The 57671-nt window shown below is 62.7% G+C and carries 49 protein-coding genes (1 of these 49 running past the window's edge); 10 read left to right on the top strand and 39 right to left on the bottom strand.

Annotated elements, in window-relative coordinates:
- The 7 genes from ACFCU0_RS02020 to ACFCU0_RS01990 all read right to left on the bottom strand — a co-directional run.
- A protein-coding gene (locus tag ACFCU0_RS02020) for a DMT family transporter (protein ID WP_434971989.1) crosses the window boundary here: on the bottom strand, positions 1-740 show its 5' portion. 178 nt of this gene lie to the left of the window's left edge; 740 of the gene's 918 nt are visible here — the first part of the coding sequence; it begins with the start codon at positions 738-740; the stop codon falls past the left edge of the window.
- A 78-nt stretch (positions 741-818) separates the two neighbouring features.
- A complete protein-coding gene (locus ACFCU0_RS02015) occupies positions 819-1244 on the bottom strand; it encodes a DUF4293 family protein (protein ID WP_434971988.1) in 426 nt (141 codons plus the stop codon).
- A 228-nt stretch (positions 1245-1472) separates the two neighbouring features.
- Positions 1473-1928: an ExbD/TolR family protein gene (locus ACFCU0_RS02010; protein ID WP_434971987.1), complete on the bottom strand. Its 456-nt coding sequence runs from the start codon at positions 1926-1928 to the stop codon at positions 1473-1475.
- Between the two features lie 59 nt (positions 1929-1987).
- A complete protein-coding gene (locus ACFCU0_RS02005) occupies positions 1988-2593 on the bottom strand; it encodes an ExbD/TolR family protein (RefSeq protein ID WP_434971986.1) in 606 nt (201 codons plus the stop codon).
- 84 nt (positions 2594-2677) lie between these two features.
- On the bottom strand, positions 2678-2959 hold the full coding sequence (locus ACFCU0_RS02000) for a hypothetical protein (RefSeq protein ID WP_434971985.1): 282 nt from the start codon (positions 2957-2959) through the stop codon (positions 2678-2680).
- A 123-nt stretch (positions 2960-3082) separates the two neighbouring features.
- Entirely contained in the window at positions 3083-3829 is a 747-nt protein-coding gene (locus ACFCU0_RS01995; protein ID WP_434971984.1) for a MotA/TolQ/ExbB proton channel family protein, read from the bottom strand.
- Positions 3830-4712: 883 nt separating this feature from the next.
- Positions 4713-6377, bottom strand: coding sequence for a S41 family peptidase (locus tag ACFCU0_RS01990; RefSeq protein WP_434971983.1), 1665 nt, complete (start codon positions 6375-6377; stop codon positions 4713-4715).
- A gap of 264 nt (positions 6378-6641) precedes the next feature.
- On the opposite strand from ACFCU0_RS01990, the gene polX reads away from it, so the two are divergent.
- Both polX and ACFCU0_RS01980 read left to right on the top strand, forming a co-directional pair.
- Entirely contained in the window at positions 6642-8366 is a 1725-nt protein-coding gene (gene polX / locus ACFCU0_RS01985; protein WP_434971982.1) for a DNA polymerase/3'-5' exonuclease PolX, read from the top strand.
- Positions 8367-8426: 60 nt separating this feature from the next.
- Complete coding sequence (locus ACFCU0_RS01980; RefSeq protein WP_434971981.1) at positions 8427-10652, top strand: penicillin acylase family protein; 2226 nt, start codon at positions 8427-8429, stop codon at positions 10650-10652.
- An 18-nt stretch (positions 10653-10670) separates the two neighbouring features.
- On the opposite strand, the gene ACFCU0_RS01975 is transcribed toward ACFCU0_RS01980, so the two are convergent.
- The 13 genes from ACFCU0_RS01975 to ACFCU0_RS01915 form a co-directional block, all read right to left on the bottom strand.
- A complete protein-coding gene (locus ACFCU0_RS01975) occupies positions 10671-11945 on the bottom strand; it encodes a hypothetical protein (protein ID WP_434971980.1) in 1275 nt (424 codons plus the stop codon).
- Between the two features lie 199 nt (positions 11946-12144).
- The gene (locus ACFCU0_RS01970) at positions 12145-13881 is read right to left on the bottom strand and encodes a sodium:solute symporter family protein (RefSeq protein WP_434971979.1); all 1737 of its coding nucleotides are present in this window, start codon (positions 13879-13881) and stop codon (positions 12145-12147) included.
- 53 nt (positions 13882-13934) lie between these two features.
- Positions 13935-14231: a DUF4212 domain-containing protein gene (locus ACFCU0_RS01965; protein ID WP_434971978.1), complete on the bottom strand. Its 297-nt coding sequence runs from the start codon at positions 14229-14231 to the stop codon at positions 13935-13937.
- A gap of 176 nt (positions 14232-14407) precedes the next feature.
- Positions 14408-15685: a hypothetical protein gene (locus tag ACFCU0_RS01960; protein WP_434971977.1), complete on the bottom strand. Its 1278-nt coding sequence runs from the start codon at positions 15683-15685 to the stop codon at positions 14408-14410.
- A 266-nt stretch (positions 15686-15951) separates the two neighbouring features.
- Positions 15952-17949: an acetate--CoA ligase gene (gene acs / locus ACFCU0_RS01955; protein WP_434971976.1), complete on the bottom strand. Its 1998-nt coding sequence runs from the start codon at positions 17947-17949 to the stop codon at positions 15952-15954.
- 515 nt (positions 17950-18464) lie between these two features.
- Complete coding sequence (locus tag ACFCU0_RS01950) at positions 18465-19514, bottom strand: hypothetical protein (RefSeq protein ID WP_434971975.1); 1050 nt, start codon at positions 19512-19514, stop codon at positions 18465-18467.
- Positions 19515-19582: 68 nt separating this feature from the next.
- Entirely contained in the window at positions 19583-20005 is a 423-nt protein-coding gene (locus ACFCU0_RS01945; protein ID WP_434971974.1) for a response regulator transcription factor, read from the bottom strand.
- Positions 20006-20007: 2 nt separating this feature from the next.
- Positions 20008-22812 (bottom strand): ATP-binding protein, encoded by a 2805-nt coding sequence (locus ACFCU0_RS01940; protein ID WP_434971973.1) that lies wholly within the window; start codon positions 22810-22812, stop codon positions 20008-20010.
- A 28-nt stretch (positions 22813-22840) separates the two neighbouring features.
- Positions 22841-23104, bottom strand: a complete 264-nt coding sequence (locus tag ACFCU0_RS01935; RefSeq protein WP_434971972.1) for a hypothetical protein — start codon at positions 23102-23104, stop codon at positions 22841-22843.
- Positions 23105-23193: 89 nt separating this feature from the next.
- Complete coding sequence (locus tag ACFCU0_RS01930; protein WP_434971971.1) at positions 23194-23523, bottom strand: ArsR/SmtB family transcription factor; 330 nt, start codon at positions 23521-23523, stop codon at positions 23194-23196.
- Between the two features lie 140 nt (positions 23524-23663).
- A complete protein-coding gene (gene pabB / locus ACFCU0_RS01925; protein WP_434971970.1) occupies positions 23664-25568 on the bottom strand; it encodes an aminodeoxychorismate synthase component I in 1905 nt (634 codons plus the stop codon).
- Positions 25569-25819: 251 nt separating this feature from the next.
- Positions 25820-26182: a hypothetical protein gene (locus tag ACFCU0_RS01920; RefSeq protein WP_434971969.1), complete on the bottom strand. Its 363-nt coding sequence runs from the start codon at positions 26180-26182 to the stop codon at positions 25820-25822.
- 511 nt (positions 26183-26693) lie between these two features.
- On the bottom strand, positions 26694-30215 hold the full coding sequence (locus ACFCU0_RS01915) for a methylmalonyl-CoA mutase family protein (protein WP_434971968.1): 3522 nt from the start codon (positions 30213-30215) through the stop codon (positions 26694-26696).
- A gap of 357 nt (positions 30216-30572) precedes the next feature.
- On the opposite strand from ACFCU0_RS01915, the gene ACFCU0_RS01910 reads away from it, so the two are divergent.
- The 3 genes from ACFCU0_RS01910 (at position 30573) to ACFCU0_RS01900 (ending at position 32482) form a co-directional block, all read left to right on the top strand.
- Entirely contained in the window at positions 30573-30890 is a 318-nt protein-coding gene (locus ACFCU0_RS01910; RefSeq protein ID WP_434971967.1) for a hypothetical protein, read from the top strand.
- A gap of 225 nt (positions 30891-31115) precedes the next feature.
- Positions 31116-31595 carry an FKBP-type peptidyl-prolyl cis-trans isomerase gene (locus ACFCU0_RS01905; protein ID WP_434971966.1) on the top strand — a complete coding sequence of 160 codons (480 nt, stop codon included), beginning with the start codon at positions 31116-31118 and terminating at the stop codon, positions 31593-31595.
- A 98-nt stretch (positions 31596-31693) separates the two neighbouring features.
- Entirely contained in the window at positions 31694-32482 is a 789-nt protein-coding gene (locus ACFCU0_RS01900) for an NAD-dependent epimerase/dehydratase family protein (protein ID WP_434971965.1), read from the top strand.
- Here the strand turns inward: ACFCU0_RS01900 and ACFCU0_RS01895 are convergent.
- The 12 genes from ACFCU0_RS01895 to ACFCU0_RS01840 all read right to left on the bottom strand — a co-directional run bounded on the left by ACFCU0_RS01895 (position 32474) and on the right by ACFCU0_RS01840 (position 44528).
- On the bottom strand, positions 32474-33274 hold the full coding sequence (locus ACFCU0_RS01895) for a 4'-phosphopantetheinyl transferase family protein (RefSeq protein WP_434971964.1): 801 nt from the start codon (positions 33272-33274) through the stop codon (positions 32474-32476). The genes ACFCU0_RS01900 and ACFCU0_RS01895 overlap by 9 nt on opposite strands.
- Positions 33271-33804 carry a Na+/H+ antiporter subunit E gene (locus ACFCU0_RS01890; protein ID WP_434971963.1) on the bottom strand — a complete coding sequence of 178 codons (534 nt, stop codon included), beginning with the start codon at positions 33802-33804 and terminating at the stop codon, positions 33271-33273. The genes ACFCU0_RS01895 and ACFCU0_RS01890 overlap by 4 nt, the downstream gene beginning before the upstream one ends.
- 84 nt (positions 33805-33888) lie before the next feature.
- Positions 33889-35376: a proton-conducting transporter transmembrane domain-containing protein gene (locus ACFCU0_RS01885; protein WP_434971962.1), complete on the bottom strand. Its 1488-nt coding sequence runs from the start codon at positions 35374-35376 to the stop codon at positions 33889-33891.
- 58 nt (positions 35377-35434) lie between these two features.
- The gene (locus ACFCU0_RS01880) at positions 35435-35827 is read right to left on the bottom strand and encodes a Na+/H+ antiporter subunit C (RefSeq protein ID WP_434971961.1); all 393 of its coding nucleotides are present in this window, start codon (positions 35825-35827) and stop codon (positions 35435-35437) included.
- Positions 35828-35897: 70 nt separating this feature from the next.
- Positions 35898-36338 (bottom strand): Na+/H+ antiporter subunit B, encoded by a 441-nt coding sequence (locus tag ACFCU0_RS01875; protein WP_434971960.1) that lies wholly within the window; start codon positions 36336-36338, stop codon positions 35898-35900.
- 47 nt (positions 36339-36385) lie between these two features.
- Positions 36386-38872, bottom strand: a complete 2487-nt coding sequence (locus ACFCU0_RS01870; protein ID WP_434971959.1) for a putative monovalent cation/H+ antiporter subunit A — start codon at positions 38870-38872, stop codon at positions 36386-36388.
- A gap of 112 nt (positions 38873-38984) precedes the next feature.
- Entirely contained in the window at positions 38985-39524 is a 540-nt protein-coding gene (gene mnhG, locus ACFCU0_RS01865) for a monovalent cation/H(+) antiporter subunit G (protein WP_434971958.1), read from the bottom strand.
- Positions 39521-39826, bottom strand: coding sequence for a monovalent cation/H+ antiporter complex subunit F (locus ACFCU0_RS01860; RefSeq protein ID WP_434971957.1), 306 nt, complete (start codon positions 39824-39826; stop codon positions 39521-39523). Before ACFCU0_RS01860 ends, mnhG begins: the two co-directional genes overlap by 4 nt.
- A 400-nt stretch (positions 39827-40226) precedes the next feature.
- A complete protein-coding gene (locus tag ACFCU0_RS01855; RefSeq protein WP_434971956.1) occupies positions 40227-40841 on the bottom strand; it encodes a superoxide dismutase in 615 nt (204 codons plus the stop codon).
- Positions 40842-41231: 390 nt separating this feature from the next.
- Positions 41232-42230, bottom strand: coding sequence for a zinc-binding dehydrogenase (locus ACFCU0_RS01850; protein ID WP_434971955.1), 999 nt, complete (start codon positions 42228-42230; stop codon positions 41232-41234).
- A 93-nt stretch (positions 42231-42323) separates the two neighbouring features.
- On the bottom strand, positions 42324-43259 hold the full coding sequence (locus ACFCU0_RS01845; protein WP_434971954.1) for an MBL fold metallo-hydrolase: 936 nt from the start codon (positions 43257-43259) through the stop codon (positions 42324-42326).
- A gap of 210 nt (positions 43260-43469) precedes the next feature.
- Entirely contained in the window at positions 43470-44528 is a 1059-nt protein-coding gene (locus tag ACFCU0_RS01840; RefSeq protein WP_434971953.1) for a saccharopine dehydrogenase family protein, read from the bottom strand.
- A 233-nt stretch (positions 44529-44761) separates the two neighbouring features.
- Here ACFCU0_RS01840 and ACFCU0_RS01835 point away from each other — a divergent pair, with 233 nt between their 5' ends.
- Positions 44762-45604: an SDR family NAD(P)-dependent oxidoreductase gene (locus tag ACFCU0_RS01835; protein WP_434971952.1), complete on the top strand. Its 843-nt coding sequence runs from the start codon at positions 44762-44764 to the stop codon at positions 45602-45604.
- A 37-nt stretch (positions 45605-45641) separates the two neighbouring features.
- Here the strand turns inward: ACFCU0_RS01835 and ACFCU0_RS01830 are convergent, their stop codons facing one another.
- From ACFCU0_RS01830 to ACFCU0_RS01815, 4 genes are all read right to left on the bottom strand, one after another.
- On the bottom strand, positions 45642-45971 hold the full coding sequence (locus tag ACFCU0_RS01830; protein WP_434971951.1) for an SCP2 sterol-binding domain-containing protein: 330 nt from the start codon (positions 45969-45971) through the stop codon (positions 45642-45644).
- Between the two features lie 201 nt (positions 45972-46172).
- Positions 46173-47750, bottom strand: coding sequence for a 4-coumarate--CoA ligase family protein (locus ACFCU0_RS01825; protein WP_434971950.1), 1578 nt, complete (start codon positions 47748-47750; stop codon positions 46173-46175).
- Positions 47751-47957: 207 nt separating this feature from the next.
- The gene (locus ACFCU0_RS01820) at positions 47958-49487 is read right to left on the bottom strand and encodes a M20 family peptidase (RefSeq protein ID WP_434971949.1); all 1530 of its coding nucleotides are present in this window, start codon (positions 49485-49487) and stop codon (positions 47958-47960) included.
- Positions 49488-49726: 239 nt separating this feature from the next.
- Positions 49727-50581, bottom strand: coding sequence for a crotonase/enoyl-CoA hydratase family protein (locus ACFCU0_RS01815; protein ID WP_434971948.1), 855 nt, complete (start codon positions 50579-50581; stop codon positions 49727-49729).
- Between the two features lie 398 nt (positions 50582-50979).
- On the opposite strand from ACFCU0_RS01815, the gene ACFCU0_RS01810 reads away from it, so the two are divergent.
- The gene (locus tag ACFCU0_RS01810) at positions 50980-51531 is read left to right on the top strand and encodes a peroxiredoxin family protein (RefSeq protein ID WP_434971947.1); all 552 of its coding nucleotides are present in this window, start codon (positions 50980-50982) and stop codon (positions 51529-51531) included.
- 21 nt (positions 51532-51552) lie between these two features.
- Here the strand turns inward: ACFCU0_RS01810 and ACFCU0_RS01805 are convergent, their stop codons facing one another.
- The 3 genes from ACFCU0_RS01805 to ACFCU0_RS01795 all read right to left on the bottom strand — a co-directional run bounded on the left by ACFCU0_RS01805 (position 51553) and on the right by ACFCU0_RS01795 (position 54001).
- Positions 51553-51831, bottom strand: coding sequence for an ATP-binding cassette domain-containing protein (locus ACFCU0_RS01805; RefSeq protein WP_434971946.1), 279 nt, complete (start codon positions 51829-51831; stop codon positions 51553-51555).
- A 251-nt stretch (positions 51832-52082) separates the two neighbouring features.
- A complete protein-coding gene (locus ACFCU0_RS01800) occupies positions 52083-52520 on the bottom strand; it encodes a MauE/DoxX family redox-associated membrane protein (RefSeq protein ID WP_434971945.1) in 438 nt (145 codons plus the stop codon).
- Positions 52521-52663: 143 nt separating this feature from the next.
- Positions 52664-54001, bottom strand: a complete 1338-nt coding sequence (locus ACFCU0_RS01795; protein WP_434971944.1) for an efflux RND transporter periplasmic adaptor subunit — start codon at positions 53999-54001, stop codon at positions 52664-52666.
- A 385-nt stretch (positions 54002-54386) separates the two neighbouring features.
- Between ACFCU0_RS01795 and ACFCU0_RS01790 the strand changes: the two genes are divergently transcribed.
- The 3 genes from ACFCU0_RS01790 (at position 54387) to ACFCU0_RS01780 (ending at position 57415) form a co-directional block, all read left to right on the top strand.
- On the top strand, positions 54387-55175 hold the full coding sequence (locus tag ACFCU0_RS01790) for an enoyl-CoA hydratase/isomerase family protein (RefSeq protein WP_434971943.1): 789 nt from the start codon (positions 54387-54389) through the stop codon (positions 55173-55175).
- A 183-nt stretch (positions 55176-55358) separates the two neighbouring features.
- The gene (locus ACFCU0_RS01785) at positions 55359-56147 is read left to right on the top strand and encodes an SDR family NAD(P)-dependent oxidoreductase (RefSeq protein ID WP_434971942.1); all 789 of its coding nucleotides are present in this window, start codon (positions 55359-55361) and stop codon (positions 56145-56147) included.
- Between the two features lie 53 nt (positions 56148-56200).
- A complete protein-coding gene (locus tag ACFCU0_RS01780) occupies positions 56201-57415 on the top strand; it encodes an acyl-CoA dehydrogenase family protein (RefSeq protein ID WP_434971941.1) in 1215 nt (404 codons plus the stop codon).
- Positions 57416-57671 lie beyond the last annotated feature (256 nt).

Here is a 57671-nt window from a genome sequence, read left to right as displayed (position 1 = left end):
AAGAACTGGACCCCGTAATTGAACGCACCGTGGCCGATGACCTGCGGCCCGAGCGCCATCGCCCCGCAGAGCCCGTAGAAAGCCAGGTCATATCCCAGAAGCGGCGTTCCCATGCCCCAGGCGGCGACCACCGTCGTCAGAGCGGAGACGGCGTACAGCGGAAAGACGTACGCCAGCCACGACACCTTCTGGCGCACGACGCGGCCGATGAGCAGATAGACGCTCACCAGCAGGGATGCAGACAGGGCCAGCCCGTTGCCCCACATCGCGCCCTTTCCGGATACGGGCAGGTTGACGCCGGCAGCGGCATCGCCCCACCCGATCAAGACGGCTCCTCCGACGGCGACACCCACGCCAGCCAACGTGCGCCATGCCAGTCGCTCCCCGAGCACAACGAAGCCGAGAGCCGCCAGAAAGATCGGGCTTGTGGTTACCAGCACGGATGCACTCGCCACGGTCGTGTGGTAGAGCGATTCGATCCAGGTGATGAAGTGCAGCCCCAGGAAAAAGCCCGCCAGGGTGATCAGCAGGACGTCACGCCGGTCGAAGCGCCGGACCTCGTCTCGGATGCGAACTGCAGCCACCGGGGCGAGCAGGAGCACGGCGAAGACATTCCTCCATGCGGCAATCGCCAGTCCGGGCGCATTGTCAGCCCAGCGCACCAGGATAGGTGCGAACGTAAAACTGATCACGCCGAGCGCCAGAATCAGGAGAACGCGCGGGGAACGGGCATCCGGCATGGGGCAGGGCGTCGAGACGTGAGAGGCGGGCCAGCCGTGCACCGGCGGTGAGCCCGCCGGAATCATTCGCGTGCGCAATCAGCGCAAGCGATCCATGGACTTCACCAGCTCAATATCGCTCGTGATGGCGCGGCGGGCGAGATAGAAAAGAATATATGCGGCAACCGGGAGAAGCAGGACGGTGGTCGTCCCCCACTCCACCCCGTCTCCAGTACGCAGCACCAGTTCACCGCTGAGGTAGAAGCCCGTATACAGCACGACGAGATAGAGAACGGTCAATAGCTGCGCACCAATGACGACAGAGCGCTGGCGCTTACGATTGCTGTAGAGTGCGATGGCAGCGGCCCCTGCCAGGACCGACAGGCCGAGCGTTGCGATCAATGCCGGGACGAACCAGCCGAGTTGGGCGGCGGCGTCGCTCGACCACGGATCTCGGAAAAAGCCGGTGGCTGCCAGAGCGACCGCAGCGAGCGCGAGGTAAACGGTTTGAATACGCTGAATCATGGATGCAATGCGGCAAAAATCCTGAGGGTAACCGATATGGCGGAGCGCGCCGGTGGTGTCGCGGCGACGCGCATCGCTCCGGCGGGACAAGCGCTACGAGTCGGGGGCGGGTCCGTTCGCCCTTCGTAGATATTTCCGCGAGCGCTTGACGCCGGTATATCGAACGAAAAAAGCTCTGCCGTAGCGACAGAGCTTTCTCCGATCCAGTCTGATGACGCGCGCGACCTGTTATCTCGGTCTTTGTCGCGTCGACGAGTAGTTGATTCGCAGGGTGCCCGCTTCGCGGAGTTCCTGCTGAACCTCATTCACGATCTTCATCTGCGACTCGCGGTCGACCTTCATCGAAACGATCAGCTTCGGCTGCTCCTGGAGCTTGCCATACATGATGTTTCGAATGGCGGAGGTGTTCTCGATCAGAGCATCGTCGATCTGAACGGCCGTCTGGCCCTTCTTCTCGCCCTGCTTGATCGGTCCAATATGGACGGCCGAGATAAGTCGCTTCTGATCGATCTTCGTCAGGGCTTCCGCGGACGGCAGCTGGGTCTGGACCTTAAGATCTGTCTCCCGCAGCACGGTCGAGACCATGAAGAAGATCAGGAGCATGAAAACGATATCCGGCAGGGAGGCCGTCGTAAAGCCCGGCTCCGTGTTGGCGGATCGTTTTTGAAAGTGTGAGGACGGCATATCGTCTGGGGCGTAGGTGCGTATCGAGCGGCGAAACCGGGACTCAGACTCGGAGGGCGTTACTGCTCGTCCCCGAGATCCGGCTCCGCGATCGAGATATTGCGCGGGATGGCTTCGCGAATCTTGTCTTCCTCTTCCGGTTCAAGACCCGTCCGGTATTCCTGATAGCTTGGATAGGTCTGTTCGAGGACGCGCTCACCCGTTTGCGTCTGTCCAGACCGGGCAACGCTATCATAGATGTCTCGGTAGCCCATCATGACTTCGTCAAGCGCTTGGACGTAAATCCGGTACGGCGTCTGGGCATCGGTCTTGATCGAGACGACCGACTTATCGGGACTTTCGGACAGGTCCGGGTTATCACCGTAGTTAAGGACCTGTTCCTTGACGCGGTCGCGGATCTGGTTGAGGGAGGCGAGCTCGCCTTCAATCAGTACGTCGCCCTGCGAGTTGACCAGGATCTTGAACAGGTTCCGCTCCTTCACTGGGGGCGGCTGCTGTTCCTGGTCAAGCTTCGGCGGAAGCGTCATACCAATGCCGGTATCGACATTGATCGTCGTGGTGACGAGGAAGAAGATGAGGAGGAGGAACGCGATGTCCGCCATTGAGGCGGTCGGGATCTCCACATCATCCCGGCCCTCGCGTCGTTTATCGAGCAGTCCAGGCATGGTTGTAATCGGGGCACAGTGAAACGTGGCGGCGTGCGCCCCGGAGTATACCGGAGCGCCGAGGTAGAAGGCAGCGTCGGTGCGCTACCAGATCAGGTTCTTCACGCCGGTGTAAACCAGGCCAAGAAGGCTGAGGGCAAACATAATGATCAGCGTCATGATGCCGGCTTCAGCCGCCGTGGGCATCGCAATGAACAGGATGCCAAGCACAACGAAGGGAACCGCGATGGCGCCCATCGTGAGCGGCTCCACCTTTCCGTAGGTCAGGTTTCGGATGCCGAACCCGACGAGGGCAAGGAGGCTAAGGCCAGTGATCCCGATCGCAAGGTAAATTGCGATGGGGAGGACGACGGAATTGCTTCCCATGAGAACAGAGGGGTGTCGGTGACAGGTGCAGCGATAAAGGTCGGAGGGCCCGCCGGAGCGAGTCCAGGGCGCAGCGAGACCGGGCCGGAGCGACCGGCCCGATCGGCGTGCGCAGCAACTGGGTTACTTACCCCCACCGACGTTTTCCGGAATGGCTTTCTCGTCGCCACTTACCTTGCGGCCTTCGCGTAGGAGCACGAGGGCGTCGATAAGCTCGATCGAAGCGTCCTCCATCTCCGCCACAATCCGGTCGATTTTCGACACGGCGTAGTTGTAGAAGAACTGCAGGATCACGGCCACGATCAGACCGAAGGCGGTCGTCAGCAGTGCGACCTTAATACCACCGGCCACGAGTCGCGGCGAAATGTCACCGGCGTTCTCAATGGCGTCGAAGGCCTGGATCATTCCGATCACCGTCCCCAGGAAGCCGAGCATGGGCGCGACGCTAATAAAGAGCGACAGCCAGACAAGGCCGCGCTCCAGGAAGCTCATCTCGATGGAACCGTAGGACACGACAGCTTTCTCGACCGCCTCGATGCCTTCGTCGGCACGAAGAAGACCGGCCTGGAAGACCGAGGCAACGGGACCGCGCGTATTCGCGCACTCCTCCTCCGCCGCCGGAATGCCGCCTTCGTCGAGGGCCACGCGAACGCGCTGAAGGAAGTCGCGGGTGTTGATGTCCGCGCGATTGAGGGAGATGATCCGCTCAAACGCGATGGCGAGGCCGATGATCAGGCAGATGAGCACCGGCCACATCCAGCCGCCGCCCTCGTTAAAACGCTCGACGAGAGCATTGATGGGGCTTCCTCCGCCGCTCTGCTGGGGCAGCATCAGAAGGAGCGTAACCGTCAACTTATTCAAAATCACCATAGGTGGCTTTTCCTCAGTGGGGTCAGTTGCAATGTGCAGTCGAAGCGATCAAAAGCGCGGCGCCTGAAGCAGGCCCGGCCTGGGGATGCATCGGGCACGCGGTTTGCGCGGGGCGCATCGACCGGTGTGCCGTCGTCAGCCGTGTGGATCCACGTAGACGGAGCGGGCTGCTTGGGTGAGTACGCTCCGACGGTGGATGCCTCGGCGGCAATGAATAGAACGGGATGACGCTGAATACAGAATACAACAGGATGACGTTAGGGGGCCAACGCGCTCACGGTAGCAAGCGCACAACCGCTCCGGCCCGGCATTACGTGCCATCCGTCTCATCGACACTCGGCGTTCCGGCAGGTGTGGGTACCGATCGCGGCATCTGTAGACCTCAGTAGACGCCCGAATCACCGCCGTCAGCCAGCGACACAATATCAGATTGGCATCACAGCCAACCAATATACACGCAGGAAGCCAACGTGTCAAAAACCATCGACGCCGCTCATGCTGCTGTCGCTCACAGGTGCGTTACGCGAGCGATCCGACGACGATTATATACGTACACAAACATCGCATCCATACGCAAGTCCCGAGGCGGCAGGCAGGCACTTTTCGTTTACCTTCGTCCATTCTTTCGGAAATCAACCGTCCATTCGGTCGAAAAGCAAGGAGTAGACCCGTCGAACGACGCCATCCATCGTCGCCGACGCGCGCTCGGCACGGCCTCCCACCCTGCATTCACCCAGAACGCTGGGAGGCTATTACCGCTGCACCGAACGTCCTATCACCTGTAAACGTCGGCTCTAGCCCAATTCGAAAATCGTATTCAGATCCTGTTAACCGCCGTTTGGCCCCCGTCCGACGGCTCGAGAGACGTAGCGTCGCTCCCGGCTCACCGCACGGGATACCGGGCAGCCAGCAATTCCGCATCGCCCCACGACCGGCGTGCCTCCTCCACAACCGGATCAAGTTGGTTGCGGACGCGCACCCACATCTCGGTGCCAAAGAGGCGGCGCCCGGCATAGCTCTTCAACAGGGATTCCGCATATCGCTCCACGGCTGGATTCACGCCATCCCCGTCGGCATCCCCCGCCGACGCAACGGATGCCTGGATTCCACGACTCCGCGCAAACTGAACCAGCGCAGGGAATGCGGTGCCCGGAACGCGATAGCTGGAGGCGAACCCGTCCGGGTCCCCCTTCCATTCGTCTCGCAACTCGATCGAGCGCTCGTCGACCCAGGCACGGGCGAAGTCTCTCAGCACCCCCAACCGCATGACATCACCAATGAACGGATGCAGCGCCGTATCGGGGGGTACGATATGATCGGGCACGATGCCGCCCCCACCAAGCACAATACGACCCGCATCCGTCCGGTACTGGAGCGAGTCCGGCGTCGAAGCGACGAGCGCCTGGCGGGTCCGCACCGTGTCGCGGTCGAGACGACGTGCTTTCTGTGCATAATAATCCCGACGTCCATCCGCATAATCCGTCTGAATCAGACGGCCGGTCGGCGTGTAAAAGCGAGCGATCGTCACGCGAAGGCCGCTTCCGTCGCTCAATTGAAACTCGCGCTGTACAAGGCCTTTGCCGAAGGTTCTCCTGCCGATAATGAGGGCACGGTCGTGATCCTGAAGCGCACCGGCTACGATTTCGCTGGCGGAGGCGGAGTGCTCATCCACGAGCACGGTAAGCGGACGATCCTCGAACGCCCCGCCTCCGCTTGCCCGGGCCGTCTGCGTGTACTCCTGGTGGCGGCTGCGGGCAGAGACGATGACTTGGCCTTCCTTCAGAAACTCGTCGGCCACCCGTTCGGCCATCTGCATGTACCCTCCGGCATTTCCCCTTAGATCAAGAACGAGCCGATTCATGCCGCGGTCGTCGAGGATACGTAGCGCATTTGAAAACTCCCGATACGTCGTCTGCGCAAACCGGTTGATCTTGATGTAGCCGGTCATCCCGTCCAGCATGTAAGCCGCGTCAAGCGTTGCGATCGGCACGTCGTCGCGCGTAATCAACACCTGCACCGGTTCGCCGCGTCCCGGACGGCGGAGCGTCACCTTCACGGTTGACCCTTCGGGCCCCTTCAGCCGATCCTGGATCTCCTCGTGGTTTAAACCAACCGCGGAGGCCCCGTCGATGGCCACGATTCGATCCCCGGCCCAGACGCCTGCCTCCTCGCTGGGTCCCTCGGGCAGGACAGACAGAACGCCGATGGTGTCCCGCTCTGCGGGACCGTCGATCAATTCGTATGTGACGCCAATCCCTTCGAACGAGGCGTTGAACTGCTCGCGAACCGCCTGCATCCGATCCGCATCGATGTACACGGAATGGGGATCGAGCGAACCGAGAAAGCCTTCGATGGCATACTCCGACAATCGGTCTCGCGATACGGAGTCGACGTAGGCCGTTTCCGCCGCTTGAACGGCTTCCTCCACGAGGCGGTATTCATCGGGTGTTTGCCGGGCGATTTTCGCCTGGCTCAGCCAGATCCCCCCGAGGATTCCGCCGCTGAGAAGAACGAGACTTGCGAGCCCGAGAAGAACGGTGCGCTGCATTCGCAGGATAGAAAAGGAGGAATAGATGGCAGCCGAGAGGCTTCGGCACGGTCTGGTTGCGTAACCCAACCGCGGGCCCTTTAGATCCGACCGCTCGGGTTAGATCCGACCCCTCGGGCCGATCGTAACGTGGACCGCCACGGCGACCGGCCGATGAAGGGGAACCGTTGTACGCCGCGAACAATTGCTCGCATGACCGCCATTGCGACGGATACATGCCCCGTTCCTCGCTCATCATCTTCGCCACACACACGCTCTGACCGCATGACCAACAAGGAGATCGCCAGCGCCCTTCGTGAGACGGGAGACCTCATCGAGCTCACCGGCGGCAATCCGTATCGCGCGAATGCGTTCGGACGCGCCGCGCGCACCATCCGCGGGCTCGACGCGTCGGTCACGGATCTCCTCGAATCAAACCAGCTGACCTCCGTCGACGGCGTCGGGGACGGACTCTCCCAACAGATCGAGGAACTCACGCAGCGCGGCTCCTTCGACCTTCGCGACGAACTGCTGAGTGCCGTCCCGACCGGTCTCCTCGACGTTCTCAAGGTTAAGGGTCTCGGCACAAAGAAGGTTCGTGCCCTCTGGCAGGAACTCGGCATCACCGCTCTTGACGAACTCGACGACGCCGCTCGCGGTGACCGCGTCCGATCCCTCAGCGGCTTCGGAAAGAAAACGCAGGAAAACATCATCGAGAATGTGGCGCTCCTTCGCGCCTACAGCCAGCGCCAGCGGTACGCGGATGCACTCCGTACTGCACGAGAGGCTCACGACATCCTGTCTGGCACTGGCGACGTTGATCGGATCGTGTTCACCGGCGACCTTCGCCGGAAGCTGGAGACCGTTTCCACCATCGACATGCTGGTGTCGACCGAGCACGGGACGGATCACGTCGCCCGGATTCTCCTCGGAGCCGATGATTCGGCGCCATTCGATCCGGATGAAGTGACCGTACAGTCCTCATCTGACCTTGCCGATGCCGTCGTCGAGTCCCCGCTGGCGAACGGTCTCACACTCCGACTCTTCGTCTGTACGCCGGACGCATTCGGGTCGACGCTGTGGCGCACCACGGGAAATGAGGACCACGTCCAGGCTTTCCTCGATGAACATGGGAAGCCGAACCCGTGCGCAGAGGAAACCGATGTGTTCAAGACGGCCGGGACGCCCGTCATTCCGCCCGAACTCCGCGAAGGTCAGGGCGAATGGGCAGCAGCCCGTGACGGACGGCTACCAAATCTCATCACGGTCGGGGACCTGAACGGAACCGTCCACAACCATTCCACCTATAGCGACGGATCCCACTCGCTCCAGCAGATGGCGGAGAAAGCCCGCTCGATGGGCCTGTCGTATTTCGGGATCTGCGATCACAGCCAGTCGCTGCAGGTCGCAAGCGGTATGAAACCGGACGAAGTACGACGCCAGCAGTCCGAGATCGCGTCTATGAACGAGAGCTTCGCGTCGGACAAGGGCTCGGACTTCCGCATTTTCTCCGGCGTGGAAAGCGACATCCTCGCGGACGGGTCACTCGACTACGAGGACGACGTTCTAGCCTCGTTCGACTTCGTCGTGGCGAGCGTTCATTCCGGGTTCAATATGGCGGTTGAAGAAGCCACGAGCCGGATCATCACCGCCGTCGAAAACCCGTATACCACGATCCTTGGACACCCGACAGGACGCCTCCTCCTGGTCCGTGAAGGCTACAAGATCGACCACGATCGCGTCATCGACGCCTGCGCGAAGCACAACGTCGCCATCGAGTTGAACGCCAACCCGTACCGGCTCGATATCGACTGGCGCTACATCCGATCCGCGATCGACCGCGGCGTCCTTATCTCCATCAATCCGGATGCGCACGCCATGGCAGAGCTTGAAAACGTCCGCTGGGGTGTGGAAGTCGCGCGGAAGGGATGGCTCACGGCGGAGCACTGCCTGAACGCGAAAACGCTCGACCAATTCGATGCCTGGCTTCAGAGCCGGCGCCCGGCGTAGCGACGGAAAGCCCTCTCGCCCTGTACCTGCTCCCTGCCTCGCCCGCACGACCCTCCCTCCGTGGACCGACCGACCCTCCTCCCCATCGGCGTCGCCGTCCTGCTTTTCGTGAGCGTGGCGCTGCTGTGGTCTGTGTCCTCCTCGCCGGATATCGCACCGAAGCAGCACACCGTGACGGGCCTTTCCGGTCCGGCCTCCGTCACCTGGCACCGTTCGGGGGTCGTTTCTGCCTCCATCGAGTCCGCCGCCGATGAGGACTTTCTCCTCGGTTACATCCACGGCATCCGTCGAACCTGGACCCTGCTTCTCTGGCGCCAAACGGCACGCGGTCACCTCTCGACGTGGTTCGGCACCGACAGCGTCCCTCTCGACCGACACGTGCACCGGCTCGGCATTCCTGCTGACGCGCGACGCGTCGTCGACGGCCTGCCTGACTCCATCCAGGCGCGACTGCAGGCCTACACCGACGGGGTGAACGCCGCCCTCTCGACGCCCCCCGCGTCCAATCGGGAGCCGCTGATCGTCCTCGACCTGCAACCGGATCCGTGGGAGCCCTGGCATACGCTCGCGGTCGAACGCCTTTTCTCGTGGCTCGCGTCGGAGCCGCTATCCACCACTGCTCGGCAGGACTCCGTGCTCACTCGCTTCCGGGCGGACGATGTCCTTCTCCGCCGCTTTCTACACATTCACGGCCTGGAGCGTAGCATTGCCTGGGCCCGCCGGGACTCCTCCACCACGCTCATGACGCGCATGGTGACCGGAGGTGCTGCCCGCCCACTGCTTCAGGACGTTGTCATCGATGTGGTCGGGGGCGGTCGACTGTCGGGCGGAAGCCTTCCGGGGACGCCGTTCGTGCCCGTGGGCACCTATCGCAGCGCCGGCGCCAATGGGGCGGCGTGGAGCCTGCTGCCGGGCCATCGCCCCACGTTGCAGCGCGTAGCAACAGATTCCCTCCCCTACCGGGTAGACTTCGAACGGCTCACGCCTCGCAACGCGGACGAACATCTGATCCGCATTCCCCGCGTCCGGCCTGATCCGACGACGCTGGCCCTTCCCATCGGGCCGGGACAATGGGACTCCACATCGCGGGACACAGCACGGCGCCCCCTGCCCTCCGCCCGGGCCGCTGCCATTCGGGATCCGGACACCACCAGGCGTTCCGGCGGCGACCGGATCGTCGCGGAGGCCCTGCGCGCGGACACCGTTTCGCCCGACTCCATCCCCGCGGATTCGATTCCGGTGGACTCGGCGTGGGTGCTTACATGGGCCGGTCTGGAGGCAACCACCGACGTGGAGGCCTGGCGTCGTATCAGGACGTCGGCGGATGTCACGTTTGGCCTGCACGCATCCGCCGGGCTCCGGGTTGCGCCGAACGGGGACGTGTCGCTGATCGGGTCACCGCCCGTTTCGCTTCAGCACACGCGGCAGGACACGTCGCTGCAGATCGTCGGGCGCGACGCGTGGGCACATGGCGTTGCAGAGACGGTGACAGCACGCCATGATCGAACGGCTATGACGGAGACCGGCAGTGACACCAGCGCCTGGGCCGGACGGGTGCTGCGCGCCGCCCTGCCGAACCTGAGAGACCTTGAACCAAACACGCCGCGACTCCTTGAAGCGCGGACCTACCTGCGTAACTGGGATGCCAACTACGAACGGTCCAGCATCGGCGCCTCGGTCTTCGACGTGTGGATGGACGAATACGCCCGCGAGATCGGGCGGCTTCCATACGTTCACCGCATTCCGGACGACGGCCTCCGCCTTGCCCCCGACTCTGTCACGGCCGATACCTCCTACTTTGCCGCCCACCGCCAGCGCCGAGCGTTTCGTCGAGCCGTCGCCCGGTTGACCGCGTCGCACGGCCCAGACCTACGGCAGTGGCGCTGGGAACGGGTTGCGTCGGACGTCCGCTACTTCCCCGTGTGGGCAGCAGACAGCCTGATCGACCGCGACCTCTCGACGCTGGCATCCACCCGGTATGCGCCAATTGAGGTGCCGGCATCGGGGCATCCATCCACCCCCTCGGGCGGACCATCGATTCTCGACCCGACGCGGCCAGCGCCGTCCCCGACCGCCTGGACGGCCTGGACCAACGCTCGCCGCGACCACCTTATCGTGCGGCGGCACACCTTCGACGTCGACGAATTCTTCTCGCGTCCATTCCTCCGACGCGACGTGGCGCCGATGATTCCCCTCATGCCCGAACCGTCGAACGATACCTCCCGAGAGGCCGGCGACGACGGACCGCGGATGACCCGGCTAATCCCCGCAAATACCCCGGAGTGACTCCGTCCGGACATCGGGTCAGAGTGCCGCCGCGCGGCCAGCGGTCCCACGCAGGGCGCCGGCAAGCCGTTCCGTTGCTTCGGCGTCCATCAGCAATTCGAGAAATAGGCCCTTGTCGATCCCGGTCTGGGCAAGCTGGTAAAAAACGGCCATAGGCAGATCGTGCATCATCAGCACGACAACCCGCGGAGACGCATCCCCGTCGGTTCGCACGTAGCCGGCGAGCGTCAGAATCCCTGGGTGGGCACCGGCCACATTCGCGACGAAGCGCGGGGATGGCTGCATGGATGCCGCCTTGACCGCACCGGACGTATCCTGGAGAGTGCGGCCGGCAAGCAGTGTGTCGGCCGGGCTTCTGGCCACCGGCGTCTCCAGAATCGATCGCATACGCTCCCAGCCGGCGTCTTTCCCCGTCCGGATGGATGCCATCAGCCGGGCATAATCCAGGGCGGTGCCTTTCGGCAATGCCGCGAGCGCGTATGCCCGCTGCCGGCGGACGCTCAGATCCGTCCCGCGCGTGGAAAGTGCGGACGTCACCGCCGACCGCATGCTATCGTCCCGTGCCAGCTGGCGCGAGCGTTCATAGACCTGCCGGCGAAAGCCGGAGGCGTCGTCTCCCAGGAAAGGCGGGACAGCCTCTCCTGCGTCTCGCCGTTCCGCATCCTTCATCCAGCTCAGGTAGGTCGTACCGTACGGGAAAGGCGGCGTACTCGACATCAGGCCCAGCTGCTCCGGCAGGGCCGCGAGCCTCTCTTCACTGAGGCGCATCATCAGCCAGTCGGCAGCGGCGAGATTCTCGAACGTGTGTACGCTCAGGAGCACGTCCTTCAGGGCGAGCGAATCGTCGCGGATCAGTCCAGACGTGGTCAGGGAGTCGACCATTCTTTCGTGACCCGCCGCCGTCAGTCCAGGCAGGGCGAAGCGACCGATGTCCGCAAGCGCGATCCGCTCGCCCGCCTGGTATGTGCCCTGTGCGATCGCCTGCGAGGCACCTGCGAGGAGGGCGGTCGCCGGGAGACGGTGCAACGACCGCTTCGTGGTTGCCCGAACCGTGTCGATCACTTCGCCGGACGGACGCACCACGGCAAACGAGGCCTTTTCCGGATGTCGTCCGAGATAGGCGACCAGGTCATCCGGCGTCTGGATCGACTCGGCCTCCGCCCCACCTTCTTGCAGCGCCGACGCATTCTCCCATGCGAGGGACACCGTGTCCCAGTTCCGCAACGCAATGAACGCGATAGCCGCGACGAAGAGGAGAACGGCAAAGGAAAGGTATCGCCAGAATGAATTCATTTCCACAGGGACAGTTGGACGGAAGGCACCAGCGCAGGCCGTATCGGCGACATCCGGTTCAGGGGAAAGCCGAACGACCGCCGGCGGCGTCAGCCATCAAGGTGAGGAACCCGCGTAGAAGTGGCAAGGCAGCGGTAACGAGGCCCGTCAGCCGGACGTCGCTCCGCCGCCTGCTTTTTTCCACCATCGTGCTTCGAAGTTATGCGCGCGCTTCGGCAACGGCTTCCTCCAGCTCTTCGGGCGTCAGCTCGCGCGGGTAGCGGACCTGTTCGACCAGGTCCTGAACCTCCTGCGGGGGCGCTTTGGTGTTCAGCGAGATGCCAATGGTAAGCGCAAAGTTGATAAGCATCCCGACGATTCCGATGCCCTGCGCATTGATACCGAAGAAGGAGTCGATGATCGGCTCCGCAATCGCGCCTTCGGTGATCACGTGAATCCGCATCAGCACGATCATCACGAAGGTGAATGCAAGGCCTGCGATCATGCCCGCAACGGCCCCCTGACGATTGCACCGCTTCCAGAAGATCCCCAGGACGAGAATCGGGAAGAAGCTTGCGGCGGCGAGTCCAAAGGCGAATGCGACCACTTCGGCCACGAAGCCGGGCGGGTAGATGCCGGCCAGACCGGCCACGATGACGCCGACGAAAATTGCCTGACGGCCGACGCGCAGGCGCTTCTGCTCCGAGGCGTCCGGATTGATGACCTCACCGTAGATATCGTGCGCGAGCGACGAGCTAATGACGATCATGAGGCCGGAGGCCGTCGACAGCGCCGCGGCGAGTCCGCCGGCCGCAACGAGACCGACCACCCACGCCGAGAGACCTGCGAGTTCGGGCGTTGCGAGCACGATGATGTCGCGGTCGATGCCGGCGAGCATCTGCTGAACGGTCGTATCTGCCGTCCAGCCGGACGACTCGATCAGCCCGGCCTGCGTCCAGTTCTGGACCCATGAGAGTTGCTGTGCCATCCCCTGCGCACCGAGTTCGCTGAACGACTGCAGGATTTCCAGGCGGGAGAACATGGCTATCGCGGGAGCGACCGTGTAGAGGATGCCGATAAAGACGATCGCCCAGACGGCCGACCAGCGTGCGTCCTTGACGGTTTTTACCGTGTAGAACCGGACAATCACGTGCGGCAGGCCGGCCGTGCCCGCCATGAGGACGAAGGTGATGCAGAAAACGTTCAGCATGCTGAGATTGCTAAAGGGCCCGGTGTACATGTCGAGGCCCAGGTCGGCGGAGAGCTGGTTCAGCCGTGGAACAACCTCTCCGATGGCACCCTGCGGGATCGGATTTCCGGTCAACTCCGCGGCAATGGCCACCGCCGGAATCATGTACGCGACGATCAGCACGCAATACTGCGTAACCTGCGTCCATGTTACCCCTTTCATGCCACCCAGAACCGCGTAGAGGGCGACGATCACCATACCGATGACGACCCCGATCGTAATCGCTTCGACGCCGAGCCCGTCTGCCACCGGCGCAAGGAAGTCACCGAGAAACCGGCTGAAGACGACGCCGACGCCCTTCATCTGCCCGGCGACGTACGTGAACGAAACGAAGAGAGCTGCGACGGCCGCCACGACGCGGGCCGTTTTCGAATAATACCGGCGGGCAACGAAGTCCGGTACCGTGTACTCACCGAACTTCCGAAGGTAGGGAGCAAGCAGGAGCGCCAATAGGACGTATCCACCTGTCCATCCCATGAGATAAACCGACCCGTCGAAACCGCGAAAGGACACGATGCCGGCGAGCGAAATAAAGGACGCGGCGCTCATCCAGTCGGCGCCGACCGCCATGCCGTTCGCCACGGCCGGCACGCCCTGTCCGGCCACGTAAAACCCTTTCGTATCCGCCACGCGGCTCCAGACGGCGATGCCGATGTAAATCGAAAATGTGATGACCACCCAGACGGCGGTCCAGCCTAAAATTCCCATGGGATCATTCGGTCGTCAGATGATGAAAAGCGAAGGGCGGGCGGTGGCGAGCATCAGTGACCGGTGCCGGCAGCGGAGGTGGTGTCGTCCGTTTCTTCGACACCGGCCTCCCGATCGAGCTGATTGGACGCAAGCGTGTAGATCAGAATCAGGCTGATGAACACGAAGATGCTGCCCTGTTGGGCCATCCAGAATCCGAACGGCACCCCGCCGAAGCTGAAACTGTTCAGGGGTTCAGCGAGGAAGATGCTCATCACGAAGCCGACGATGAACCAGACCCCGAGAAGGATGGCGGTCCGGCGAATCTGGGTGCGCCAGTAGGTGACGCGGTCGATTGACGGGTCAGACATGGGTTTACAGTCCTGTGCAAGTCGATGATGGGAGGATGGATCTGCGGCAACACGTGTGTCTCTGTAATCAATTCGTTCTGCGCAAAGGAGGCGAAACGCTCAGGCCCGGTGGCGACCCGGCCGGGACCGGCACGATTGCCGGCCCCGGCGCAAGCTCGCGGTCGCGACCGGCGGGTTTAAAAGAACAGGAAAACAGTGAAGTTGCTACGGACATTCAGCACATCGTCCGTGTCCCCACTCGGCGCATAGTTTTCATCGAGCGCTGCCGCGTAGGTCGCGTTCGTAAACTGCATCTCGAAGGCGAACCGCATGGCGCCGTAATTCAGCGCGAGCCGAGGCGAGATGTCGAACACGCGCTTGAGGTCCGGTGAACGAGTCGCGTCGATCACGCTCCCCTGTACGGTTTCAGATGACCCGAGCGCCGCCAGGTAGCCCAGGAATAGTCCGGGTGCAACCGTCCCCTTCTTCTCGATCTCGAACCAGCCCGATGCGGTATTGAGTTGCGAGAAGGCGTCGGACACAAAGTCCCCGTTCGGATCGGCACCGGCGTCGTAGATGTAGCCGCCCGGCATCACGTGGTCGCGGGTACTGCCGTAGATGCCCTTCGCCCGAACAGCGACAGCGTCGGTGGAATAGGCGATGTAGGCAGTGCCGGCGCCCAGCGGAAACCGTTCCCCCGTTGCGACCGGGCGCAGCCAGCGGACGTATCCGCCCGCCCCGGCGAAGAAGCCGTTGTCCCCGTCGTATTGGACGTGTCCGTGCAGGCCGGGCAATGCCGACTGCTGCTGCTGATCGAGCCCGTTGGTCCCCTGGAAATCCGCTTCCCGGAAGGCGTCAAACTGCCAGGACGTGATCCCGACGAGACGAAAGTTGCCGGGCTTGAGGGTGAACTTGACCATCGGCTGACGCCCGAACGGGTTGTAAGGCGCGCCGGCTTCGGTAGCCACCGTGTGCGGATAGGCCCCAAGCGTGAACAGCGGAGACCACTCCAGGCCGAACTTGACCTCGCGATTCTCCCATACCATGTTGGCGAACGCGCGGCGGAGACGGAAAATATTTTCCTGTCCGACGTCGTCCGTGACCGTGCCGGGACCGAAAAAGTCGGCCTCCATGTAGCCGGTCACGTCCGCACCAAGCGCCTCCGGGAGGTCACTGATGCCCAGGCTGATTCGTGAGAAGAGTTGAAAGCCGGAGAGGTTGTCCGTATCGGTGGCATCGTCACCATCCGGATCTGCATCTTCGACCGGGTACAGCAGAAAGTCTTCGTTTCGCGCCGTGACGACCTGCCGCGTGTCGTACAGGTACTCACTCTTGATGAAGCCGTTGACTTCAAACGTCGGTCCCTCATCGGCTTCCTGCGCTACGGCCGCGCCGGGCATCAGAAGGAGGACAGCGATGAGAAACGAGCCGAAACCGCCCCATGAGGGGAGCGTTTGTTTTTCTATGGCGTCCATATCGTACATTCTTAGATGATCCGAAAAAGGGTGATCTGAGAAACGAGTTCGATAAGGACCCGCTTCCCTTCATCTGGACACCGAGCCGATGCGCGGCAACGCACGGGCTCGGATCCATCGATGGGAATATATCAGAACGCTTCGTCCTTCCGGCTCCACCCGCGGGACGAAGCGTTCTTTTGTTATGAAAATGACGGCTCTGAATTCAGCGCGAGACGGAGCGTCGCGCGCCCCGGCGGCAACCGGCAGCTCGCGATGCTCAGGCGTTACGCCCCGTTCGACATTCCCCTGCGTTCGTCGATCAGCTCTTCGACCACACCCGGGTCCGCAAGGGTTGACGTATCGCCGAGATCATCGAATTCGCCAGCGGCGATCTTGCGAATGATTCGACGCATGATCTTCCCCGACCGCGTCTTCGGGAGGGACGGCGTGAACTGGATGAAGTCCGGTTTGGCGATCGGACCGATATGCTCCCGGACGTATTGAACAAGCTCGTCCCGGAGCTCCTCGCTTGGGTCCACGTCCTTCAGCAGCGTCACGTAGGCGTAAATGCCCTGCCCCTTTACCTCGTGAGGGAAGCCCACGACGGCGGCCTCCGCCACCTGATCGTGTGCGACAAGCGCACTCTCGAGTTCGGCCGTACCGATGCGGTGGCCGCTCACGTTCAGCACGTCGTCCACGCGCCCCGTAATCCAGTAGTACCCGTCGTCGTCACGGCGACAACCGTCTCCAGTGAAGTATTTGCCCGGATACTGCGAGAAGTAGGTGTTCTGGAAGCGATCATGGTTCCTGTAGACCGTCCGCATTTGCCCCGGCCAGGAGTCGGCAATAGTCAGAATGCCTTCGCATGCCCCCTCCTGAACGGTGCCGGCGGTGTCCACCACCTCCGGCTTGATGCCGAAAAACGGCTTGGACGCAGCCCCCGGTTTCTGCGCTACCGCACCCGGTAGCGGCGTAATCATGACGCCGCCTGTTTCCGTCTGCCACCAGGTGTCGACGATCGGGCAGTTCCCGTTCCCGACCTTGTTGTAATACCATCGCCACGCCTCTGGATTGATCGGCTCCCCGACCGTGCCCAGCACGCGCAGGGACGAGCGATCTGTTCGCTCGACGAACCCATCACCCTGGCGCATCAGCGCTCGGATGGCGGTCGGTGCGGTGTAGAAGATGTTGACATCATGCTTGTCGACCACTTCCCATAAACGGGCGGCATCCGGGTACGTGGGCGTTCCCTCGAAAAAGACTTGTGTCGCGCCGTTGATGAGCGGCCCGTAGACGATGTAGCTGTGGCCGGTAATCCACCCGACGTCGGCCGTACACCAGAAGACGTCGCCCTCGTGATAGTCGAAGACGTACTCATGCGTGAGGCTGGTGTACACGCAGTAGCCGCCCGTAGTATGCATCACTCCCTTGGGCTTCCCGGTAGAGCCGGACGTGTAGAGGATGAACAACGGATCTTCGGCGCTCATCGGCTCGCAGGGGCACTCGGCGTCCACTGACGCACGCTCGTCGTGATACCAGACATCCCGGCCCTCCGTCCAGTCGATGTCGCCGCCCGTTCGCTGAACCACGAGCACGGTGTCCACGTCCGGGCACTGCTCAAGCGCCGCGTCGGCGTTGTCCTTGAGCGGCACCTTCTTCTCCGCACGAACACCCTCGTCGGCCGTGATCAGGAAGGTGGACTCGCAGTCGAGGATGCGGTCGGCGAGCGAATCCGGGGAGAAACCGGCGAAGACAACCGAGTGCGGCGCCCCGATCCGCGCACAGGCAAGCATCGCATACGCCGCCTCCGGAATCATCGGGAGGTAAATCGTGACGCGATCGCCCTTTTCGACGCCGTGCTTTTTGAGGATGTTGGCAAACCGGCAGACATTCTCGTGCAGGTCGGCGTACGTGATGTGCTCCGCCTCTTCCGTGGCGGGGTCGTTCGGTTCGTAAATCAGCGCCGTCTGGTCTGCGCGGTCGTCGAGGTGGCGATCCACGGCGTTGTGGCACGCGTTCAGGACGCCCTCCTCGTACCATTTGATGCTCACGTTTCGAGGCTCAAACGACACGTTCTTGACCGTCTCAAACGGCTCGAACCAGTCGATCCGATCCGCACACTCCCGCCAGAACGCCTCGGGCTCATCAACGGACCGCTGCCACATCTCCTCGTACTCTTCAAGCGATCCGACGTGTGCGTCGGACCGAAACGCCTCCGACGGTTCATACACCTCGTCGCTTCCGGAATAGGCCGCTGTTACTTGCGTGTCCTGCTCTGCCATGACAAAATGGGGTCGTGGTGAGACAATGTGCTTTAATTACTATCCAGCAATGTCTTGCTGGAATATGGTGTCCATAGCGCCCTCAGTCCGCCCAGCCGGAAGCGCTTCCTTGAATAGTTTACCAAAACGTAATAGCTGGAACGGACTGTTGCAAGGGCTCTGTGAAGTTTTTCCGCTCACGGCGATCATGGGGAAACCGGACACCCGGGTGCAATCCGACGTCAAGACGGCGGGCATTGCGCCGCATTCGCCAAGGAAGGTGAACGCCCCGGCACCGAGTAGGTATTCGGAGCCCGACGCAGAGAGGCGACACGAGCGGCTCGACGCCAGCGCAACACCATAAGCGCACCGACGCGCAGGCGGAAGGCCGCAATGGCTGGCCGTACGCGCCGCCAAATGCCCCGGCACGGAAGACCATTCAGTAGAAGATAGCCCTTACTTCACGGCACCTGCACAGGATCAGTCTGCCTTCTATCGTGCGGGGAGGGGGTTGGCGCACCGCGTAGGGGATCCTCCTACGCGGCGTCCCCGGTACCCCCCTCTGGAGCCGCGGCGGGCAGAAGCACCCGGATACGCTGCCCTTCCCCCTCATTCTCGACGACAATCTGAGCGTCGTGGTGGTTCAGGACGTCGGCGAGCGTCATCCGAACCAGCGCGCCCTCCCACCCGACAATGGACGCCTGCCATCCATCGACGCGCGAGCGGGTGATGCTTCCTCCTTCCCACCCGATATCGATGGCCGCCAGCGAACGAACACGACCCACGCGAAGGGCCAGTTGCTCGCAACGGGATGCGTTTTCGATCCGCTGTGCAAGCAACACGAGCGCCTCGGTCATCGCCCGCGCATCCAGCAAGAGCGTCAGGACATCCGTCCCCTCCCCTGTAGAAACACTCACCTCGATTGACAGCTCGTCGGACAGTCGCTCCCGAATCGCCTTGCCAAAAACAACCGCCGGCACGCGCTGCAGCGGTCCTTCCTCCCGGTACAGAGATGCATACGCCTCCACGGCGGAATCGAGTCGATCGGACAGAACCGACGTCTGCTGTTCGATGATCTCGACGAACTGTGCCGCGGTCGATGGGTCCATCGCGGGATAGAGCGCCATGGTTTCCGCTGCTGCACGAGCGCTCGCGAGCGGCCCTCGCAGCGTCTCGATGAGATCGCGAAGCACCTCGTGCGAAACGGTGGCCGGAGACGGTATTTCTCGCTGGATTTGAAGCATTATATGGCTGGGTCCCGCCTCGTGGCAGATGATCCGAACCCACGGCCCATCCACCACCCGCGCCATACACGATCGGGTCGCGCCCGGCCCGTCCTGGTGTTGCTCCGCAGGCGGGACCGGTTCAAACCAACCGGCCACCTCACCGTGCGAAAAGAGCGTGAGCACATCGGTACCTGAAACAGCACGGCCCTGCAGAAGCGACGCTGCCTTCTGATCCGCCCGGACGATCGTTCCCTGCCTGTTGCACACGAGGACGGCCCCGTCGAGTGCGCGCATCAGGGCACGGGCAACGTCGTCCGGAACCGTTTCGGAGGAAGATGTAGATGGAGCGTCGGAAGGCACGGGGAGGCCGACGGATAGAGGAGAAATGCACGAAGGTAGAGCGCCCAGAGGCTGCACGATGATAGCCGTTACGACGTCCGAAGAAGCCGGTTCGACGTCTCGATCACATCCTGTATGCCGAATGGCTTCGTGATGTACGCGTCCGCCCCCACCGATCTTCCCTTTTCTACGTCCGCCTCGCGGCTCTTGACGGTGAGCATGATAATTTTGACGTCACTCCACGCCTCCCGGTCGCGAATCATCGCGCAGAGCTCGTAGCCGCTGACCTCCGGGAGCATGACATCGAGCAGCACGAGATCCGGCCGTTTCGCCTCCATCGCAGGAATCACAGCGTCGCCGGACGACACAACCCTGACGTGATGGTTCTGCTGCTGCATGAGGAATTTGAGCGGGGCAACGATGCTCGGCTCATCGTCGACGATGAGCACACTTCTCCCGACGGGCTCGGAGACAGCATCTTGGGCCAGGGAGCTACCGGTGTCTTCGGACATGGTCAGGGCGTGCGGTTTCTGGATGATATCGATGATGGAGCGGAGTCGGCATTCGCGCGCGAGTTGTCGGCGGCGCTTTCAGCAGCGGCGGGAATCGAAGCGCCGCCGGCATGAAGCGGAAGACGAACAACGAAGGTTGCTCCTTCGCCGGGACGACTGTCGACGTCGAGCGATCCGTTGTGCGCCTGGACGATATCCCGAGCAATTGCAAGACCGAGCCCACTTCCTCCGCCAGGTGTCGCTCCAGTGTCCACCTGACGGAATTTCTCGAAAATGGCGTCCTGCTGATCCGTCGCGATCCCGGGCCCGTCGTCTGCCACCGAAAGCACAGCGCTGTCGCCTGCACGAAGCGTCACCCGGACCTCCTGCCGGCAGAAGGTTTCGGCGTTCGACAGGAGGTTGAGTACGACCTGCATGAGTCGATCTCGGTCCCCGGGTACCGGCACCGGGCCCTGGGGTCCATCTACAGTGAGGCTTGCCCCCTTTTGCTCGATGGACGGGATAATCGCCGTCACCGCGTCGTGCACCACTGCGTCGAAGGGCACGGCGGTATCGAGGTCGACCGGCTCGGCCTCCAGGCGCTGTAGATCCAGCACCTGGTTGACCAGCCGGGTCAGCCGGCGGGTCTCCCGCTGGATCGTGCCGAGGAACTCCGTTCGTTCAGCTTCCCCGAGGGAGGGGTTGGTGTGCAGAATCTCCGTGAGGGCCCGGATGGCGGTAAGCGGCGTTCGGAGCTCATGTGTGACCGTGGACACGAAGTCGTCCTTGAGCCGGTCGACCTGCTTCAGCTTCTCGTTAGCCTCTTTCAGGTCCCGCGTCGTCGCCTCCAATTCTGCCTGCTTTCGTTCCAGTTCGCGACTGTAGGCCAGCACCTGCTGTGCTTCGTCGAGCACGCTTAATACCTCGCGCAGGCGCAGCGGCGCCTCCTGCACGACGGAGCTCACCGCGACCTGTGCCGACGCGGCCCCGACGGCACCGGCCAGCGCCTTTTCTGCGTGCCGGATCAGGGTCTGGTCTGCCTGTTCGACGTCCGCCAGGTTGCGATCGTACTGTTCGCCGTATGCCTCGAGCACGTGCTTCGTGCGTCGCCAACCAAGGAATCGCTGGAGGAGCGCGCGGATGTCGTCGACGGAGGCAGTGGCCCGCTGCACCGGATCGGGACTGCCCCCCTGGCGGAAGACCTCGACGAAGAGATGCGCCTGCGATCGCTCGGCGACGGACGGTGTGGTGAACAGAGAGACCACCGCGTAGAGCCCGGCGTTGACCGTGAGACTCCAGAAGAGGGAGTGTGGAATGTGAGGCAGCGTTTCCAGTCCCAACATCGCGTACGGTCGGAGGAGGGCGATCCCGAAGGGCCCGTCGGTCACGAAGGTGTCCGGCACGAGGCCCGTCCCCACCAGCGATGGGAGCGGGAGCGTGTAGCCCCAAACGGCAGCGCCGGCGAGGATGCCCGCCAGGGCTCCATATTTTGTCCCGCGCCGCCAGTACATACCGCCCAGGAACGCCGGCGCGAACTGCGCCACGGCCACGAAGGAGATCAGGCCAATGGAGACGAGCGAGTAGCTCTCCCCGACGGTCTTCAGGTAGGCATAGCCGATCAGCAGAACGACGACGATGGCGCCGCGACGGATGCGGAGGATTAAGCCGGTGAGGCGCGGCCGCTCTGCGAGGCGAAGCGACCGGATCCGAAGGAGCGCCGGCATCAGCAGGTCGTTGCAGATCATCGTGCTCAGGGCCGTCGTCGCCACGATCACCATGCCCGTCGCCGCCGACAGCCCGCCGAGGAAGGCAAAGAGGGCCAGCGCCTCGTTCCCCTGGGCCAGCGGCAGGGATAGAACGAACGCATCGGCCGTCTGGCTCTCGCCGAACGTGAGCAAGCCCGCCACCGCGATCGGCAGCACGAAAAGATTGATGGCGAAGAGGTAGAGCGGAAACAGCCATGTCGCCTTGCGGATGTGGCTTTCATCCACGTTTTCAACCACACCCACCTGGAACTGTCGGGGCAATAGCAGAAAGGCCAGCATCGAGAGGCCGGTCAACCAGATCCATTCGGACGCGCCCGCGGGATCCGTCTGCGTGTACAGCTCACGGATGAGCGGATCGGCCGCACCGGCAGCGAACAGATCCCCGAAGCCGTCAAACATTCCGAAGGTGACGTACGCGCCGACAGCCAGAAACGCGCCGAGCTTGACGACCGATTCGAACGCGATGGCGGCGACCAGCCCCTCATGACGTTCGGTCACGTCGAGGTGACGCGTGCCGAACAGAATGGCGAAGACCGCGAGGAAAAGCGAGGTCCAGAGCGCCGTATCTACCCCGCCGTGCGCCAGACCCGTGGCAGCCGCGGCACCGGCCTCGCCCGGCGTCTCCACGAGCACGTTGTAACTGGTAGAAATGGCTTTAAGCTGGAGGGCAATGTACGGCACAATCCCGAGCACAGCCACCACCGTCACCACCCCGGCAAGACGGGCGCTCTTACCGTATCGCGACGCGATGAAATCGGAGATCGAGGTGATCCGCTGATACTGACTGATCCGGACCATCTTTCGAAGGACGATCCAGCCGATTAGCGCCATCAGCGTCGGGCCTAGGTAGATGGGTAGAAACCCCAGTCCGGTCGTCGCTGCTCGTCCGACGCTTCCATAAAACGTCCACGCCGTGCAATAGACGGCGAGCGAGAGGGCGTAGATGTACGGGTTGGAGATGATCGACCGGCCGCGCTCGGCACGCTCGTCCCCGTAGTAGGCCACCGCGAACAGGAGGCCGAGGTACGCCGTCGCCAGAAAGAGAACGAGACTGGGCGCCATAACGCGACGAACGTAGGTCGTGACGAACTTAGGTCGTAGGGTCGTCCCGGTAAGACGGGGGCGGATCCGACGGGCGCGGATCCGACGGGCGCGTGGCGGGCCGCTCCATGAGCCAGGCCGTTCCGGCGATAAGAAGGGCCCAGACGCTGAAGAGGGCGACCACGAGGACAGGGATCTCCCCGAGGAATGCATTCCTCCGAAAGATCGAGAGAAACGGATCCGTCAGGAGAAGGATGCCGACGGCAAAGAGAAGAAGCTGACGCTGGCGATACGTCGTGCTGTCCGTGTCCATAGGCGATTGCTACATCGAGCGTCCGCTCTGCTGTCTAACGGGCCACCGTTTGCTATCTCTGAGTGCAGACGCCCGCTCGGGAGGCAGCCTCATTCGTCCGCGGTTTCGGTTTCCCCGATTGCATTGGCGATGAGCAGGCACACGCCGGGCACGCTCGGGTCGTCGATCGAGTAGTACGCGTTCACCCCTTCCTTGCGGCGCTTCACGAGTCCGTCCCGCATCATGATACCGAGATGCTTCGATACGTTGGCCTGGCGCTGCCCCGATGCGTCAACGAGCGCCTGCACGGAAAGCTCATCGTGGATCCGGAGGAGGTTCAGCAGCTGCAGCCGAACCGGGTCACCCATGACCTTCAGGCGACGGGCCACGCGTTCGATCATGGCGTCGCGGAGCAGCGGCGGATTGGAGGCATCGGACATGCGGTCAGACGAACGTCGGATGAGAAGCGGGGGGTGGTGGAGGTCGTTTACATTTCGTTCACATTCACAACAGAGAGTAACCAATCGAGCGTCGTCTGTCAACCAGAGTCGGCGTCGCCGGCCGGTGCGAATGCGATGCATCAGTCCCCGGGCGACGCACGCAGATCCTTCTCGAGCGTAACCGGAATTCGTCCGCGGACCGCGTTGCAGCAGAACAGACGGGCCGCGCCCCGCAGATCGTCGACCGATAGCGATGCTTCGCACATGCGCGGCTCCGTGTCCAGGAGAAACGCGCGATAGACGCCGCCGAGAAGCCCATCCTCTGTCGGAGGCGTCACCCACCGGTCGTCGATTTCCGCGATCACGTTGCTCCGTGCGCCTTCGGTGACGCGCCCATCCGGCGTTACGAGAATCGCCTCGTCGACCCCGGCCGCCTTCGCCTCCTCCATCGCATGGGTGTACGCGGTTCGGCGCGTCGTTTTGTGATAGAAAAACGGATTATGCGGCTGAGCCGGCTCTCGGGCAATTGCCGCCGACCAGCTCTCGGGTTGCGGCGGCATCAGCCGAACGTCGATCTCGGGATCACCGTCCCGCCCGACGGTCATGCGGACGAGGACGTTCGTCGAGGGAGTCTCCGCGAGAGCAGCCGTCAGCGCCGCGTCGATGCGCGCTCGGTCGACGTCGAATCCGAAGTACGCGGCCGATTTCTCCAGCCGACGCCAATGGTACGACCACAGATCGATCGTACCGTCGGCCGCTCTCATCGTCTCGATCAGTCGAAACGTGGACGGTTCGTCATCCGCCGGATCCGTTAAGAACCGGGCTTTAAGTCGGCATTCCTCGTATTCCGCATCCGGATCGGAGTCCCAGACGACCCCGCTTCCCGTTCCCATCACCCCGGAAAGAGCCTGGGGGCTGGATGAATCGCCACATCGTAGCGTAACCGTTCTAATGGCGACGTTGAAGCAGGCCGTATCATCCGGGCCGGCGTACCCGATCGCCCCGCAGTACATGCCCCGGGGACCGGTTTCAAGCTCGTGGATGCGTTGCATGGCCCGTCGCTTCGGCGCTCCCGTCACCGATCCGCAGGGGAACAGCGCGTCGAGGATCGTGGAAAGTCGAGCATTCGGTACGAGTTCGCCCTCGACCGTCGACGTCATCTGAGTGAGCGTGTCATACGTTTCCGTGGAGAAAAGCGAGGGGACGCGAACCGACCCGGGCGTGCAGCATCTCGACAGGTCATTACGAAGAAGGTCGACGATCATCAGGTTTTCGGCCCGGCTCTTTGAATCTGTTTCCAACCGATGCCGGAGGCGATCGTCTTCCTCAAGCGTCATCCCTCGGCGAATGGTGCCCTTCATCGGCCGGGTGACGAGCCGCCCTCCGTCGCGCCGAACGAAGAGCTCGGGCGAGGCACAGAGAACCCGGCGATCGCCCAGGTGCAACCAGGCGCCGTAGGGCACGGGTTGGCGGCGGCGCATCTGTGCGTAGAGACGGAGGGCGTCGTCAGCACCGCAGTCGAAACAGACCGGTCCGGTGTAGTTGATCTGGTAGACGTCGCCCTCGCGGATCAGCGACTTGATTCGGTCGAGCGCCGCGCGGTATGCGTCCTTCGGCACATCGAACCGCGCATTCCGGACGTCCGGAGGCGCTTCGAGCGACGAGAACCCCCGGGCGACATCGGCTGAAGACCATTCGACCGGGCTATCGTACACACCGAGCCAAACGAGCGGGCCGTCGATCGGATGGGCGGGCATTCCGTTCATGGCCAACCCGGCCTCGTAGGTCAGCGCTCCGGCAACGAAATATCCGGCTTCCAGCGCATCATCCGCATCTCGAAGCACCCCGGCAACGTCCGCAGGCACACCGGCGCGCAGGACCTGCCTCGGCTCCTGAAAGAGAAGGCAGCGGTCGGGCGGGGATGAGCCGTCCGGATCAGGTCGGGATGCATCCAGAAACACGGTCCCCGGCGCGTCCAGATCGGCCGGGGCGAGGCCCCGGTCGCGAGCCGGCACGAATTGCGAGATGGGGGATGAGGAGGGCATGGGACGGCGGTTCGTAAACGGCGATCCAGGACAATGCGGTACGCCGCGCGTCCGGCGAACGTTCGTCCGGCCCTGCCATCCGTACGAGAAGCGTTACGGACGGCATGTAGCGACGTCAGTCCTGCCCGCGCGCTTCTCCGGAAACCAACCGTTTAGACAAAAAAATGCCGGGGTCGGCGAACCGACCCCGGTCTTCCCACGCTACTTCACTTCTTTCGTCCGGATGCTGGATGCACCCAACCGGCCAGAGGCTAGTTGAGGCAAACCGAGCACCGTCGGACGCACTCATCTCCGTTCGAGTCAGAGACCGTTACGGAGACTTCCGCATACGGTGTAATCACCGCAGCGTCTTGGACGGAGCGATCGACGGACGAAGCAGCGGCCGTCGCTTTGCGCTCCGAAGGCGAAACCATCCACCATTCCCGCTCTTCCGTTGCGCGAATGTCCACATCCAGCGATGCAATACGCAGTCGATGGACGACATCCATCTCGAGCACTTCGCGCGCCCCGGCGGCCAGACCGGCGCGCTCTCGGTAATACGCCACAGCTACGAGCGCGGCAGGAAGCGTCCAGCAGGCGGCTAGCAGGATGAGGACGATCGGAGACAGAGACATATCGGTAGAGGCTGGATGAACCGGACTTAATCCAATGGATACTCGCCCGACAGTAGTTACAAACCGTGTGCCGACCTCCATCCACCCCGTGCCTACACCGCTATCGTGATAATTTTAGGGGTATCGTCACATGACCGTTAATATTCTTCGCAATATCGGGACTTTCCCCCGATCTGACGGCAGAATCGGCCCGTAGCGACCGCAAAAGCGTGTGAGAATTGAGACAGCCCACCGATCGGGGCGTCCGTTGGCTGACACAGATCCCATCCATCATCGGATTCTGGGTCGTACAATTTGTAACCCCGCGCAATAAATCTATTCTCAAACCGGAACTTTTGTAACACATCAATCAGAAATGTAGGAGCCCGGTGCGTTGTGTTCATGATGTAGCGCGCGGGAGGGAGGCCGTTTCCAGACGTACGACGAGCGCCGCTCCCGAATGTGAGAGCGGCGACGTGGTCCGCGTGGTGGTTCCTGCCTCGGCATCGATCCGTATGAACCGGGTTCCGTCTTACATATTTCGCCGGTACTCTCCTCCTTCCTCGAAAAGAACGTTTGTGATTGTACCGAGCGAGCAGTACTTGACGGCTTCCATCAGCACATCAAACGTATTGCCACCCGTTCGGGCCGCTTCGCGCAGCTTCTCGATAGCCGCGTCCGCACGGTCGGGATAGCGTTGCTGGAAGGCACGGAGGCTCCGGAGCTGGTGCTGTTTCTCGTCGTCGGACGAGCGCATCAGGTCGACGTCCAGATCCTCTTCGGTCTGGTTGTCCTCACGCTGGAACGTGTTAACCCCGATGATGGGACGCTCGCCACTGTGTTTCTTCTCCTCGTACACCATGGACTCCTGCTGGATCTTGCCGCGCTGGTACATCGATTCCATAGCGCCCAATACGCCGCCGCGGTCGTTGATCCGTTCGAATTCGGCCCAGACGGCTTCTTCCACGAGATCGGTCAGTTCCTCGATGACGTATGCCCCCTGGAGCGGGTTCTCATTCTTCGTCATCCCCAGCTCTTTGTTAATGACCATCTGGATGGCGATGGCGCGTCGCACGCTCTCCTCCGTCGGGGTCGTGATCGCCTCGTCGTAAGCGTTGGTGTGGAGCGAATTGCAGTTGTCGTACACCGCCATCAGCGCCTGCAGCGTCGTGCGGATGTCGTTGAACTGAATTTCCTTGGCGTGGAGACTCCGTCCCGACGTCTGGATATGGTACTTTAGCTTCTGACTTCGCTCGTTGGCCCCGTACTTCTCGCGCATTGCAACACTCCAGATCCTGCGCGCGACCCGGCCGATCACGCTATACTCCGGATCCATGCCGTTGGAAAAGAAGAACGACAGGTTCGGAGCGAACTTGTCGATGTCCATCCCGCGGCTCAGGTAATACTCCACGTAGGTGAAGCCGTTGGCCAGCGTGAAGGCAAGCTGGGTGATCGGGTTGGCACCGGCCTCCGCGATGTGATATCCGGAAATCGATACCGAGTAGAAGTTTCGGACGCTCCAGTCGATGAAGTACTGCTGGATGTCGCCCATCATCCGAAGGGCGAAGTCCGTCGAGAAGATGCACGTGTTCTGGGCCTGGTCCTCCTTCAGGATGTCGGCCTGGACGGTCCCGCGGACCACGTTCAACGTGTTCTCCTTGATCTCCTCGTAGGTTGACGCGTCCATCACGCCCCAGTCGACCAGTTCGGCACCGGTGCATCCGAGGAGGCCGAGACCGCTTCCGTCGTGCGTCTCTGGCAGGTCGTCCTCTCGCCCATCCGGCCCATACGGGACGTAGCCCGGACGGTCTTCGCCCAGGTGCTCGTCGATCACCGCCTCCGCGTCGTCCCAGCGACCTTCCTGTCGCAGGTGTTTCTCCACCTGCTGATCGATCGCCGTTTGCAGAAACATCGCCAGAATCATCGGCGCGGGCCCATTGATCGTCATGCTGACCGACGTCTTCCGGTCGGCGAGGTCGAACCCGGAGTATAGCTTCTTCATGTCGTCGAGCGTGCAAATCGACACGCCCGCATTGCCAACCTTACCGTAGATGTCGGGTCGTTCATCCGGGTCGAAGCCGTAGAGCGTCACACTGTCGAACGCGGTCGACAGGCGGTTCGCCGGGCTGTCCGACGAGACGAGGTGAAAGCGCCGGTTCGTCCGCTCCGGCGACCCTTCCCCGGCAAACATCCGCGTCGGGTCCTCGCCTTCGCGCTTGAAGGGAAAGACGCCGGCGGTGAAGGGGAAGTATCCAGGTAGATTTTCGAGAAGCGCAAAGCGAAGCCGTTCGCCGGCATCTTCGGTTTTCGGCAACGCCACGCGGGGCACCCTCGTGCCGCTGAGCGTTTCGCGATACAGGGGCACGGTGAAGTCGCGCCCGCGAACGGTGTATGTAAACGTGTCCTGCTGGTACGCGTCCTTGAGGTCATCCCAATCGGTAAGGATGTCGCGGCAGCGGGAGTCGAGCTTATCCCACCAGTGCTGGACCATATCGTTCAGACGACCGGCAATCTGCTCTTTGTCCTCCGGTGCCCAGTCGTCGACCTGACGACGCGCTCCGTTCGCCTCGCCCCACTTGCGCGCGATCTCGATCTGTTCCTCCGCCCATTCGCGATAGCCGCGGCCCGCTTCGACGATTTCGCCGAGGTACCGGTTGCGACTCGGCGGGATGATCGCGACGTCCGCAGGATCGGGTTCGGGCACCTCACGGTCTCTATACGTCGACGACTGCCGGTCGAAGCGAAAACTGGCATTCAGTTCGTCCAGTAGCGCGAGATAGAGCCGCGTCACGCCCGGATCGCCGAAGTGGGACGCCATCGTCGGGTAGACCGGCATCTCCTCCGGGCTCTCATCGAACCGCATCCGGTTGCGCTGGACCTGCTTGCGAACGTCCCGAAGCGCATCTTCTGAACCGCGCTTCTCGAACTTGTTGATCGCTACGAAATCGGCGAGGTCCAGCATCCCGATTTTCTCGAGCTGCGTGGGCGCGCCAAAGTCGTGGGTCATCACGTAAAGCGAAAGATCGGTCAGGTCCACGATCTCCGTATCGCTCTGTCCGATGCCCGCCGTTTCGAGGATGACGAGGTCAAAGCCCGCCGCCTCGCACACGGTCATGGCCTCGTGTAGCGCCTCGCTCGTGGACCGGTTCTGTTGCCGCGTGGCAAACGAGCGCATGTAGACGCGATCCGCGTTCGTGCCGTAGATCGCGTTCATACGAATCCGATCGCCGAGCAGAGCACCGCCCGTCCGGCGACGAGTTGGATCCACGCTGAGCACGGCGATGTCGACATCGTCAAAGTCGTTGATGAAGCGACGCACCAACTCGTCCGTGAGCGTCGACTTTCCGGCCCCGCCGGTACCGGTAATTCCGAGCGTCGGGATCGTCGATCGGCGCGTTCCGGCCTCCGCCTGCCCGTCGTCCATCGTCCGGGCGGACTGTCCGTCGCCGCCCGCTCCCAGATCCGTCATCTCTGCCGCACCACCGTCTGCTGCCTGGCCTTCAAGCACGGCGGCAGCTTTCCTCGAATGAGGCGCTTCAACGAGCGACAGGCTACGTGCCACGCGCCGGTCATCTCTCAGCGATACATCTCCCGAGATCTGAAATTCGGAATCAGATATCGGGTAGTCGCACTCGCGGACCATCTGATTGATCATGCCCTGCAGCCCCATCTGCATCCCGTCTTCCGGGGAAAAGATCTTGGCAATCCCGTAGGTCTCCAACTCGTCGATCTCTTCCGGAACGATGACGCCCCCGCCTCCCCCGTAGATGCGGATGTGTCCGGCTCCCTTCTCCTCCAGAAGATCGTGCATGTACCTGAAATACTCGACATGCCCGCCCTGGTAGCTGGACACCGCAATGCCCTGAGCGTCCTCTTCAATGGCCGTTTCGACGACGTCCTGAACCGACCGGTTGTGCCCGAGGTGAATCACCTCGACACCCGTCCCCTGAAGGATGCGGCGCATGATATTGATCGCCGCGTCATGCCCATCAAACAGACTCGTGGCGGTCACAAAACGGACGGGATGCGTGGGCTCGTAACGCTCGGTCTCCATGGCTCGACGGCGACAGGTGAGAGAATGCAGCGGACGGGGAGAGTCCTGAGGCTCTGCAACCGAGTATAAAGACGTCGCACCCGGGCGGTTTCCGTTTCACCAAAAGCGCTTCCGAATGCGGGCGATAGCGGCGTCGGCGTTTCCCGGCCGCATTACGCCGGTCCGCCCTGCTGCGGCTGAAGCAACAGACCCAGGCACCCCGTTTTCTTTCATGTACGCTGCTCTTTATGATACGCTCCTCTCCCGTCCTCGTCCCGCTTACCCTGCTTATGCTTCTCATCGTCCCCATGCAGGCCGACCAGGTTGCTGCACAGCACGTGGTGCCCCCTTCCGAGACGACTGCCCCCCTCTCGGAGCGTGACGGCGCCGACCACGTCGTTCCCCACGGACACGACCGCCGACGAGCGGCCCACGTTTACTGTCATTCGTATCGACTGGTCGTCCAATGTAGTACTATCGACGGATCGGACCGGCGATGAGATGCAGCATATCCCCATTTTGCTCGGAGACCACGCTCGCTTACCTGTACTGAATTACGCGGTGAAAGTCCTGGCCGAGACCGTGTGCCTCCGCAGCGCTATTTTCGCGACGCCAACCCGATGCAGCGTGCCCGCGATCGAGGGCACACCCGTGTCGTCCTATCCCGATGAAGAAAGCACCGGGCGGATCCGATGACGAGGCAACCGGCAGAGACGAAGATAGAGACGCAATACAAACGGTTGGGTACAGTCGATTACCGTAACCTGCGCGTCAGGCCAGAGACCCCGCCCGCCATGTACAGACGGGGAACAGAACGGCATTACTGGAATGCCACTCTGCACGTCGCCCGAAGCAACCGGCACACCGAACGGACGGCCGACGCACCGACGGTCCACCCCTCACTTCTCTTCCCCCGCGCGAATGCCTCGATCTCCCGTTTCCCATGCGGTCGCCGTACTCTCCCTTGCCGTCCTTCTGCTTACACTTTCTGCCTGCGGAGGCGACGAAGACGACGCTGAACCGCCGGCACTCCCCCGGGACGTAGACGCATCACAATACACCACGACCGACTCGGGCCTCAAGATGTACGACATCGAAACGGGCGACGGCGCCACAGCGCAGTCCGGCGACCGGGTCCGCGTGCACTATACCGGCTGGCTCCGGTCCGACAGCACGCAGTTCGATTCCTCCATCGGTCGCGGCCCCTTCACCTTTCGGATCGACGGCACGGGGCGTGAAAGCGTGATCGAGGGATGGAATGAGGGCGTCGCGGGAATGAACGTCGGCGGCGAGCGTCAACTCGTCATCCCCCCGCAGCTTGCATACGGATCGGGAGGCGCCGGCCCAATCCCCCCGAACGCCACGCTGATCTTCGAAGTCGAGCTGCTCAACATCGAGTGAGCCCGCCGTAACCCGCCGACGTATGCTGCTCTCCGAAACGACGGCCCGTGTCCTCTCGAACGGCCGTATTTGCGATTCTTCAATCGACCCATGACATCATGAAAATCGTCGTCCCTGGAGGAAACGGCTTTATCGGATCGCACATCTGTCGTCTTGCAGTGAATGCGGGACACGAGGTGGTGGCGTTCGGCCGATCGGGGGAACCGGACCTTTTGCCCGTTCGGCACCCGTGGGTTGGAAAGGTAACATGGAGAACTGCTGACGTCTTCGACGTGGATGCCTGGTCGGACGCTCTGGACGGCGCCGATGCTGTCATCCACACGATCGGCACGATCACGCAGGACCCCGACAACGGAGTGACGTTTGACCGAATCAACGGCGAGGCCGCTATGGTCGCGGCTGAAGCTGCGGCGGATGCAGGCGTCGATGCGTTCGTGAAGCTGTCCGTGCAGAGCAAACCGCCGGGTGTTTCGGGGCGCTTTCTGGCGTCGATGCGCCGAGCGGAACGAGAGATCCCCGCCCGGCTCCCCTCTCTTCGAACCGTGTTCGTCCAGCCCAATCTGGTCTTCGGGGACGACCGGTTCTGCACGCCGACCATGGCGGGTGTATTGCAATCCATCGGGCGCCTCGTGCCGTTCGAATACGGTTCCTATCACGGCCGCCCGCTGCCGGTGCAGCTTGTAGCAGCGACCGCCGTTCAGGCCGCCACGACGGCTACGCTGCGCGGCGCGCTCGGCGTGGACCAGATCGACGGGATCGGCCGGACGAGCGGTCTCGTCGAGATCGACGATCTGCCGGAGCCGACGCTCCGCCCCCTCCTCGCCGGCATCGGCAGTGCAGCGCTGACGTACTGGACGCTCAAGCGCCTTCGACGGACCTCAGCCTGAAGGCTCCGGGTCCACCGGAACGGCCACCGTCCACCAGTAGGCCGCCTTTCGGTCTAACATCTCGGGGCGTACCCGCGTGAACGCCACGCGCCACGAATCACCGCCCTCCACGGAGACATCCGTCACGCCGGTCGCCGGCACGGTGCTGCCGGACGCCTCGCCAGCGCTCGCGCCTGCTTCCGTGACGCCCATTTCCATCAGGCGCAGCTTTTTCGGAGAGGTCCGGAAGCCGCTCCGGCGGGCTTTCAGCACGGCTTCTTTGATCGACCACACAAGAATGAGCGTAGCACGCGCGTCGAACGGGAGGCGCTGAAGCACCTTCCCATCGTCGGGGTGCGATAGAAACCGCTTCACGTCGGGATTGCGCGGGGCGATCTCCTCCAGATCCAGGCCGATACGGTCTCGCGAGATTCCGGCAACAGCATGCGGCCCACAGTGCGCGATGGAGAGATGCCAATTGCTCCCCACAACGTCGACCGCATCATCAGGAGCTACCTTCAAGCCCACATCTTCCGGGCGACCGCCCGTTGCGTGAGCCAGAAGTTCACGAGCAGCCGCGCGTCCGGCCAGAAATTCCCGGCTCCGCTTTTTCGATCCGAAGCTCCCGGCTTTCTTTCCTTCCGATCCCGAGAGCCAGGAGCGCCACCTCTGCACGTGCTCATCCCCATACGTCACCGCGTGGAGGTGCAGATCGCTTCCCCCCGACCCGCTCACCATGGTCTTCAGCCGCCTGGCGGCCCGTTCCCACACCTGCGGCATTGAGTCGCGGTGGTTCGCCGGCGTGCCGGTCATTGGTCCAAGGTGGCCTTTGCGGGACCAAACGCGCGCTGCACGTGCTTTTCCAGCGACGACTTGATGTCAGCAATCACCTCCGCCCCGTCGTCCGACTCAACGGACATGCTGTGGATGTAGAGGTGCTTCTGGTCGGCCGACACGTCGAGCGTCATCGTCCCCGGCGTCAGCGTGATCAGGTTCGCCAGCGCAGTGATTTCGCGTTTGGTCCGAACGTCCAGCGGGTACTCGATCACGGCCGACCGGATGTCGAAGGACGGCGCGACGGTGATACGGGCGACACGGACACTCGACACAAACAGTTCTCGGAGAAACACGAGGACGAGGACGCCGAATCGGACGAGCCGCCGGACCGGATTGGCACCGCGGAAGGCGCCCCGGTCATCGTTCGCGTCGAAGATCGGCTTCGAAAACACGGTGACGCCGGCCCCGAGGAGAAGCCCGAACAAAAGGTTTGGAACGTCGAACGCCCCCTGAAGCGCGGCCCAGATGAGTGCCAGAACCAGTGTGCGTATCGTCGTTGCGAGCATCGAGCGGTGGAGCGGATGCGGGGATGGAAACGGGAACGGGTGTGGCGCCGCGGTTCGACGCCGAAGGCGGTCGACGGGTGGCGTCTACCCGAGTACCGCCTGGATGTAGGGCGCCGTGTTCGTCAGGTTGGCCGCGGCCTGCTGGGCGAGATCGAAGAGCGGCTGTGCGTAGAGACCGACGGCGAGCAGTGCGATGCCGATGACGACGATCGGCGCCTGCAACACCGACCGCTGAAGGAGCGTGTCCGTGCTCACGAGCCCCTCCTCTCGAGCAGGACTCCAGAAGGCGCGCGCCCAGACCTGTGCGACAACGAGAAGCGTCAGGACGCCCACGAGAAGGGCGATGGCGACGATCAGGTAGTTTTCCGTCGCGAGACCTGCCTGTACCAGCGTCAACTTCCCCCAGAAGCCCGGGAACGGCGGAAAGCCCGCGAGCGAAAACGCCGGAACGATAAACGATAACGCGAGCAACGGCCGGTGCATGTAGAGGCCGCCCATTTTGCCGACCTCCGTGGTGCCGGTTTCTCGCTCCATCACGCCGCCGATGAGGAAGAGCGACGCCTTGACCGGGATGTCCTGGAATATGTAAAAGACCGCGCCGGCGAGGCCGAGTGTCGTGAAGAAGCCAAGCCCCATCACGACATAGCCCATTGCGCTGATGACCAGGAAGGCGAGGAGCCGGTTGACGTTTCGCTCCGTGAGCGCCCCGAGGACGCCGATGACCATGGTCGCTCCCGCCACGACGAGGAGGAGCGTTTTCGTATACCCGGTGGGCTCGGGGAAAAGCAACGTGAAAATGCGGATCAGCGAGTACACGCCGACCTTGGTGAGGAGTCCGGCGAAGATGGCCGCGACGGGGGCGGGCGGCGTGTGGTAAGATGCCGGGAGCCAGAAGTAGAGCGGGAAGAGGCCGGCCTTGATACCGAACCCGACCAGGAACAGGGCGGCGATGGTCGCCTCGAGCCCGGCTTCCTGGATATTCCCCATGCTCGTCGCGATATCCGCGAAGTTCAACGAGCCGGTGAAGCCGTAAAGCAGTCCGATCGCGGTCAGGAAAGAGACCGAAGCGACCAGGTTGATCCCGACGTATTTAACCGCCCCCTCCAGCTGCCGCTCCTCGTTCCCCAGGACGAGAAGGACGAACGAGGCGATCAGAAGCACCTCGAACCAGACGTACATATTGAACAGATCGCCCGTAATGAACGCCCCGTTGATCCCCATCATCAGCAGATGGAAGAGCGTATGGAAGCCGAAGAACTCCCGCTCCACGTCCATCCCGCGCAGCGCGTACACGGCAACGGCGAGCGCAACGAACGCCGAGATCGTGATGAGCCCGGCCGAGAACGAATCAGCAACGAGGGTGATGCCGAACGGTGCCGCCCAGTTGCCCATCTGCGCCACCTGGATGCCGCTCGTTTGAACGGTCCACAGAACCGCGGACGAGGCCCCGAGCAGCGCGACGGCTCCCAGCACGCTGAGTGTACGCTGCGCGAATCGAGACCGGCGCAGCAGCAACGTCAGAATGCCGGTCACGGCGGGGATCAGGACCGGAAGTACGAGGAGAACCTTCATCGGCGGCGGTAACAAGTCAGAACGAGTTCAGGGGGCAGCGCGGTGTGCTCCGTCGGGGCTATGCAGGCAGGCGTTTTTTTTCGGTGTGCAGGTCCACATCCTGCTCCGGCTCCGAGGCCGTCAGCCGATCCGCATCGATGGTCCCGGACACGGTGTAATTTCGGTAGACGAGGACCAGTGTGAAGGCCAAGAGCCCGAAGCTGATGACGATGGCTGTCAGGATAAGCGCCTGCGGAAGCGGGTTCGCGTACGCGCCCTCAATGACTTTCTGCCCGTAGGGAATCACCGGCGGCACCTCCCGCGTGAGCCGGCCCATCGTGAAGATGAGCAGATTGACGGCGTTGCCGAGGATGATGATGCCGATGACGAAGCGAAGCAGGTTGCGCCGCAGAAGCAGGTAAAAGCTTGCGGCGAAGAGCGTACCCGATACGACGGCGAGGATCAATTCCATAACTCGAATTCAGATCGATCAGAAACAGCGTGGGAGGTCTCTGGAGCCGGTCACAGCCGGCGGAGAAGCATTAGTCGTCGATCAGGCCCGGGACCCGATCCTCGACGCTGAAGACCATCAGCAACACGGTACCGACCACGACGAACATGACGCCGATGTCGAAGATCAGCGTCGAGCCCAGCTTCAGCGGGTCGGATAGTCCGGGAATGGGGACCTTGACCCAGAGGCTCTGCAGGAAGGACGCCCCGGTGGCGAGGGACAGGATCCCTGCCCCCACCGAACACGCCAATCCGGTGCCGAGCAGCGTTCGCGGAGCCAGCCGCAACACGCGCCGAGCACCGTCAACGCCGACGGAAAGCGCATACAGCACGAACGCACTCGCCGCGACCAGTCCGCCGACGAAGCCGCCGCCGGGGAGGTTGTGGCCGCGCAGCAGCATAAAAATCGAGAACAGGAGCAGGATCGGCACCAGGAGGCGCGTGGCGATCTGCAGGATGAGAGAGCGAATCATAGCGGATCTCGTTGGAGTGGTCGGGGAGCGGCAGGTGCGGGCGACGGTCAGGAACTGCTCCGATCGTCGGAAGCCGCCTCCTCGGCGCTGGCGGGCTCATCGGGATGGACCCCGGCTCCGCCGTTCTGGTCTGCGGCTCCGCCCGTTTCGGCACCGGCCGCGACCGTCTCGCCGTCTCCATCCACCCGGATTGGTTCGTCATCAGAGTGGAGGCGCGTTCCGAGGATCTCAGGTAGACGAATGCGTCGCATCCGCATCAGCACGAAAACACCCAACGCGGCCATCGTGAGGACGATGATTTCGCCCATCGTATCCAGGCCACGGAAGTCGACAAGAATCACGTTCACGATGTTCGACCCCTGCGCCTCCGTGTAGCTGTTCTGCATCATGAACTCGGATACCGACCGGTCGAGCGGAAACGAGAGCGCGCCGAACGCAACGGTGGTGACGATCGCCCCGACCCCGATGGCAACGACCGCGTCCCGGATACGGGAGGTGAGCGGCTCATAGCCGTCGATATTGGGGAGATGAATAAGGACGATCACCAGAAGAATCAGTGTCAGGGTCTCAACGGAGAACTGCGTCATGGCAAGGTCGGGCGCTCCGAAGAGCAGGTAGAGGAGCGCCACGCTGTAGCCACCGATGCTGAGTGCAAGGATGGCGACAAACCGATCGTTGGCCCGGACGGCGGCGAGTGCAGAAAGCACAATCAATCCCGCCAGTGCCACTTCGTAGTACCGGACTTCGCCGAGCTCGGACGGCCAGGAGAGGTTGGCTTCGAAGAGAAGTGCTCCACCGACCATTATGATCGTGCCCGTGAAGATGAGCAGCAGGTATCGGCGGAACTGGCCGGTCTGAAAGGCGCGCGTGATCCAGTGGCTACTGCGTCCCAGCTGGTACAAGATCCGTTCGAAGCCGTCGCCCGGTGCATCGCCGAGTGCGCGACCGAAGCCGCCCATCACCGTGCTTTCCTGGAGGCGTTCCCAGCCGTAGTAAATCGCAAAGCCGAGCGCGAACGTGATCAGGCTTGCGATCAGCGCGGGATTGACGCCGTGCCAGAGGGCGAGGTGGAGTTCATGCGGTTGCTGCAGGATGCCGGCCTGCGCGCTCTGAAGCAGACTATGGTCGACGAAAGCAGGGTAGAGACCGAGGGCAAGTCCGAGCCCGCCGAGCACGCAGGGGCCGAGATACATGCTGAGCGGCGCCTCGTGCGGCTCCCGGGTGAAGGCACCCTTGATTTCCCCGATGAACGGTTTGAGTCCGACGAGAAGACCGGAGGCGACGAGGGCGGCGTTCGCGAGCACGCTGGCGCCCAGGATCAGGGAGCTCCACCCCCCGGCGTGCAGGGCCGCCTCGTACGTAATTTCTTTTCCGATGAAGCCAAAGAAGGGCGGAATACCGGACATGGACAGTGCGGCCGCGAGTCCGCCGGCCATGGTGATGGGCATAGCGCTCCGCAGCCCGCCCAGCTCCTTCAGGTCGCGCGTGCCGGTCTCATGATCGATGTTGCCGGCCAGCATGAAGAGCGCACCTTTGTAAAGGGCGTGCACCAGCGTGAAGGTAACCATGGCCGCGATGGCCTCTTCGGTCCCAACCCCGAGCAGCATCGTGAGCAGCCCCAGCACCATCGTGGTGGTGTAGGCGAGGATCTGCTTCAGGTCGGTGTAGCGAAGGGCGAGCCACGCGGTCATGAGCATGGTGAAGCCGCCGAACGCGACGAGCGTCGTGGTCCAGAGCTCCGTCCCCCCGAGTACCGGATGCATACGCGCGAGGATGAAGACGCCGGCCTTCACCATCGTCGCGGAGTGCAGGTAGGCACTGACCGGCGTCGGCCCGGCCATGGCGGCGGGCAGCCAGAAGTGGAAGGGGAACTGAGCGGACTTGGTGAATGCGCCAGCACAGACCAGGATGAAGATACCGACGTAGAGCGGCGACTGGACGACCGTGTCGCCCATCGCCAGCATCTCGCTAAACTCCCACGTGCCGGTCACCTGGTACAGCAGAATCAGGCCCGCCATCAGCGCAAGGCCACCGGCACCGGTCACGACCAGCGCTTTCCGCGCCGCCTGCCGCGAATCCTCTTCGTTATGGTAAAAGCCGATCAGCAGGTACGACGTCAGGCTGGTCAGTTCGAAGAAGATGAAGAAGACAATGGCGTTGTCGGCCAGAACGAGCCCCAGCATCGCGCCCATGAACGACAAAAGCTGGACGTAGAACCGCCCGAGCTCGTCGCTGTGCTTGAGGTACCCACCGGCGTAGACGACGATCAGCGTACCGATCCCGGTGACGAGCAGGGCAAAGAGCAGGCTCAGACCGTCAAGGTAGAACGACAGCGGCAGATCGTACGCCGGAAACCAGGCGGTGGACTCGCGTAGGGCACCGTCATGCGTGACGTGCCCCGCCTGGCGGATGAAGTAGACGAACGCGCCGAGAGGGACCGTCGCGAGAATCCATCCCGCCGCTTTCCGCGACAGGCGGACCACGAGCGGAGCGACGGCGGCAGCGGCGAATACGCTAAGGACGGCCAGCAGCATGAGGGCGGTTCAAACGTGATCGAGGGACGATCGACCGGGTGCAGCGAGCGTAGCGGTGTGGGCTCGACGAAATCGCTCGGTCAGCCGGAGGAGGACGGGGCGGGCGGAACAGCTACGATGCGGGCTCAGCTTCATCGCTCTTCGACGGAGCGTTATCATCCGGCGCCTCGTCTGACGACGCTGCATCCGCCGACGTCTTCGACGGATCGATGTCGGAGAAGAGCGCGCGACGATCTCCAGAGTGTAGTGCGTCGGTCCGGTGGACGGGGACGTCGGACTCCGGCGACGAACTTCGAATCTCGAGACGCCCCTGTTCGGCAACGACGTCCTCGAACGTCTGGCGCCACTGGTCGACGACCGTCCCGCGCCACATGGAGACGCCGCCGAGGTAACCGGCGCGACCGATCATGTGGGCGGACACCGGCGCGGTGAGGAGAACGAACAGGATGACGACGACCGTGCGCGTCGTGAAGCTAATGTCGCCCATATGCACGGCAACGCCGACGAGGAGAAGCCCGATGCCGAGGGTGCCTGCCTTCGTGATGGCGTGCATCCGCGTGTAGAGGTCAGGCAGCCGGATGAGGCCAATGGCAGCCACCGACATAAACCCTGTACCGACCAGCATCAGCAGGGCGGCGATGATCTCCGTCATGATTCCGTCTGACTTTCGTTCGACTCGACGCGTTCGATGTATCGGGCAACAGCGACCGTCCCAAGAAAGGCGAGCAATCCGAGGACAAGGGCCGCATCAATGTAGGTCTCCTGCTCGGAAAGAACGGCGTACGCACCGAGAAAGCCCATCGCAAGGTATGCTACAAGGTCCAGCGCTATGACGCGATCGGGGAGGCTGGGGCCGCGAAGGACCCGGATGAACGCTGCGCCGATCGCCAGGCTCAGTACCGCGAGCGTAATGTACACGACCCACTCGATCAACGTCAGGTCAATCAGCGTCATGAAGCGAGGCCGGTAAGTCCGGGAAAGGTGGACGGAATGCGCAAACCTGCTGCCCTGCCGGTCGATGCGCCCGGCGCGTTGCCGGGTCCCGTGTGATCACACAGGTCGGTCAGCAGGACGGCATGCAGCGAGCTTTTCGACTTGTAATGGTACGTGGACACGCTGAAAGTGTCCAGTTCGGACGTAACGTGTGCGTCACTGCGTGCGGCATTCACCGTCTTTTGCAAAACGCTTCGCATCTGCATCATGCATCCGGATCGGGAAAATTCCCGACCTCGCCCGGCCATCCGCGGCCAACCAGCCTGCAGCAACAGCGTCCAGAATGACAAAGAGGACAGCGGAATCGGCTCCGCTGCCCTCCTCTCTTTGCTATCCCGGGACAGGCCCCGGACGAGTGGCGTCAGGATGTGATCGCCTCAAAATGATCGTTCACGGCATCCCAGTCCACGACATTCCAGAAGTGGTCGATGTAGGTGCCGCGCTCGTTCTGGTAATTTAGGTAGTACGCGTGCTCCCAGACATCCAGTCCTATGATGGGCTGGTGTCCCTCCATGAGCGGATTGTCCTGGTTCGGCGTGCTGAGTACTGTAAGGTTGCCGTCAGCATCTGCTACCAGCCAGCCCCAGCCGCTTCCGAATTGTCCGCCGGCCGTGTTGCCGAATTCCTCTTTGAAGGAATCGAACGAACCGAACTGATCGTCGATGGCATCCGCGAGGGTACCCGTCGGCTCACCGCCTCCGTCCGGGGACATGATGGTCCAGAAGAGACGATGATTGTAGAATCCGCCTCCGTTGTTGCGCACCGCCGTTTGAACGTCCGCCGGCAGATTGTCAACGGCCGACAGCAGCTCTTCTATGCTGTGCTTCTGCAGATCGTCGTAGCCTTCCAGGGCCGCATTCAGCTTGTCGGTGTAGCCCTGGTGATGCTTCGTATGGTGAATCCGCATCGTGCGCTCGTCGATATGCGGCTCGAGCGCATCGTAATCGTACGGGAGATCGGGAAGAGTGAAAGCCATAAATCTGGTTCCTCGTTTTCGGTTGGAAGGTCCGAACGTCGGATTGTAGAACCGTGCGAGGCTGCCGGCCGGCCGCAGCCGCGCTTCCTGCCACGAACGGCCCGGTATTGCTGCGTTTCATCAGACAACCTCCTACAAAATCCGGTGTCGATACGGCAGCAAGCACCGTTTGTTTTCCACCGGAGAGCCGGTTACAACCTCGTGGCCCCGCATGCACGAGACGTGAACATTTCTCCACTCACAAACCGGTCCCTGAACGGTCGCAGGCCGGTCCCTGAACGGCCGGGGCGTTGACGAACACCACCCGTTTTCGACCCGCTACACCGATGAAGACATTCCGGCGGTTTTCCACAGGCTGGGGCATGACGTATGCACCGGTCTCCCGGAGAATCAGAGCTTGACGACGACCTTGCCGCGGCTTTCCCCCGTGTGCAGGTATTCGACCGCATCCGGAATGGCATCGATGCCCTCGAAGACCGTTTCGTCGATGGAGACGTGCAGCGCACCGCTCTGAACGAGCTTCATGAGTCGCGTCATGTGCTCGGCGAACGACTCCGCATAGTGCGGGAGGAAGAACCCGCGGATGGACGCGCTTTTCGGCAGAAGCTTGGTGTAGATCCGTTCGGACGACACCTTCTCCGCGCCGGTCTTGTATTCGCTCACGTACCCGATGCTGAGAAGACGCCCGTACCGTGCCAGCGCATCGACGCAGGTGTCGAACAGTTCGCCCCCGACGCCCTCATACACGAGGTTGACACCGCTCGGATACTCCCTCTGCAGGACGTCGCCCACGTCCTCTTCGTTGTAATTGATCGGGTGATCGCACCCCAGCTTGTCGAGCAATTCCATCTTTCGCTCGCTCCCGCACGTCCCGATCACATGGTTGCCGGCTCGTTTTGCGAGTTGCACTGCGTACTGGCCCGTGCCCCCGGCCGCCGCCGTGACCAGAACCGTCTCGCCGCTGGACATGTCGCCCACCTCTTCGAGTGCGATAGACGCCGTGAGCCCGCTGACCATGATACTGAGCGCCTCGGGCGACGGCTCATCCACCGGCAGTGCGTTACTGGCCCGCACCACGTTGTACTCGCGGTAGCCCCCGCCGAGGGTGCTCGTCACCACCGCGTCACCCGGTGCCAGGTGCCGGACTTCGGAGCCGACCTCTTCCACGATCCCGGCGGCTTCGGCACCAAGCTCGATCGGCGGCTTCGCGCCGGGCTGGTAGCGGCCCGCCGTGATGTTCACGTCGGTCGCGTTGATCCCGGCGTAGACGTTCCGGATCAGGACCTCGTGCGGCTTCAGCTCGGGGATCGTCTCCTCCACGAGCTCCGCCGCGTCGCGGAAGTCGGTCGTCAGTTTTGTTGCGATCAGCTTCTTGTACGTCGTCGCCATGAGGTCGAAGGGGGCTCGTCGTTAGAGAGAGTCGGATAAGCGAAGAAAGCGTGCGGCAGAACGGGTGGGATCGAAATAGAATTGGTGCGACGGTCAACCGTTACCCGAGAGCGCGTGCTTGCGCCAGTACCGCGCCAGGCCGTGCCACGAGTCGCGGGGCTGACCGAAGCGCTCGTATGCCTCCCAGTACCGCTCGTCGGCTCGGGACCGCATCCGTGCGTTCTCCTCGTCTGCAAAGCGAGCAGCAAGTTCTGCGTCGTCCTGTTGCTCGCCGGCGTCCAGCGTGTGACGGACCGTCTCCGCGAATGCATCGATCCGCTCGGAGAGCACGCTCAGGTGGCGGTTGACGTCTGATGCAGGGCCGAAATGCGTGAGGAAGATCCGCTCCGGATCCCGAGCCAGTATTTTCTCCAGACTTGTGGCCCATCCCGCCAGGTCCACGTCCGGAGGCGGCATCACCGGAACGATGTAGTCGGATCCATGAACGCGCATACCCGCCACATCGCCAATGAAGGCGGTGCCGCTGGACGCATCGAAGTAGCTGACGTGATGCTGTGCGTGTCCCGGCGTATACTCGACGTCGATGCGTCGGCCCCCGACGTTGAGCGATTCCCCGCCCTCCAGCACCTTAACGTTGCCGTCCGGCACCGCCTCGAACTCTCCCCACAACCGGTCCATGTCATCGCCGTAGATGCGGCGCGCGCTGGATAGAAGCCGGCCCGGACGAACCATGTGAGGGGCACCGCGCTCATGCACATATACGTCAGCATCCGGGGCATGATGCTGCACGATCGTACCGGTTGCCCCCGCATGGTCCAGGTGGATGTGCGTCAGCAGGATACCGGTCACATCGTCCCACCCGAAACCCGCCTCCTCGAGTTTATCCGAAAGTGTCTTTAAGGCGGTGGTCGGCCCCGGATCGACGAGGAGGACGCCGTCGTCTGTATTCAACCCGGCCGTCGCGATCAGTTGTTGATGGCCGAGATACTCGGTATCCACGTACCAGGTCGTCTCGTCAATCCGATTCATGTGTGTACGGTGTATGGAGACAGTCGGAAAGGGTCTATGGAGGGCTCCGCATCACTCGAATAGCCGGAGGCGCCCGGTCGGTTTGCGATGCGGTTCAGCCAGCTTGACCGAAGGATACGAGAAAGTGCTGTTGATGTCGACCGTCCGGCGCGTGTCAGACCTAACATTTTCGTGACTGCACCGGCGCAGAACGGCGTGCTCGGCTCCGCTCTACGACCGAACCGGGACGTCCACCATGTCCACGCCCTCGAAATGGCGAACGAAATGGGCTCCGAAGGCGGTCGACGGCGTCTGAAAGCCCGGCGTGGCTCCCCCGTCCAGCACATGCTGCGCCGCGGCGACGGCGGTCCGTGCCGTGAACGTGTATCCCTCCGGTCCCGTCAACCGGGCGCTTACCTCGTCGCCGGCGTCGTTCGTGGCACGTCCCCACACGAGAGTAACGCCCTCTTCGCGCTGCTTCTCATCCGGGCCGGCGGGCTGCATACGGACCAGCGCCCCGAGTAGCTTCTTGACGGGCTCCCACTGGAGCAGCCAAGACACGTATCGGCTCAGGCGTAGCAGCGTGATGGCACGCTCCGGCAGATACGTGTAGGCTGTAATATTCGGAATGCCGGTGGAGTGGTAGCCGGTGGACACATCGCCCCACGGAATCGAGACCACGGTTTTCGATCCACGGCCGAAGTCCACCTCACGGGTCGACCACGCCGGCGGTACCGTGACGATCTGCCCGTCGCGGCGCACCTTACCGCCCTCGCCGAGATTCGAGACCGCCGTCAGTGCCGTGCCGCGCGAGACCTGACCGAGCCCCATGAACGCGATCTCGAGCGTCGTCGCATCCGGCAACGCCTCCGATAGGTGCTTCGCGACGCAGTCGGTTGGTACGACATCGAAGCCCACCCCGGGACAGACCATGATCGCGGCCGACGCGGCCTCCGCATGGCGACGAGCTGCCGCTTCGAACACATCGATCTCACCCGTGATGTCCAGGTAGTGCGCTCCGGTATCGATGCACGCCTGCAACATGGGTGTGGACGTGTGAATGAACGGGCCGGCGCAGTGTAGCACCACGTCGATTCCGTCCAGGCCATCGCGTATCCTGGCGGGCGTGTCCAGGCCAAACACGCGGCCTTCGAGGTCGTAGCGCTCCGCGATCGCATGTACCTTCTCTGCATCCCGCCCGGCGACTACGGGCGCAAGGCCCTGGTCGACGGCCTGTTCCGTGATAAGCTGACCAGTGTAGCCGTATGCGCCGTAAATAAGTAGTGACATATTGCCCTGGATGGTCTTTAAAAAACGAAACCTGTCGGGGAGGGTGGATCGGACCTGTCCCCTACGCATCGTGAAGGGTCAGGCTCCTGCACGTTCGCATTTCCCCTCCCCGCTACCGACCTTTCCGAAGACACCGGTTCCCCGCGCACAGGACCGCGCGCAGGATCATACATGCCGGTGCGCGTGCGACCGTGTGCCTATCTTCTTCGTGCCCATTGCCTCTTCATGCCCTTATGCCTCTATCGCTCACGGATGAGTCAACGGCTCAGCGCGCCTTTATCACCGGAGCCGCTTCGGGTCTTGGTCTTGCCTTCTGCCGGCATCTTGCGCGCGACGGCTGGACGATCGGAATGGCGGATGTCGCCGTAGACCGGCTGGACGAGGCAGCGACCGAGATCCGCGACCTGGGTGGCGTGCCCCGCATCGTACAGCTCGACGTGACCGACGCCGACGCTTTTTCGCAAAGCGCGGGCAACTTCGTCGAGGCAACCGGCGGAATCGACCTTGTCATCAACAATGCCGGACTCGGAGCCGGCGGGCCCTTCGAGGAAACGACTGCAGAGCAATGGCGCTCGGTTATCGACGTCAATCTTCTCGGCGTCGTGAACGGTTGCCAGACATTCATCCCGCACCTGAAAAACGGAGGGGGCGGACACCTCATGAACGTGGCCAGCATCGCAGCCGTCGCAGCTGGCCCGAGAATGTCGATCTACAACGTCACGAAAGCAGGTGTGCGGGCGCTCTCGGAAACGTTGTACGCCGAACTAAGCGACGACGGGATCCACGTATCCGTAGTGATGCCGTCATTTTTCCGAACGAACATCGATCGTGATCTCGTGGGGCCGGAATCAGCCCGGTCGATGACCCAGGCGCTAATGGAAAAATCCAATCTCTCGGCGGATGAGGTCGCCCGGCACGCACTCGACGCAGCAGCCTCGAAGGACATTCACGTCATCTACCCGTCATGGATGTCGCGTGTAATCTGGTACTGGAAACGGCTTTTCCCGGGACACTACGTGCGCGGTCTCGTCAAGCGCGAGCGGGAAGCGAAAGCGTTCGCCGAGAGATCCTCGTGAGACACACCTACCGTCGGAAGCGGCTCCCCGGCGTTATTTACACGTCGAACATATCCTGAAACTTGGTTGCCATCGACATTGAACCGGAGATCGACAGTTCCCCGCGCATCATGAGCGACATCGGATTGGCGTCGCCCCGGTGAATGTCCAGCCAGTGTTCATCGGTCGTCGAAATAGTGACGGACGGATCCTCGTGCGTCCCTTCGTGGATGCTCAGTGACTGGTCGCTGATTTCCAGAAAGTAGGTGCCACCTTTCTCGCCGGAGATATCAAGCTGTACGACGCCATCCATTCCCTTGGCCGCCTGTGGATTAAAAGCATTCGGGTACAACTGCATTAGTTCGTCCAGATTCGAGAAGGCGGCCATTTAGCTTTCTATGTTCTTGAGGAAGGGGTGGACCGGGCGGTCCGGGGCAGAGGTCGTGCGAGTGCCAATCGCCCGATCCACCGCAGGTTTCTATGTCGCGGAATCATCACAAGCGCCGGTGCCATCAACGACCCGCATCAACGTGCCGGAGCGCCCCACCCTGTGGACGGCCTCTTTTCGGGGCGGAACGACCGGTCCGGGTCAGGCACTCGTCTGCTTGCGTTCCTGCTTCACCAGGTCGCGGCGAAGGATCTTGCCGGACGCCGTCTTCGGAATCTCATCGACGAACTCAACGCGCCGAACCTTCTTGTACGGAGCTACCTGTTTAGCCACAAACTTCATGATAGCGTCGGGCGTCAGGTCGCGGGCGTGCTGCTTTCGAACAACGAATGCCTTGGGCACCTCACCGGCCTCCTCGTCGGGACTCGGAATGACGGCCGCATCCGCGATATCGTCGTGGGACTGCAGGATTTCTTCCAGCTCTGCCGGCGCCACCTGGTAGCCCTTGTACTTGATCAGCTCTTTCACGCGGTCGACAATGTAGACGTACTCGTCGTCGTCCACGACAGCCACATCGCCGGTGTGGAGCCACCCATCCGCGTCGATCGTGTCGTCCGTTGCCGCCCGGTTGTTCAGGTACCCCTTCATCACCTGCGGGCCGCGGACCCATAGCTCTCCTTTGTCTCCCGGCTCGACGTCGGTCTGACCACCCACGTCGACGACGCGAAACTCCGTATTCGGCACCACGCGCCCGACGGAGTCGATCGGGGTTTCAGGTGCGTCGCGCGGGACGAGGTGCGTCACGGGGCTCGTCTCCGTCATGCCGTACCCCTGCTTGACCATGCAGCCAAGGCGCTCCGCACAGGTCTCCGCCACGGATACCGGCAGCGGCGCCGCGCCACTGGTGATGAAGTCGAGGCTCGACAGGTCGAAGTTGTCGACCACCGGCTGTTTGGCAAGACCCAGGATAATCGGCGGGACCAGGTAGGCGCTCTTGATCCGGTGTTTCTCCACCAGACCACAGAACGCCTCCATTTCGAATTTGGGCATCGTGACCACGGCTGCTCCCTGCCGGAGCGCCATGCTCAGGATCACCGTCATGCCGTAGATGTGGTAAAAGGGCAGAATCCCGACCGTCGTCTCGCCCGACTGGATTCCCTCAATCGGTACGCACTGGCATACGTTGGCGACGAGGTTGCGGTGCGTCAGCATGACGCCCTTGGGCAGACCGGTGGTGCCGCTCGAGTACGGCAGCGCGGCCAGATCGTCCGCCGGATCGATATCAATCTTGGGAACGTCCCGGTCCTGGAGCATGAGCGCGGAAAACGGCGTCGCCCCTTCCGCCTCCCCCAGAACGAAGACCTCCTCGATACCGCTGGCCGCGGCGGCTTCCTGTGCTTTCTCCAGAAACGTGGGCACAGTCAACAGAAACCGCGCCCCGGCGTCTTCGAGCTGGTGCTGGGCCTCGTCCGCCGTGTAGAGCGGGTTAAGCGTCGTGACGACGCCGCCCGCCCGGGAGACGCCGAAGAAGGCGATGGCGTACTCCGGCACGTTGGGCATGTAGATGGCGAACACATCGCCTTGCCCGAATCCGCGTTGTGCGAGTCCGGCCGCGAACGCGTGGATCCCGCCGGCCAGTTCGCCGAAGGTGAGGGTGCGCCCCGTCGGCCCGTCGATCATAGCCGGTTCGTCGCGCCGATCGTGAAACCCGGCCATGACGTACTCGGGAAGCGACACATCGGGGATTTCGACGTCGGGATAGGGACTGGAGTATGGCATTGGCGAAGGCATCTCGATTGAAGGACGGGCCCCCGGTCCGGAAGCGGTTCCATGCCGGGTGCCAGAAGCGGGTGAATGCCCCGCATCAGGGCACTTCCATCATACAACCTTGGCGCCCCCTTCGCAAATGCTTCACGGGGCGCCCACGGCCAGCGACGAACCGAATCGGTCCGTGAAGCGTGGTGCGTGGACGCAACCCGGGTCGCCCTACTCCCCTTCGACCGTCGATGCCTCCGGCGCTGCCGGAATACGGGACACCGCTCCGTCAGAACCGAGGTCGACGCCGAGCGCATCTGCATTGCGTACGATCTGCATGTAGTACGTGATCATGCGTTCGTAGCAGGACACCGCGATGCGTTCGTTAATGCCGTGGATTCGGTGCTTGTCGTCCTGCGTCAGACGAAACGGTGCGAAGCGATAAACATGCTCAGAGATGGACGCGTAATGCCGGCTGTCCGTCGTACCCGGCACAAGGAAGGGCGCGACAACGACGTCATCGGCAATCTCCCGAATCGTGCGCTGGACGAGGTCAAACCACTCGTCGTCCATGGGCGAGACGCGCGTCGGCTCCCCCTGTTGTTGCGGATGAAGCGTGACGGGTAGCCCGTCGAGCCGCGATCGGACGTGGTCCATGACGTCCTGGACACTTTCACTCGGGCGAATCCGAAAGTTGACGACGGCCCGAGCGGTTGAGGGCACGACGTTGTCCTTCACTCCGGCGTCCAGAATCGTGGGGGCCGTAGTGGTCCGGATGGCGGCGTCCGTCGTGGGATCTTTGGTGAGCGCCCACGTGATCACGCCTCTCAGAAGCCACAGGTTGGCAAACGCCGTTTTGCCGGCCGGCCCCATTTCCGGGGCGATGAACTGAAGGGTCTGACCGGTGACGCCGGACAGACTGGCGCGGAGCGGATTGTCGCGGAGCCGCTGCACCGCCGTCGTGACCACGTCGATACTGGTCTGCTCGGGTGGGATGGACGAATGGCCGCCCATACCGTCCGCCCGGATCTCGACGCTCAGATACCCTTTCTCGGCGACGCCGACAAGGGCAACCGGGTCCGACACGTCGGGTACCGCCCCCACAGTGATGGCGCCCCCCTCGTCGATCACGACCGAGGGCGAGACGCCTGCCTCGCGCAAATGCTCGGCGATCGCCTTCGCCCCATTATCTCCGCCCACCTCTTCGTCATGACCGATCGCCAGATAGACCGTACGCCGCGGCGTGTACCCGGTCCGAATCAGCGTTTCCATCGACTCAAAAAGCGCTACCGCCGAGGCCTTGTCGTCAAGCGCGCCTCTCCCGTATACATAGTCGTCTTCGATCGCACCGTCAAACGGTCCGTGATCCCACTGGTCGGGAGCGTCTACCGGTACAACGTCGTAATGCGCTGCCAACACGACCGGATCGGCCGCTGGATCGCTGCCCTCCCAGCAGTAGAGAAGGCTGTGCTCGTTGATGACCGTCCGGTCCATCGCGTCGTGGACATGCGGGAACGCGGACCGCAGGTACGTTCGATAATCCTGGTATGCCTCCTCGTCCAATTGCGACGGGTCGCGATGCGTGACTGTACGGAACTGCAGGGCCCGCGAGAGGCGCTTCGGTGCGTCCGGGTCCAGCGCCGGCACGTCGATCGCGCCAACCTGAATCTGACGCGTCCGAAACATGGCAGTTCGGATCGCAAGAACGGCAAACAGGCCGAGCAGGACGAGGCCCGCCACGTAGAAAGGATCGAAGCTCATACAGGAAAAGGCCGTGGCGATGCTGAGAGTGAGGGATCCGATGCTCCGCCTCGACGCGAATCCAGACGGTTCATTGGATGAAGTATCGGGACTTGCAGAATCACGGTAGGGGCTGCAGCGAGCAAGCGCAATGAACGCGTTAACGTTTCAGTAACGCCTCAAACCGTCTTGACGGCTTTTCCATCACCGTACAGATTCAGATAAGCCGGCAGGGCTTCGATCGCCCGTACGCCCCGTCATCACCGACCGGTGAAATCGGGATCGCGCTTCTGCATGAACGCCGTGACGGCCTCCGCCAGGTCCTCCGACTGAAGAAACGCAGCGTTCCACAGGGCTACGTGTTCCAGGCCTTCCTCGACGGTCTGTGACCGACCGGCGCGTAAGACGGACTTCGCCCCCTGAACCGCGAGCGGTGAGTTTGCGGCGATCTCTTCCGCCATCGCCCGCGCCGCGGCGTGCAGGGCATCGACGCCGTCGTGGACGTCGTTGACCAGTCCGATCTCTTCGGCACGGACGGCCGGCACATCTTTCCCCGTGTAAACGAGTTCCGCAACGTGACTTTCGGAAAGGATGCGCGGAAGCCGCTGCAGCGTGCCAAGATCGGCGACCATGGCCAGTCTTGTTTCCCGAACGGAGAACACGGCGTCCGACGCCGCGAGACGAACGTCGCACGCCGTGGCCAGGTCGACCCCGCCGCCGATGCATGCGCCGTGGATAGCGGCAATAACCGGTTTCAGGCACGCATCCACAGCGGTCATCGCCTCTTGCATGTACCGGATCTTCTTGAGAAGCGACTGGCGATTCCGAACGGGAGAGGCGTCCGTGTCCGGCTGCAGGACGTCCATGCCCATGGTTTTGAGATCGAGGCCGGCCGAAAAGGCCGGTCCACGAGCGCCGATCACGATGCAGCGAACGGATGACGCCCCTCCGAGCGCGGCCATGATGGCCGGAAGATCACTGAAGAAATCGGGACCCATCGCGTTCAACGCGTCGGGGCGGTCCAGCCAGACGTGCGCGACGTGTCCCTCCTGCTCCACGGACATGACATCGGACGGAGGTACGGACGGCGCGTCAGAAGCGGCGGGATCGGACATGGACGATCGAATGGGAGCGATTTGGTGGCCGGTGCGGAAGGAGCGTGCATCACGGTGATGTACTACGCACGCACCACATCGGTTCATCGAGAAAACATCTTCGGGGAAGAGTTCACGCGGGGGACCTGGCGCGCGACCGTTGCCGGTTGGTACGACACCAGCACCAGCCTCGACACCTTCTCGTTTTCGTCTGCGGCGGATGGCGTGGCTGACCGATGCCCGTTCGCGATCCTCAGGCACGCACGCCGTAGGATGGACGCTCCGGGGCGAGACGACTCACCCACCGTCCGTATGCATCTTTTGCCCGGCTTGTGCATTTTGACCGACCCGGCATCCGTCTCCTCCGGCGGAGCGCAGGCAACGATCCCTACTCTTCTTCACCTGTTTTCGCATTGCACATGTCCAAGCGTACGCTTGTCCTCGGGCTTCTCGTCGTGGTACTCGGTGCCATCGGATACTTCGGCTACGGAATGTTGACCGAATCGGAGGCCGAGCAACAGGCGCAGACCCGGCAGCAGTCCTTCCCCACCGGCGTGTTGCAGACGACGGGCGGCGGCACCTTTGAATTTTCGAGCGTGCCGCAAGATCGACCCGTCGTGTTGATGTTCTTCAGCCCGACGTGCCCGTATTGCCAGGAGGAGACCGCGGAAATCGTCCAGCACGGCAAGCTGCCGCAGGATGCGACGATCCTGATGGTGTCGACGTTTGCACGGAACGATCTGCAGACGTACGCCGACCAGTTCGGGCTCGGGGACTTTCAGAACATCCGCGTCCTGCGCGACTTCGGCGGCTCCCTGTTCCAGCAGTTCGGTGTTCAGAGCGTGCCGTATACGATTGTCTACGACTCGTCACATAACTATGTCCGGGCCTTTCGAGGCAAGGCAGACGTGAACCGCCTGTACGCCGCGGTTACATCCCCGGAGAGCGTGCAGCCTGGGCCGGCACAGTAGCGCAACGATGGCATGGACGGTTCATCTCGGCGAACGCTTGACGTGAACCCGACGATCGATGCAGCGCGCTACGGTTGGGTGTGTTGTGTGTCGTAGATTTTGTATCGGATTTCCGTCGGGACGAGCCGCGATCTCTGGCAATCGTCGTTCGCGATGGCGACGTGGCTCGTTATGCGAAACGCAGCACGGGTCGGCGTCAATCAGGTCGAGGACGAGCCGGAGAACTGTCGTTTTGCCCGCGCCATTATTCCCGACAACCCCGGTTGCCGTGCCGGACTCGATCGTCAGATCGGGAATCAACGCTTCGAAGTTGCCACACGATTTGCGACGGTTCTCGGCCTGGATAAGCGTGAGAACAGATCCATCGACTCCATTCGTCGCGGGGAAACCCTACGGTACGCAACCACTCGGCGTCTGGCGTCAAGGAAGGCCGCAGATTCTCTACGAACCGTCAGTCCTATTGGCAGCGATCGCTGCAACGGTTCTCCTCCTCCCTCGCTAACTGGTAGATGATGTGGGGGACGGGCGTCTCGAAGATCATTGCCGGAAACCTAATCCGGCGTATCTGTCAGCAGAATGCCGACGAGGGTAACCGCGATCAGGACGAGATTGCGGATCAGTGTCGCCTCGGCGGATAGGTCGATGCCGAGCGCACCGAAGCACCCACAGGTGGCGACCGTCTGGTCGCCCACGACGATGGATCCGACAACCACTGTAAACACGGTGAAGACCAGAAATGTGGCCGTCAGCGCCGACGTCAGATATCGTCCCCAGGCCAGCCAGGCGACGAGGGCAAGTTCACCGATGGACACCAGCAAGACGAGAGGAGCCGCGTAGTCGACCCACACGGAATCGCTGCCCATAACCACGCCGACGAGAGACTCGGCGCCGGAGGAATCGATGAGCTTCCCGACGCCGGATAGGAGAAGGACGAGGCCCAGGATCGCGCGGACGGCAATCTGGCCGACGGCGGACAGAGAGGGACGCATATCAATCGATCGATGGAATCACAGGAAACGGGGGGCGGTCCGGCACGGGACGGGGACAGCGTCCCGGCATCCGATCGCCTCTGCGCGTATCTCACGCCGATTCCTCGCAGACGATCCCATCGCCCCGTTCAGTGCGCTTCCGCTCAATACGCTTCTGCTTCGGTGTGCGTCTGGATCGATCGGGTCGAGCCGGGCGCGAGCTGTCGTGCCACCTCATCTTCCGGCCCGACGACCACGGTATCCCCGGGTGCGAGCGAGCCGCTCACCTGAGCCACGGTTTCCGATCGGAGCCCGACGGAGACTTCCACCATGTGGGCGGTCTTGTTCTCCAGGACGAAGACGACCCGGCGCAGGTCGTCCTTGCGGCCGCTCGGGGCCCGTTGCAGCCGTCCGTGCTTCGCGACGGCGGCTGAATCGAGCCGTGCAACGTTACGGGTAGTAACCGCCCCGCTCGGAACTGCGACGATGCTGTCGATGCTTGCGGCTGCGATCCGGACCTCGCCACTCATGCCCGGCCGCAGCACGGGCGGCCCGGGGCCGGCATTGCTGTCATCCGTGACGACGTCGATCGGCTGGCTGCGGGCGGCGAGGCGATGCGGGCTCGTCACGCGGACGTGCACCGGGTACTCCGGCTCGGATGCGGAGCCGATTGCGCCCTCCCCCATGCGGGCCGCATTTGCCACTTCCACCACGCGGCCCTCCAGAACTCGGTCGTCGAACGATTCCGTCACAATCTCCGCCCGATCGCCGAGGTCGACCTGTCGGATTTCCTTTTCAGGTACCGCAACGACGAACTCCATTGCTTGCGGCCCGCCGATCCGCATGATCTCGGTCCCCTGAACACGCATCGTTCCGAGAACACGCTCGCCAACCTCGACGTTCAGGCGCGTCACGACGCCGTCCATCGGAGCGGCAATCCGCGTCTGTCGTGCCTGCTCCTGTGCCCGGTCCAGCAAAGCACGAGCTTGCGCGATCCCTGCCTCTGCAGCTTCCACGCGGGCCCTCGCCTGCTCGAGATTTGCCCGTGCATTCTGAAGGTCGCGTTCGGGAACCATGCCGGCATCGAACAGGCGCTGCTGACGGCGTAGATTCTGCCCCGCCCGCACGGTATCTGCTCGGGCCGCGGCTTGATCAGCACGCGCCCGGAGAACGACGGCCCGCTGCTGCTGGAGCGCCGCCTCGTAGTCATCGTCGCGAAGACGGACGAGCGGATCGCCAATCTCCACGCGATCCCCCTCACGGACGTACACATCCGTGATTTCTCCCGACACGTCCGAGCGGATGGACACCTCAACGGACGGTCGGGCCCGCCCGAACCCCTTTACGGTGCTGGTCACCGATCGCCGGGAAACCTCTGCCGTATGGACGCTGGGCGCGGACTGCATTTCACTCCAGCCGCGGTATGCAGCGACGCCGCCGGCGGCGAGCACGAGAAGACTGACTATCAGGATGATACCGATCGTGCGTCGGGACAGGCTCATGGCCGTGGCTTTTCACCGAAAGAGAGGGACGTCACATGCGGACATAGAGCGACAGCCTGCGGTCCATTGTTACCCACACACGGAAAGCGGGCGGTGTTCAACGGTCGGAACGACGCAGGCGTCGAGAGGTCAGGGGTCATCGACATCGCGGTCGCCATTCAATGTCGGCTCGGAGTGTGGGTTTCGCTCGTCTCGTGCGACCCGTTGAGACGTGCACGGCGACCGTTATCATTTTCTCGGAGCGGGGCCCGGAACCGCTCGATCGCAACGCTCCCACATTGCCTTTCGTAGTCGATCGCCCTATGTTGCAAAGCCACTTAACGACGTTAACCGACCGGGTTGATCCATGAGCGAGACGCCGACCGCAGATGCGCATTCTACCGACATGCCCACGTACGAGACGGTACAGGTTGAGCGGGACGGTGCCGTCGTGACCCTGACGATGAACCGGCCGGAGCGGCGCAACGCCCTACACCCGTCGCTCGACCGGGATCTGCGCGATGCACTGGGCCACGTCTCCGAGGACGAGTCGGTGCGTGCGGTCCTCCTTACGGGCGCCGGCGACGGATTCTGTGCCGGGGCGGACCTGTCGGTGTTGAAGGACAGCCCGACGCCGGAAGAGCTCTACGATCATCTCACGACGCGATACCTCCCGCTCATCGAGTCCCTCCGGGGCTGCCCGAAACCGGTTCTTGCCGGCGTCAATGGGATCGCTGCCGGGGCCGGGATGGCGCTGGCCCTCGCCTGCGACCTGATCGTGATGGCGGACGATGCCGCCATGATCATGGCCTTCAGCCAGATCGGGTTCGTGCCCGACAGCGGCGCGTCGTACTTCCTTGTGCGCCAGATCGGCTACACCCGGGCCTTCGAACTGGCCGCGGAAGCCCGGCCGATCGACGCGGACCGCTGTCGCGATATGGGCCTGGCGAACCGGGTCGTGCCCGGCGCAGACCTCGTCGGTGCCACGCAGGAATGGGCGCATCACCTTGCGCAGCGACCGACCACCGCTCTCGCACTAACGAAGGAAGCGCTACAGTTCGCGCAGGATCATGACCTGAAGGAAACGATCGAATTCGAGTCCGAACTCCAGATGAACGCCCTTCAAACCCGAGACCACCGCGAAGGACTCGCCGCGTTCCTCGAGAAGCGCGACCCGGATTTCCGGGGGGAATAGCGGAAATGCGTGAATGTGTTAAGGTGTGACTGTGTGACACTGCTAAGACGAGACCACCTGGTCGTGTTCGTCAGAATAAGGCAGCGCGTTCGGTAGACGTACCCGTGTTGACGAAACGCTCGCCTCGAACCCTGAACGTTGAACCCTGAACGTTGAACCCTGAACCCCGAACGCCAACCCCTTATGCCCGAAGCGAACGACCGATTTGACGTTACCGACAAAGTCGTGCTCATCACCGGCGCCAGCCGTGGAATTGGCCGAGCGATGGCCGACGCCTATGCCGATGCCGGGGCAAAGGTTGTTCTCACGAGCCGAACTCAGGATACGCTGGACAAGGTCGCGGCGGAGATCGAGGCCGACGGCGGCACGGCGTTGCCCGTGGCAGCTCACGTCGGGGAAACCGCAGCCATCGAGGAGCTGCTTTCTACGGTCGACGATGCCTTCGGCGGTGTGGATGTGCTGATCAATAACGCGGCGACGAATCCGCACTTCGGGCCGCTTCTGACCGCCGAGGACAGCCACTGGGACAAAACGTTCGACGTGAACGTGAAGGGGTACTGGCGCATGGTTAAGGCCTGCGCACCGCGGATGAAGGCGCGGGGAGGAGGCAAGGTGATCAACATCGCCTCCGTCGCCGGCGAACAGCCGATGGCCGGCATGGGCGTGTACGGCGTCACCAAGGCCGGGGTACTGATGCTCACGAAAACCCTGGCGGCGGAGCTAGCCGGCATGAACGTGCAGGTAAACGCCATCGTCCCGGGCTTCATCAAGACGAAGTTCAGCAAAGCGATCTGGGCGAATGACGACCTCAGCGATTCCGTACTGAAGTCGACCCCGCAGCACCGGATGGCTGAGCCGGACGAACTCGCGGGCATGGCTCTTTACCTCGGCTCGTCGGCCTCGGACTTCGTCACCGGGTCTACCTTTCGTGCAGACGGTGGCCTTTTGGTCGGTTCAGGCATGCTCGGCTGACCCACGACCATTTCCTAACGTCCGCCCCCGCGAACTGCCGACCGGAAGCGATCATGCCGACGACACCCGCCACGAACATGGAAACGCTCCTCTCCGACATCCGCGCATTTGTCGACAACGTGCTCCTCCCCCTCGAGGATACGTTTCGCGAGGACGGGCTGCCGGCGGTCACGGACGCCCTTCAGGAGGCCCAGGAGGAGGTACGAGCCAACGGCTGGTGGTGCCCGCAGATGGACGAGGCGCACGGAGGCATGGGCCTGTCGCTCCATGATTTCGGCCGGTTGAGCGAGGTGCTCGGCCGGTCCCCGCTCGGCCACCTCGCCTTCAACTGCCAGGCGCCGGATGCGGGCAACATGGAGATTCTGGCCGACCACGCGTCAGACATGCAGCGTTCCCGATATCTCGACCCGCTGCTTGATGGCGAGGTGCGGAGCTGTTTTGCGATGACGGAGCCCGAAAATGCCGGCTCCAACCCGAAGCAGCTTTCGACGACGGCCGAACGCATCTCGACGGACGACGGCGACGCGTTCGTCTTGAACGGGCACAAGTGGTTTACAACCGGAGCGGACGGCGCCGCCTTCACGATCGTCATGGCCGTCACACACCCTGAAGAAGACAACCCGTACCAGCGGGCGAGCATGTTGATCGTCCCCATGGATAGCGACGGCCTCGAGCACGTGCGTCGCATCCCGATCATGGGAGAAGAAGGCGAGGGATGGCTATCGCACTCCGAACTCAAATTCCGCGACGTCACCGTGCCGGTCGACCACCTGCTCGGCCCGGCCCAGCACGGGTTTGGCATCGCCCAGGAACGCCTCGGTCCCGGTCGCATCCACCATTGCATGCGATGGATTGGCATCTGCGAGCGTGCCTTCGACATGATGTGCGAACGCGCGGCCACCCGTGAACTATCGCCCGGCACGCCGCTGGCATCGAAGCAGACCATCCAGAACTGGGTCGCCGAGTCGCGTGCTCGCATGGACGCCGCTCGGCTGATGGTGCTGGATGCGGCGAAAACAATCGACGAGGAGGGCGCTCGTGCTGCACGGGTCGACATTTCCACAATCAAGTTTTTCGTTGCCGAGACGCTGCACGACGTGCTTGACCACGCCATCCAGGTGCACGGCGCTCTCGGTGTTACCGACGACACGCTCCTCAGCTTCTGGTACCGCCACGAGCGCGGCGCGTCTATTTACGACGGACCGAGTGAGGTCCACAAGTCGGTCGTCGCACGGCGCATCTTCAAGCAGTACGGGATCAAACTATAGGACGGTCCGGAAATCGGAGGTTTACAGATGTGTTGCGCGTCGTGAGAAGTTGGTTGGATTCTAACCTGGACACGACCGCACAAGCGAATTTCGCGATCCACTATTCACAATCCACAATCCCTCATGCCACACGTGAAGGTTAACGGCTGCGAGTACTTCGTCCGCGATGTCGGCGAAGGGGACGAGACGATTGTCTTCGGCCACGGCTACCTGATGACCCACCGGCTGTTTGATCAACAAATCGAAGCGCTTCAGG

The organism is Longibacter sp. (assembly GCF_051155795.1).
Taxonomy (GTDB): domain Bacteria; phylum Bacteroidota; class Rhodothermia; order Rhodothermales; family Salinibacteraceae; genus Longibacter.
This window is presented reverse-complemented; position numbering and strand designations above follow the sequence as displayed.

What these genes read in the sequence shown, in the direction of transcription:
- ACFCU0_RS01795 (WP_434971944.1), bottom strand. Translation starts at nt 54,001, where the DNA reads ATGAGCCTGTCCCGACGCACGATCGGTATCATCCTGATAGTCAGTCTT.
- ACFCU0_RS01940 (WP_434971973.1), bottom strand. Translation starts at nt 22,812, where the DNA reads ATGGCGCCCAGTCTCGTTCTCTTTCTGGCGACGGCGTACCTCGGCCTC.
- ACFCU0_RS01920 (WP_434971969.1), bottom strand. Translation starts at nt 26,182, where the DNA reads ATGTCTCTGTCTCCGATCGTCCTCATCCTGCTAGCCGCCTGCTGGACG.
- ACFCU0_RS01935 (WP_434971972.1), bottom strand. Translation starts at nt 23,104, where the DNA reads ATGGACACGGACAGCACGACGTATCGCCAGCGTCAGCTTCTTCTCTTT.
- ACFCU0_RS02010 (WP_434971987.1), bottom strand. Translation starts at nt 1,928, where the DNA reads ATGCCGTCCTCACACTTTCAAAAACGATCCGCCAACACGGAGCCGGGC.
- ACFCU0_RS01945 (WP_434971974.1), bottom strand. Translation starts at nt 20,005, where the DNA reads ATGTCCGAAGACACCGGTAGCTCCCTGGCCCAAGATGCTGTCTCCGAG.
- pabB (WP_434971970.1), bottom strand. Translation starts at nt 25,568, where the DNA reads ATGCCCTCCTCATCCCCCATCTCGCAATTCGTGCCGGCTCGCGACCGG.
- ACFCU0_RS01855 (WP_434971956.1), bottom strand. Translation starts at nt 40,841, where the DNA reads ATGGCTTTCACTCTTCCCGATCTCCCGTACGATTACGATGCGCTCGAG.
- ACFCU0_RS01810 (WP_434971947.1), top strand. Translation starts at nt 50,980, where the DNA reads ATGTCCAAGCGTACGCTTGTCCTCGGGCTTCTCGTCGTGGTACTCGGT.
- ACFCU0_RS01780 (WP_434971941.1), top strand. Translation starts at nt 56,201, where the DNA reads ATGCCGACGACACCCGCCACGAACATGGAAACGCTCCTCTCCGACATC.
- ACFCU0_RS01995 (WP_434971984.1), bottom strand. Translation starts at nt 3,829, where the DNA reads ATGGTGATTTTGAATAAGTTGACGGTTACGCTCCTTCTGATGCTGCCC.
- ACFCU0_RS01785 (WP_434971942.1), top strand. Translation starts at nt 55,359, where the DNA reads ATGCCCGAAGCGAACGACCGATTTGACGTTACCGACAAAGTCGTGCTC.
- ACFCU0_RS01930 (WP_434971971.1), bottom strand. Translation starts at nt 23,523, where the DNA reads ATGTCCGATGCCTCCAATCCGCCGCTGCTCCGCGACGCCATGATCGAA.
- ACFCU0_RS01960 (WP_434971977.1), bottom strand. Translation starts at nt 15,685, where the DNA reads ATGGACGCCATAGAAAAACAAACGCTCCCCTCATGGGGCGGTTTCGGC.
- ACFCU0_RS01900 (WP_434971965.1), top strand. Translation starts at nt 31,694, where the DNA reads ATGAAAATCGTCGTCCCTGGAGGAAACGGCTTTATCGGATCGCACATC.
- ACFCU0_RS01885 (WP_434971962.1), bottom strand. Translation starts at nt 35,376, where the DNA reads ATGAAGGTTCTCCTCGTACTTCCGGTCCTGATCCCCGCCGTGACCGGC.
- ACFCU0_RS01820 (WP_434971949.1), bottom strand. Translation starts at nt 49,487, where the DNA reads ATGAGCTTCGATCCTTTCTACGTGGCGGGCCTCGTCCTGCTCGGCCTG.
- ACFCU0_RS01840 (WP_434971953.1), bottom strand. Translation starts at nt 44,528, where the DNA reads ATGTCACTACTTATTTACGGCGCATACGGCTACACTGGTCAGCTTATC.
- ACFCU0_RS01890 (WP_434971963.1), bottom strand. Translation starts at nt 33,804, where the DNA reads ATGCTCGCAACGACGATACGCACACTGGTTCTGGCACTCATCTGGGCC.
- ACFCU0_RS01825 (WP_434971950.1), bottom strand. Translation starts at nt 47,750, where the DNA reads ATGCCATACTCCAGTCCCTATCCCGACGTCGAAATCCCCGATGTGTCG.
- ACFCU0_RS02005 (WP_434971986.1), bottom strand. Translation starts at nt 2,593, where the DNA reads ATGCCTGGACTGCTCGATAAACGACGCGAGGGCCGGGATGATGTGGAG.
- ACFCU0_RS01860 (WP_434971957.1), bottom strand. Translation starts at nt 39,826, where the DNA reads ATGACGCTGATTGACCTGACGTTGATCGAGTGGGTCGTGTACATTACG.
- ACFCU0_RS01915 (WP_434971968.1), bottom strand. Translation starts at nt 30,215, where the DNA reads ATGGAGACCGAGCGTTACGAGCCCACGCATCCCGTCCGTTTTGTGACC.
- ACFCU0_RS01815 (WP_434971948.1), bottom strand. Translation starts at nt 50,581, where the DNA reads ATGTCCGATCCCGCCGCTTCTGACGCGCCGTCCGTACCTCCGTCCGAT.
- ACFCU0_RS01850 (WP_434971955.1), bottom strand. Translation starts at nt 42,230, where the DNA reads ATGGCGACGACGTACAAGAAGCTGATCGCAACAAAACTGACGACCGAC.
- mnhG (WP_434971958.1), bottom strand. Translation starts at nt 39,524, where the DNA reads ATGACGGAGATCATCGCCGCCCTGCTGATGCTGGTCGGTACAGGGTTT.
- acs (WP_434971976.1), bottom strand. Translation starts at nt 17,949, where the DNA reads ATGGCAGAGCAGGACACGCAAGTAACAGCGGCCTATTCCGGAAGCGAC.
- ACFCU0_RS01790 (WP_434971943.1), top strand. Translation starts at nt 54,387, where the DNA reads ATGCCCACGTACGAGACGGTACAGGTTGAGCGGGACGGTGCCGTCGTG.
- ACFCU0_RS01905 (WP_434971966.1), top strand. Translation starts at nt 31,116, where the DNA reads ATGCCTCGATCTCCCGTTTCCCATGCGGTCGCCGTACTCTCCCTTGCC.
- ACFCU0_RS01990 (WP_434971983.1), bottom strand. Translation starts at nt 6,377, where the DNA reads ATGCAGCGCACCGTTCTTCTCGGGCTCGCAAGTCTCGTTCTTCTCAGC.
- ACFCU0_RS01800 (WP_434971945.1), bottom strand. Translation starts at nt 52,520, where the DNA reads ATGCGTCCCTCTCTGTCCGCCGTCGGCCAGATTGCCGTCCGCGCGATC.
- ACFCU0_RS02015 (WP_434971988.1), bottom strand. Translation starts at nt 1,244, where the DNA reads ATGATTCAGCGTATTCAAACCGTTTACCTCGCGCTCGCTGCGGTCGCT.
- ACFCU0_RS02000 (WP_434971985.1), bottom strand. Translation starts at nt 2,959, where the DNA reads ATGGGAAGCAATTCCGTCGTCCTCCCCATCGCAATTTACCTTGCGATC.
- ACFCU0_RS01870 (WP_434971959.1), bottom strand. Translation starts at nt 38,872, where the DNA reads ATGCTGCTGGCCGTCCTTAGCGTATTCGCCGCTGCCGCCGTCGCTCCG.
- ACFCU0_RS01895 (WP_434971964.1), bottom strand. Translation starts at nt 33,274, where the DNA reads ATGACCGGCACGCCGGCGAACCACCGCGACTCAATGCCGCAGGTGTGG.
- ACFCU0_RS01875 (WP_434971960.1), bottom strand. Translation starts at nt 36,338, where the DNA reads ATGATTCGCTCTCTCATCCTGCAGATCGCCACGCGCCTCCTGGTGCCG.
- ACFCU0_RS01880 (WP_434971961.1), bottom strand. Translation starts at nt 35,827, where the DNA reads ATGGAATTGATCCTCGCCGTCGTATCGGGTACGCTCTTCGCCGCAAGC.
- polX (WP_434971982.1), top strand. Translation starts at nt 6,642, where the DNA reads ATGACCAACAAGGAGATCGCCAGCGCCCTTCGTGAGACGGGAGACCTC.
- ACFCU0_RS01830 (WP_434971951.1), bottom strand. Translation starts at nt 45,971, where the DNA reads ATGGCCGCCTTCTCGAATCTGGACGAACTAATGCAGTTGTACCCGAAT.
- ACFCU0_RS01965 (WP_434971978.1), bottom strand. Translation starts at nt 14,231, where the DNA reads ATGTCTGACCCGTCAATCGACCGCGTCACCTACTGGCGCACCCAGATT.
- ACFCU0_RS01970 (WP_434971979.1), bottom strand. Translation starts at nt 13,881, where the DNA reads ATGGGAATTTTAGGCTGGACCGCCGTCTGGGTGGTCATCACATTTTCG.
- ACFCU0_RS01845 (WP_434971954.1), bottom strand. Translation starts at nt 43,259, where the DNA reads ATGAATCGGATTGACGAGACGACCTGGTACGTGGATACCGAGTATCTC.
- ACFCU0_RS01835 (WP_434971952.1), top strand. Translation starts at nt 44,762, where the DNA reads ATGCCTCTATCGCTCACGGATGAGTCAACGGCTCAGCGCGCCTTTATC.
- ACFCU0_RS01975 (WP_434971980.1), bottom strand. Translation starts at nt 11,945, where the DNA reads ATGAATTCATTCTGGCGATACCTTTCCTTTGCCGTTCTCCTCTTCGTC.